The sequence below is a fragment of the Bradyrhizobium sp. SZCCHNS1022 genome, from assembly GCF_032484835.1.
In the GTDB taxonomy this organism is placed as follows: domain Bacteria; phylum Pseudomonadota; class Alphaproteobacteria; order Rhizobiales; family Xanthobacteraceae; genus Bradyrhizobium.
On the sequence record NZ_JAUETT010000007.1, the window covers coordinates 1 to 57,671 of the forward strand.

Here is a 57,671-nt window from a genome sequence, read left to right on the forward strand (position 1 = left end):
ATCCCCTGTTCGAATCACGGCGGATTCCAACACTCAAGCATAAACTTAACGCCTATGCGGCCTTCCCTGCGCCCTCTCGATTTTCGAAGGGGCATGTCACTTCGCAAGACCCGGGCGCGATCCGCCGCGGGAACGCGGCGTCATATCTTTGCCGCAGCGCACAACATCATGGCGCGATGCGCGTGTTGACTCCCGGCAAAATCGTTATAAAACATAACTATTCTGAATAGGACACAATAGAGCCGATGGGAAACGCCGACACCGCATCAGCGCAGGACTCCGCGCTGCTCCAGATCGAACAGCGGGGCGCCGTCCTCACCGTCGGCCTCAACCGGCCGTCCAAGCGCAACGCGCTCAACGACGCCATCATCCAGGACATCGGCGACTGCTTTGCCGGCCTGCCGGATGATGTCAGAGCCGTCGTCATCCATGGCATCGGCGACAACTTCTCCTCCGGCCTCGATCTCTCCGAGCTGCGCGAGCGCGACGCCACCGAAGGCCTCGTGCATTCGCAGACCTGGCACCGCGTCTTCGACCGCATCCAGTATTGCCGCGTGCCGGTCATCGCGGCGCTGAAGGGCGCTGTCATCGGCGGCGGCCTCGAGCTCGCCTGTGCCGCGCATATCCGCGTCGCGGAGCCGTCGGCCTATTTCGCGCTGCCGGAAGGCCAGCGCGGCATCTTCGTCGGCGGCGGCGGCTCGGTGCGATTGCCGCGGCTGATCGGGGTCGCGCGCATGATGGACATGATGCTGACCGGCCGGGTCTATTCCGCGACCGAAGGCTCGGCCTATGGTTTCGCGCAATATCTGGTCGACGCCGGCACCGGCCTTGCCAAGGCGATGGAGCTCGCCGAGAAGATCGCGAGCAACGCGCCGCTGACCAATTTCGCCGTGCTGCAGGCCTTGCCCCTGATCGCGGAAACAAATCCGCAGACCGGCCTGTTGATGGAGTCGCTGATGGCCACCGTCGCGCAAAGCGACAAGGAGGCCAAGCGCCGCATCCGCGCCTTTCTCGATCACAAGACCGCAAAGGTGAAACCGACGTGACATGAACGCGCCAATCATAACAAGCACACAGGGAGGAATGAACGAGACGCCGGCGCATAAGCCGGATGCCCATCCCTTGCGCGCGATCTCGTTCAACGACCCCGCGGTGAATATCGAGCGCCGCGCCGACGGCACCCTCTATCTCCGGCCCAAGCGGGCGCTTGCGGACTATCCGCGGCGCATCACCGATCGGCTGCATCATTTCGCCGAGACCGCGCCGGACCGCGTGTTCATGGCCGAGCGTGTTGGGCCTACGGGCTGGCGCGAGCTGACCTACGCCACGCTGCTGACCGCGAGCCGGCACATTGCCTCGGCACTGCTGGCACGCGGTCTGTCGCCGGATCGTCCCGTCATGATCCTGTCCGGCAACTCGATCGACCATGTGCTGGTCGCGTTCGGGGCGCTTTATGCCGGCGTTCCATTCTGCCCGGTGTCGCCGGCCTATTCACTGGTATCGCGTGACTACGGCAAGCTTGCCTACCTGATGAAGCTGCTGACGCCCGGTCTCGTCTTCGCCGATGACGCCGGCAAATTCGCCGATGCGCTCATCGCCAACGTGCCTGACGGCACCGAGATCGCGGCCTCGTTCGGCGCGGTCCCGGGCCGCGCGGTGACGATGCTGGCGGATCTGATCGCGACGCCGCTTCATTCGGGGCTCGCTGCCGCCCACGACAGCATCGGCCCGGACACGATCGCAAAATTCCTGCTGACCTCCGGCTCGACCGGCAATCCCAAGGCGGTCATCAATACGCAGCGGATGATCTGCGCCAACCAGGTGATGATCCGCGAGACCCTGGCGTTCCTGAAGGACGAGCCACCGGTCATCGTCGACTGGCTGCCCTGGAATCACACCTTCGGTGGCAATCACAATATCGGGCTGACGCTGTACAACGGGGGCTCGATGTATCTCGACCAGGGCAAGCCCGTGCCTGGAGGCATCGAGGAGACGGTGCGGAATCTGCGCGAGATCTCCCCGACGGTCTATTTCAACGTCCCCAAGGGCTATGAGTCGCTGCTGCCCTATCTGCGCGACGACGCAGCTTTGCGGAAGAAATTCTTCGGCCGCTTGCACGCGATGTTCTTCTCGGGTGCGGCGATGGCGCCGCATGTCTGGAACGAGCTCGACGAACTCTCGGTCGCCGAGACCGGCACGCGGGTGCCGATGCTGACCGGCCTCGGCTCGACCGAGACCGCGCCGTTCTTCATGTCGGTCAATCCGCGCACCAGCCGCTCCGGCCATGTCGGCCTGCCGGTGTCGGGCAACGAGGCCAAGCTCGTGCCCAACAACGGCAAGCTCGAGGTGCGCGCCAAGGGGCCGAATGTGACGCCGGGTTACTGGCGCCAGCCGGACGTCTCAGCGGCAGCCTTCGACGAGGAAGGCTTCTACAAGATGGGCGATGCGCTCAAGCCCGCCAACCCGGAAGATCTCGACGCCGGCTTCGATTTCGACGGCCGCATCGCCGAAGATTTCAAGCTCGCCAGCGGCACCTGGGTCTCGGTCGGTCCGCTGCGCGCCCGCTTCATCGCGGCCTGTGCGCCGCTGGCGCGCGACGTCATCATCGCCGGCATCAACCGCGATGAGATCGCAGCCATCGTCGTGCTCGATCTCGACGGCTGCCGGCTGATCAACGCGACCTTGCCGCTCGACGATCTCGCCGCAACGGCCGCCGATCCGCTGATCCGCGCGGCGTTCCGCGAGCGCTTCACGAAATTCCTGGCGACGGCGACCGGCTCGTCCAACCGGATCACCCGCGCGGTGCTGCTTGGAACGCCGCTCCTGATCGACAAGGGCGAAGTCACCGACAAGGGCTCGATCAACCAGCGCGCCGTGCTGGAGAATCGGAAAGAGCTGATCGAGCATATCTACGCGGCCACGCCGTCCGACGACATCATCGTCGCCGGCTGAGCAGCGCATCAAAGGGAGACCAATCATGTTGTTGAAGGATCAGGCTGCGATCGTCACGGGGGGCGCCTCCGGACTTGGCGCTGCGACCGCCCGCAAGCTTGCCGCACAGGGCGCCAAGGTCGCCGTGTTCGACCTCAACGCCAAGCTGGCCGAAGAGGTCGCCGCGGAAATCAAGGGCACGGCCGTCGTTTGCGACGTCTCCGATGCCGCAGCGGCGGAAGCCGGCATCGCGCAGGCGGCCAAGGCGCACGGCCCGGCGCGGGTGCTGGTGAACTGCGCCGGTATCGGCGTTGCCAAGCGTGTGATCGGCCGCGACGGCCCGATGCCGCTTTCCGATTTCGACAAGGTGATCAAGGTCAATTTGATCGGCTCGTTCAACATGCTGCGGCTTGCAACCGCTGAGATGTCGAAGCTCGAGCCGCAGGCCACCGGCGAACGCGGCGTCGTCGTCAATACGGCCTCGGTTGCGGCCTATGACGGCCAGATCGGCCAAGCGGCGTATTCGGCGTCGAAGGGCGGCATCGTCGCGATGACCCTGCCGATCGCACGCGAGCTCGCGCAGTTCGGCATCCGCGTGATGACCATCGCGCCCGGCCTGTTCCTCACGCCGCTGCTCGCCAACCTGCCGCAGGAGGCACAGGACTCGCTCGCCGCCGCGATCCCGTTCCCGCGCCGGCTCGGCAACGCCGACGAGTTTGCCGCCCTCGCGCTGCACATGGTCGAGAACCCCTATCTCAACGGCGAGGTGGTGCGGCTCGATGCCGCGCTGCGCATGGCCCCGCGGTGAAGTCGCGGCACCAACTGACAATGGACCGTCATTCCGGGACGACGCGCAGCGTCGGGCCCGGAATCCATTTGGCGTCGGCGCCGGTGGTGAAATGGATTCCGGGCTCGGCTCTTCGAGCCGCCCCGGAATGACAGCGGAAAGAGATCGGCAGCTGAAATGTTCATCCACCGCCGCGACGTGCAGATCCAGTGGGGTGATTGCGACCCTGCCAACATCGTCTACTACCCGCGCTATTTTGCGATGTTCGACGATTCCACCTCGGTCATGTTCGAGGCGGCCGGCTTCTCCAAGCAGGACATCGTCCGCCGCTACGGCCTGGTCGGCATTCCCATGGTCGACACCCGCGCGAAGTTCTACATCCCCTCAACCTATGGCGACTGGATCACGATCGAGAGCCGGATCGAGAGTTTCAAGCGGTCGTCATTCGAGGTCATTCACAAGGTCTACAAGGGCGAGGCTTTGGCGATCGAAGGCTTCGAGACCCGCGTCCTGGTCGGGCGCGATCCCGACAACCCCGACAAGCTGAAATCGGCGCCGATCCCTGAGGAAATAAAGGTTAAATTCATGCAGGGCTGACTCCTGCGGCATTGTCGCCTAAAGAGGGGCTCGACTTCAGCTGAATATTGCGCTCTGAACAGCAAAACGCTCTGAACAGCGAAACAATGAAGGGAGGACAATCGATGAAGAAGGCCTATTGGGCGGCGGCTGCAGTCGCGACCGTGCTCGGTATCGCGTCAGCGTCGGCCGAGACGAACGAGATCGTGATCGGCATCACCACCACGACCACCGGCCCTGGAGCGGCGCTCGGCATCCCCGAGCGTAACGCGCTGGAATTCGTGCCGAAAGAGATCGGCGGCGTGCCGCTGAAGGTGATCGTGCTCGACGACGGCGGCGATCCGACCACCGCGACCACCAACGCGCGGCGCTTTGTCACGGAGTCCAAAGCCGACATCATCATGGGGTCGGCGGTGACGCCGCCCACCATCGCGGTATCGAATGTCGCCAATGAGGCTGGCGTTCCGCATTTCGCGCTGGCGCCGTTTCCGGTGACGCCTGAGCGCGCCAAATGGTCGGTGGTGATGCCGCAGCCGGTGCCGATCATGGGCAAGGTGCTGTACGAGCACATGAAGGCGCACAACATCAAGACCGTCGGCTATATCGGCTACTCCGATTCCTACGGCGATCTTTGGTTCAACGACCTGAAGAACCAGGCCGTGCCGATGGGCATCACCATCGCCGATGAGGAGCGTTTCGCGCGTCCCGACACGTCGGTCACCGGCCAGGTGCTCAAGCTGGTCGCCGCCAATCCGGATGCGATCCTGGTCGGCGCCTCCGGCACCGCCGCGGCGCTGCCGCAGACCGAGCTGCGCGAGCGCGGCTATACGGGTCTCATCTATCAGACCCACGGCGCTGCCAGCATGGACTTCATCCGCATCGCGGGCAAGGCAGCCGAGGGCGTGATCATGGCCTCCGGCCCGGTGATGTCGCCGGAAACCCAAGCCGATAGCGCGCTGACCAAGAAGCCCGGTCTGGAGCTCAACAAGGACTATGAGGCCAAGTATGGCCCGAACAGCCGCAGCCAGTTCGCCGGCCATTCCTATGACGCCTTCGAGATCCTGAAGCGCGTCATTCCGGTGGCACTGAAGACTGCCAAGCCCGGCACGCCGGAGTTCCGCGAGGCGATCCGTCAGGCGCTGTTGACCGAGAAGGACCTGGCCGCCAGCCAGGGTGTCTACAACTTCACCGAAACGGATCGCTCCGGCCTCGACGACCGCGCCCGCATCATCCTGACCGTGAAGGACGGGAAGTACGTCCCGGCGGAATAGGCGAAGATCGCTTCATTCGATCCACGCAAACGAAAGGCCGGCTCGTCGAGCCGGCCTTCAGCGTCTCGGTCTGCTCTCTGTCGTCTAGCCCGCTGCCGTCTCGGCAAAGCCGAGATAGCTGGCGGCCACGCGCTGGTCGGTCGCGATCTCGTCCGCCTTGCCGTTCAGCACGAACTCGCCGAGCTCCATCACATAGGCGCGGTCCGCTACCTGCAACGCGGCCTTGGCGTTCTGCTCGACCAGCAGCACCGAGACGCCATCCTGCCGCAGCTTGGCGATGATCTCGAAGATGCCGGCGACGATGATCGGGGCAAGGCCGAGGCTCGGCTCGTCCAGCATCAGCAGCTTGGGTGCGCCCATCAGTGCGCGGCCCATCGCCAGCATCTGCTGCTCGCCGCCGGACAGGGTGCCGGCAAGCTGCTTGCGCCGCTCCTTCAGCCGCGGAAACAGCGTGTAGACGTGCTCGAACCCGGCAGCGGTGCGCGCCTTGTTCATGCGGAACGCGCCGAGCTGCAGATTGTCCTCGACGTTCATGCTGGCGAACAGCTCGCGATGTTCGGGCACGAGACAAAGACCCAGCGCAACGCGGTCCTCGATCTCGAGCCGGGCCAGGTTCTCGCCGGCAAACGTGACGCGTCCCTTCAGCGGCAGCACGCCCATGATGGCGCTGAGCAGGGTGGTCTTGCCGGCCCCGTTGGCGCCGATGATGGTGACGATCTCGTTGTCGCCGACCTCGAGCGAGACCGAGCGTACCGCTTCGACCTTGCCATAGGACACATGAGCGTCCGTAACCGACAGCAGCACGCTCATGCGGTGGCTCCGAGATAGGCCTTGATCACCTCTGGATTGGTCTTGATCGCGGCTGGCGTTCCTTCCGCGATCTTGGTGCCGAAATCGAGCACCACGATGCGATCGGCGAGGTCCATCACAAATCCCATGTCGTGCTCGACCAGGAGCACCGACATGCCGCCGGCGCGCAGTTCACGTAATAGCGCGGCGAGCCGCTGCTTCTCCATGTGGCGCAGGCCCGCGGCAGGCTCGTCGAGCAGGAGCAGCATCGGATCGACACAGAGGGCTCGCGCGATCTCGACGATGCGCTGTTGCCCGAGCGACAGCGAGCCCGCGAGCTGATCCATCTGGTCGGCGAGACCGACGCGTGCGATCTGCCGCGCGGCTTCCGCGAGCAGCTTCGCCTCGTCCCCGCGGTCGAGCCGCAGCATGCTGGACAGTGGCCCGGCGTGCCCGCGCAGATGCGCGCCGATCGCGACATTCTCCAGCACGGTCATGTCGGGCACCAGCTTGACGTGCTGGAAGGTTCTGGCGATGCCGAGCTTGACCACCTCCTGCGGTGGCGCCTTGCCGATCGGTTTGCCCAGCATCGAGACATTCCCGGAGGTCGCCGGCAGCACGCCGGTGATCAGGTTGAAGGTGGTGCTCTTGCCGGCGCCGTTCGGGCCGATCAGCGCCACGATCTCGCGCGCCTGCACCTCGAAGGAGACGTTGTTGACTGCGACCACGCCGCCGAACTGCTTCCTGGCGTTGTCGACCTGGAGCAGCACCTCGTGCGGGGCGGCTTGGCGCTCGCGCGCGGGCAGCGTGAGCGAGGTCGCGGGCTTTTTCCCGAGCGGTTTGAGCGGCAGCCATGCCGTCAGCCACGGCCACAGGCCGGTCGGTGCCAGCTGCAACAGCCCCACCAGCAGAATGCCGAACACGATCGTCTCGAGCTGGCCTTCGCCATGCAGCAGCAGCGGCAGATAGCTCTGCAGCACTTCCTTCAGGATCACGACGATCGCGGCGCCCAGCACGCCGCCCCACACATAGCCGGCGCCGCCGACCACCGCGACGAACAGATATTCGATGCCGGCCTGGGCGCCGAAAGGAGTCGGGTTCACCGCGCGGGTGAAGTGGGCATAGAGCCAGCCGGAGAGGCCGGCCAGCACGGCGGCGTAGATGAAGACCAGGAGCTTGGCGCTGGGCGCATAGACGCCGAAGGCCTCGGCCGCGATGTGGCCCCTCCGCAGTGCGCGGATCGCGCGGCCGGTGCGAGAATCCAACAGGTTCATCGTCAGCAGCGCCGCGAGCAGCACCCCGATCCAGATGGCGTAATAGATCGTGCCGGCATCGAGCATCTTCAGCGAGCCGATCGCAAGCGGCGGAATGCCGGAAACGCCGTCATTACGGCCGAGAAATGCGAGCTTGCTGAAGAGGTAGAACAGCCCAAGCCCCCAGGCGAGGGTGCCGAGCGGCAGATAGTGGCCTGACAGGCGCACGGTGACGAGTCCGAGCAGCACCGCCGCTGCGCCGGAGACCAGGAGCGACAATGGCAGGGTCAGCCAGGGCGATACGCCATAATTCGCGGACAGCACGGCCGTGGTGTAGGCGCCGAAGCCGACAAAGGCGGCTTGGCCGAACGAAGTGAGCCCACCGACGCCGGTGAGCAGCACCAGCCCCATCGCGACCAGCGCGGACAGGCCGATATTGTCGAGCAGCACGATCCAGAACGGCGGTACGCCCGGGATGAACGGGATCGCCGCCATGATGGCGGTAAAGATGAGGAGGGGCCAACGCTCGCGCATCGCGCTAGTCCTTTTCTTCTTCCACGGCAGGCGCGGCCAGCGACCGCAGCACCAGCACGGGGATCAACAGCGTGAAGACGATCACTTCCTTGAAGTTCGAGGCATAGAAGGAGGAGAATGCCTCCACGATGCCGACGACAATCGCCGCGACTGCAGTGAGCGGATAGCTGACGAGCCCGCCGATGATCGCCGCGATGAAGCCTTTCAGGCCGATCAGAAATCCGGTGTCGTAATAGAGCGTCGTGATCGGCACGATCAGGATGCCGGAGAGTGCACCGATCGTGGACGCCAGCAGGAATGCGATCTGGCCCGACAGCGTGGTGCGGATGCCGACCAGCCGCGCGCCCAGCCGATTCACGGCGGTTGCGCGCAGCGCCTTGCCGTAAAGCGTCAGCCCGAAGAACAGCCAGAGCGCGACAATGAAGGAGACGGTAAGGCCGTACACCGCCATGCCTTGGCCGGTGAAGCGCAAGGGACCCAGCACGGCTGAGGCGGTGAGCAGGGCAGGGCCGCGCTGGCCCTCGGCGCCGAAGAACAGCAGTCCGAGGCCCTGCAGCGCCAGATGGCAGCCGACCGAGGCGATCAGGAGCACCAGCACCGACGTGTGCGCCAAAGGCTGGAACACGATGCGATAGAGCGAGACCCCGATCGCCGCTACGATCAACAGCGAGAGGACGAGGTTGATGCCGACAGGCGGCCGTTGGCCGGCGGCCCAGATCGTCGCGGCCAGCACCAGGCCTGGGAAGACGACGTTGACGGCGAAAGCGCGCGCAATGCGCGGCAAATGCAGCGATTTGCGCGCTGCGTAAAGATCGAAGGCGAAGGCGACGACGCCCATGGCCAGCGCCAGCTTGGCGGTACCAGGCATCTGGCCGGCTGCCAGCGAGGCGTAGGTCAGCGCGCCATAGGTGACGAATTCGCCCTGGGGGATCAGGATCACGCGCGTCACCGCGAACACCAGCACGAGCGCCAGCCCGAGCAGCGCATAGATCGCGCCGTTGGTAATGCCGTCCTGCAGCAGGAACAGCATGATCGTTGTGTTCAAGGCTGGACGCTCCCCCTTTGATGACCGATCGCGGCCGGCATTCGTCGCCGTTGTGTCGCAGCAGTTGAAATCGGCTGCCGGTGTTTGGTATGAGGGATAACAATTATCAAGTATAATCTCAAGGCCGCTGTTTCGCTGCGGTCTTTTGGGAGGGGGAAGCCGACGCCATGACTTTCATGGACTGCAATGGCAGATAGCGTCAAAAATCAAGCCGTAAGCAGCCAAGCCAAGAGCAGCCAAGTCAAGACTGGCCAAGTCAAGACCAGCCAGGGCTCGAAGGAGCCTGCCGGACCGGCTGACGAGACGCAAGCTGTGCGGCTTGGCGAGCTGTCCGACCTGCTCGGCTACGTGCTCAAACGCGCCCAGCTCAAGGTGTTCGAGGACTTTCTGCATTGCGTCGCGCCGCTGCAGCTGACCCCGGCGCAGTTCTCGGTGCTGCTGTTGCTTGACAATAATCCCGGTCGCAACCAGACCGAGATCGCCAACACCCTCGGCATCCTCCGTCCGAACTTCGTGTCGCTGCTCGACAGCCTGGAAAGTCGCGGCTTCTGCACCCGGGTCCGCTCGCCCCATGACCGCCGCTCGCACATCCTGGTGCTCACCGAGAAGGGGCGCGGCGTGCTGGCGCGGGCGAAAAAGCTGGTCGTCTCCAAACACGAGGCAAGGCTGAACGAGCTGCTGGGCCCGGACGGGCGCGACACGCTGCTCGCAATGCTGACCAAGATCGCGCGGGAGTTTTGACGCCGAGCCGTCCTCCCCGAGCCGTCCTTCCGGGCGCAGGTCCTATAACCACAGCGACGTGGAGAGAGTGACGCCTCAATCCACCAAGATCACCCTGACGTCGTTCACGTTGGTCAGCGTCGGCCCGGTCAGCAGCAGATCGCCGGTCGCAGCAAAGAACGCGGTCGCGTCATTGTTGGCGAGATAGGCCTTCGGATCGAGGGCCCTTTCGCGCATCGCCGCGAAGGTCGTGCCGTCGACGATCGCCCCGGCAGGATCGGAGGCGCTGCCGGCGCCGCCATCGGCGCCGTCGGTGTCGCCAGCGAGCGCGGCGATGTCCGGCGTGTCCTTGAGCAGGTCGGCGAGCGCCAACGCGTATTCCTGGTTCGGGCCGCCGCGGCCATTCCCGGTGACGGTGACGGTGAGCTCGCCGCCGGAGAGGATCGCGACGCGCCGTCCATGCGCGCGGGCATCAAGCGCCAGCCTCACATGCTCGGCAGCGACCTCGCGCGCCTCGCCTTCGAGATCGGCGCCGAGATCGATCACCTCGTAACCGGCCTCTCTGGTCTTCACGATCGCCGCGTCCAGCGAGGCCCGCGGGCGCGCGATCAGTTCGAATCTGGCACGTGCAAACGCGGGATCGTCCGGCTTGCAGCTTTCGTTGTCGGGGTTCTCGAGCGCGCGCGCAATCGCCGGCTCGATCGCGAGCTTGTACTTCGCGATGATCGCACATGCGTCAGCAAGCGTCGTGGGATCGGGGACCGTCGGCCCCGATGCGATCGCGGACGGATCGTCATGCGGTACGTCCGAGATCGCAAGCGTTACGATCGCGGCCTTCTGCCCGGCGCGCGCCAGCCGGCCGCCCTTGATCCGCGACAGATGTTTGCGCACCGTGTTGATCTCGCCGATCGGCGCGCCGGAGCGCAGCAGCGCTCGCGTCAGTTGCTGTTTCTGCGCGAACGTCACTCCGTCCGCGGGCGCAATCCAGTTCGCCGAGCCGCCGCCGGAGAGCAGCACCAGCATGAGGTCGTCGGCGCCGGCCGTTGCCGCCAGTTGCAGGGTCTCATCCGCCGCTTTCAGTCCGGCTTCGTCGGGCATCGGATGGCCGGCTTCGATCACCTTGATCCGCCGCGTCGGCACGCCGTGGCCGTGGCGGGTGGTGGCGATGCCGGTCAGCCGTGCGGGATCGAGCGCGAGCACATCGAGATAGTGCCGCTCCGCGGCCGCAGCCATCGCCGCGGCCCCCTTGCCGGCGGCGAGGCAGATGATGCGGCCCTTCGGCACCGCCGGCAGGTGGGAGGCAAGCACGATATCCGGATGTGCCGCGGCGACTGCGGCGTCGAAGATCGTGCGGAGCAGTGGACGGCGACTGCTCACGCGACGCCGTCCTTGGTGGGAAGAGCGATTATTTGCCCAGCTCTCCGCTCATGACCTCGCCGAACAGCTGCCAGCGTTCGCCCTTGAACTGCATCAGCTGCAACTGCTCGATCGGCTGAAAGTCGTCGGCCGCTGTGGTCACGGTGACGCCGGGCAGCAGGCCGCCTTGCGGAAATTGCTTCAAGCTTGCCGCCTGCTTCATCACATTGGCGCGGGTCAGATCGTCGCCGCATCGTTTCAGCACCTCGACCATGGTGGTCGCGATGTTGTAGCCGGTCAGCGCCGACGAATCTATGGGATTGGTCTCCGGCAGGTATTTGGCGAGCAGTTCCTTGAAGGCGCCCAGGCCGGGATCGTTGGCCCATTGCGGATCTGAGGCGTCCTTGGCATAGGCTGCCGAGATCACCCCTTGCGAGTTCTCGACGCCGGCAGGGCGCATCACCGCCGCCGTCGAGGCGCTCACATTGGCGATGATGGTCAACGGCTTCCAATTCATTTCGCCGAGCTTCTTGATCGCCTGGGCGCCCGATTTCGGCGTCGTGAACAGCACGATCACGTCGGGATTGGCGGCCTTGATCTTGACGATGTGGGACTCGACGGTCGGTTCGGAGACTTCATAGCTCTCCTCCAGCACGAGCCGGCTGGGATCGCCAAGGCCATCCTTCAAACCCTTCAGGTAATCCTTGCCCATGTCATCGTTCTGGTAGAGCACGGCGATCTTGGCACCGGGCTTCTCCTTCAGAAGATATTTCGCGTAGATCCGGGCCTCCGACTGGTAGCTTGGCAGCCAGCCCATGGTCCACGGAAAGGTTTTCGGCTCGTTCCACTTGGTGGCGCCGGTGGCCACGAACAGCTGCGGGATCTTCTTGGAGTTGAGATATTTCTGGATCGCGGTGTTGGGCGCGGTGCCGAGCACGCCGCCCAGGAACAGCACCTCGTCGCTCTCGACCAGCTTGCGCGCCTGTTCAACCGTCTTCGGCGGCGAATAAGCGTCGTCATAGGAGATGAAGGTGATCTTGCGGCCGTTGATGCCGCCGTCGTCGTTGACCTTCTTGAACACCGCGGCCATCGCCTTCCCGACGGAGCCGTAGGCCGAGGCCGGGCCGCTATACGGGACGATGTTGCCGATCTTGATCTCGGTGTCGCTGGCGCCGTTGTCGTATTTCGACTCGGCGAATGCGGGGCCGCCGGCGGCGCCGACCAGGGCCAAGCCGAGCAGCGCCGATACGGCGCGACGGGTCGCGGGGATAAACATCTCCAACTCCTTTTTAGATTTGTTCTTGGAGCTGCCTTCTCGGAAGGTCCGGCAGCTCGTTTGCGTTCCTCAACAGAGTTCTACCTAGCTCATGAACGTGACTGGCGTAAATGCGAAAGCGGTGGACGCACCGATTGGCTGATGAGTGGTTTAACGAAATCCTTGCAAAGAAAAGCCTCCCGCGACGTGACGTCGCAGGAGGCTGAGGCCTGGATCGGATGTGTTGCGTCTAGCCGCCGACGTCAGCTGAGATGACGTCGCCGAACAGCTGCCATCGTTCGCCGGTGAAACGCATGAGCTGCAGCTGGCTGATCGGAGCAAAGTCGGTTGCTGAGGTATTGATCGTAATGCCAGGCAGCAGCACCTCGGTTCGGAAGTCGCGCAAGCTGGCGGCCTGCTTCATCACATTCTCTCGGGTCAGATTGTCGCCGCACTGTTTCAGGACCTGCACCAAGGTCTGCGCCACGCCGTAACCGACCACTGTGCCATTGTCCAATTTGTCGCCCTCCGGAAAATCCTTGGTCATGAACTCCAGATAGGCCTTCATGCCGGGATCATTGACCCATTGCGAATCGGTCGTGTCTTTCACGTACTGCGCCGAGACGATGCCTTGGGCATTGGCAAAGCCGGCGGGCTTGATCACGCTGCCGACCGAGGCCGAGACATTGTTGAGGATGTGCAGCACCTTCCACTCGACTTCACCGACCTTCTTGATCGCTTGCGCGGCGAACTTCGGCGTCGCGATGTCAACGAAGACATCGGCGCCCGATGATTTGAGCTTGACGATGTGACTGTCGATGGTCGGCTCGGTGGTCTCGTAGCTCTCTTCGACGATGATCATGGTCGCGGCCTTGGCGCCGAGTCCGTCCTTCAAGCCCTTCAGATAGTCCTTGCCGTAATCGTCGTTCTGATAGAGCACGGCGATCTTGGCGTCGGGCTTTTCCTTGAGGAGATATTTGGCATAGATCCGCGACTCGGCCTGGTAGCTCGGTTGCCAGCCCATGGTCCAAGGGAAGTCTTTCGGGTCGTTCCACTTGGTGGCGCCGGTCGCGACGAACAACTGCGGGACTTTCTTCGCGTTCATGTATTTCTGGATCGCCGAGTTCGACGGCGTTCCGAGCGAGTTGAAGATCAGCAGGACCTCGTCGCTCTCGACCAGCTTGCGCGCCTGCTCGACCGCTTTTGGGGGCGAATAGGCGTCGTCATAGGAGACGAAGTTGATCTTACGGCCGTTGATGCCGCCTTCGTCGTTGATCTTCTTGAAATAGGCGGCTTCGGTCTTGCCGATGATGCCGTAGGCGGAGGCCGGGCCGCTATAGGGCATGATGTTGCCGATCTTGATCTCGGTATCGCTGGCGCCGGGATCGTATTTCTTTTCGGCGGCCGATGCGCCGCTCGCGGCAACGACGAGAAAGGCCGCCGTCACAGCGGCTGCCCTGCAGATGATGGTCATGTGTTTCTCCCTCTGATTTTTCTTACGCACGATTTTAGATGACGTGTCGTCGGCCCTTTTTTGAAGGCTCTTCTTGAATGCGGGATCATAGCAGAGATCGATGGCGAATGCCCACGCCGACACGCTGCACGCGTCACGGTGCAGTGCGGCAGACGTCGTGCGCGGCGCGCGCCGTCTTCAAGGGGAAGAGACGAATCCGGGCCAGTGGCGCGATTGCAAAGAAAAGCCCCGCATCGCCGGGGCTCGTTGGAGATGGTATTCGTTGCGGGATCGGCTTGCCGCGGCGCGGCTTACTTCTCCAATTCACCGCTCATGATATCACCGAACAATTCCCATTGCTGGCCCTTGAAGCGCATCATCTTGAGCTGTTTGATCGGGGCAAAATCGTCGGGCGCGGTGTTGATCTTGATTCCCGGCAGCAGCGTGTCCGGCTGAAAGTCTTTCAGGCTCGCTGCCTGCTCCATGACGTTGGCGCGGGTGAGATCGTCGCCGCACATCTGCAGTACCTTTACCAGCGTCTGCGCCGCGCCATAACCATAGACGGTCGCGCTGTCGAGCTTGTTGCCCTCCGGATAGTACCGTTGGAGAAATTCGGCAAACTTCTTCATTCCGGGATCATTGTCCCACTGCGGATCGGCGGCATCCTTCGCATAGGCAGCCGACAGGATGTCTTGCGCGTTCTCATAGCCCGCCGGCTGGATGACGCTGCCCACCGAGGCCGAGATGCTAACCAGGAGGTGCGTCGGATGCCAGTCGATCTCGGCGAGTTTCTTGATCGCTTGGGCGGCGAATTTCGGCGTGGCCACGCTGAAGAAGACGTTGGCGCCGGAGGCCTTCAGCTTGACGATGTGGCCGTCGATCGAGGGTTCTGAGGTCTCGTAGCTCTCCTCCGCGACGATCATCGAGCCGGCCTTCTCGCCGAGCCCGTCTCGCAGGCCTTTCAAGTAGTCCTTGCCGAAATCGTCGTTCTGAAACAGAACGCCGATCTTGGCGCCGGGCTTTTCCTTCAACAGGTACTTGGCATAGATGTGCGCCTCGTTCTGATAGCTCGGCTGCCAGCCCATGGTCCACGGAAAGTTCTTTGGATCGTTCCATTTTGTGGCGCCGCTCGCGACGAAGAGCTGCGGCACTTTTTTTGAGTTGAGATATGTCTGAATTGCCGAGTTCGACGGCGTGCCCAGCGGATTGAAAACCGCGAGCACTTCGTCGCTCTCCACCAGCTTGCGGATCTGTTCGATTGCTTTCGGTGGCGAATAGGCGTCGTCATAGCTGACGAACGTGATCTTGCGGCCATTGATGCCGCCTTCTGCATTGATCTGGTTGAAGTAGGCCTGTTCGGTCTTGCCGATCACCCCGTAGGCGGAGGCCGGACCGCTATAGGGCATGATGTTGCCGATCTTGATCTCGTTGTCGGACGCGCCGGGGTCATATTTCTTCCGGGCAAGTGCTGCGCCCGAGGTGAGCGCGACCACTGCCGTCGCGAGCGCCGCGATCCGGATCGTTCGGCTGACGTGCAAATTTATCTTCCTGGTCGGCATCGCACTGCTTTGAAGACGGTCTCAGCGGTTGCGCGCTTTCTCGATGAGCTGCTGGGCGACCATGGCGACCTGCCTAGCGCCGTGTGGCACCAGGAAGATGACCAGGAACAAGAGCACGCCGAAGACCGCTCCGGAGAGGCCCTTGGAGATTCCCTCGGCCATGTTCGGCACGAAGATGATGAAGGCAGCGCCGACGAACGAGCCCGGCAGCCAGCCGACGCCGCCGACCACCATGCCGAGGAACAGCGAGATCGCCAGCGTGATCGTGTAGCTGTCAGGTGCCACGAATTGCACGGCGATGGCGCCGAGACCGCCGGCCACGCCGGTAATGCCGGCGCTGACGCCGAAAGCCAGCGTCTTGTAGGTGGCGACGTCGATCCCCATCGCGGAGGCTGCGATCTCGTTGTCGCGGATCGCCATGAAGGCGCGGCCGGAACGAGAGCGTAACAGGTTCACCGAGAAGATATAGATCGCGATCGTGACCGCGAGCGTGAAGTAGTACAGCCACATGTCCTGCGACATCGGCAGGCCGAACGGCGCGTCCGGCTTGGTCACCACCAGCCCCTGCACGCCGCCGGTCCATGGCTCGAAGAATCCGAGCTTCAGCAGCTGCGGCATCGCGGTCGCCAGCGCGAAGGTCGCGAGCGCCAGGTAGACGCCGGACAGCCGTAGCGCCGGCTGGCCGAACAAGAATCCCGCGCCGAAGCAGACCACGCCTGCCACGGGCAAGGTCAGCGCGTAATTGACGCCATACTGCTCCATCAGGATCGCCGAGGTGTAGGCGCCGATGGCGTAGAACGCGCTCTGGCCGAGCGAGAACTGGCCGCTGCCGCCGGTCAGGATATTGAGCGCCAGCACGGCCAGTCCGTAGATCAGGAGCATGGTCATCTGGAAGATGACGAAGTTCTTGGTGAACAGCGGGACAATCAGGAGCAGCAGCACCACCACGAAGGCGGTACCGGAGCTCAAGGTCATGGCCCGCTTCGGCACGGCCTCGACTGCGGGTGCGTGGCTTGCGAGTTCCTCGACTGCGCTCATGGATCAGACTCGCTTGACGATATGCCGGCCGAACAGGCCTGCGGGTTTGATGACCAGGACGGTGATGATCAGCGCCAGTGCGATCGGCAGCTTCAATTCGTTGCCGACGCCCGGGATATAGGTGCCTGCCAGGTTCTCGAAGATGCCGACCAGGAAGCCGCCGACGACGGCGCCGAACGGGCTCGTGAGGCCTCCGAGCACCGCGGCAGCGAAGCCATAAATCAGGACGCCGCCCATCATGTTGGGCTCCAGGAACACGACCGGGGCAATCAGCATGCCGGCGATCGAGCCGATCGCCGCGGCCATGCCCCAGCCGAGCGCGATCATCCAGGAGGTGTTGATGCCGACCAGCCGCGCCGATTCGGGCACCGAAGCGGCCGCCCGCATCGCAAGGCCGACGCGCGTATATTGGAAGAAGACATAGAGCCCGATCAGGAGCAGCACGGTGATGCCGATCATGCCGGCCTGGTGGGTCGAGATCAGCTGGCTGCCGAGGAAGGGCGAGGAGCCGAACGGCGTCGGATACTGCTTGATGGTGAAGTCCCAGATCAGGCCTGCGCTGGAGTTGATGATCGAGAACAGCGCGATGAAGCCGGCGACCTGGGTCAGGATCGGCGCCTTGGCCAGCGGCTTGAACAGAATGCGCTCGATCGCAATGCCTCCGATGAAGGAGAAGATCAGCGTGAGCAGGAAGGCTGCCCAATAAGGCAGGCCCCATTGCATCAGCTGCCAGGACACGAAGGTCGAGAACATCGCCATCTCGCCCTGCGCGAAGTTGAGATGGTCGATCGCCTGGTAGATCATCACGACGGCGAGCGCCATGCAGGCGTAGATCGCCCCGGTCGCGATGCCGGCCAGCACCTGGTTGGTGAAAAGCTCCATGGCCGCTCCCTTCAATAACCGAGATAGGATTTACGGACGTTCTCGTCGTTCGAGATATCCTTGGCCGCCCCCGCCATTACGATGCGGCCGGTCTCGATCACATAGGCCTGATCGGCGAGCTCGAGCGCGAGCTGCGCATTCTGCTCGACCACGAGGAGCGAGACCTTCTCTTCGCGATTGATCTGGCCGAGGATCCTGAACAGGTCGCGCACGATCAATGGCGCGAGCCCGAACGAGGGCTCGTCCAGCAGCATCAGTCTGGGCCGCAGCATCAGCGCGCGGGCGACCGCCAGCATCTGCTGCTCGCCGCCGGACAGCGTGCCGGCCTGCTGCGTATGCCGCTCCTTCAACTTCGGGAAATAGGCATACATGCGCTCGATATCGGAGACGATGTTGGCCTTGTCGCCGCGCGTGATCGCGCCGAGCTGCAGGTTCTCCTCCACCGTCATGTTGGTGAAAGTGCCGCGGCCCTGCGGCACGTGGGCGATGCCGAGGCGGACGATGTTCTCGGTCGAGCGGCTGGCGAGTGGCCGGCCGTCGAATTCGATCGCGCCGGTCGTCCGCACCATGTTGCAGATCGCCCGCAAGGTGGTGGTCTTGCCGGCGCCATTGGCGCCGAGCAGCGTCGTGAGCGAACCCTCGTTGAGCGAGAAAGAGAGGCCGTGCAGCGCCTGAACCTGGCCGTAATAGGCGCGAAGATCCTTCACATTCAGGAGCACGGTCATTGGTCCTTGCTCCCGAGATAGGCCTTGATGACGTCGGGATTGGCCTGCACCTGGGCCGGGGTGCCCTCCGCGAGCTTCTTGCCGAAATTCAGCGCGACGACGTGGTCGGCGATCGACATCACGAGGCCCATGTGATGCTCGACGAGGAGCACGGTGACCTTGCGCTCGTCGCGGATGCGGCGGATCAGGTCGCCGAGCACATGGACTTCTTCATGGTTGAGGCCGCCGGCCGGCTCGTCTAGCAGCAGGATCTTGGGATCGGCGGCGAGTGCGCGCGCCAGTTCGACCCGCTTCTGGGTGCCGAACGGCAGGCCCGACACCGTCTTGTGCGCGACGCTTTCGAGGTCGAGATAGGACAGAATCTCATGGACCTTGGTGTTGACCGAGGCCTCGCTGCGGCGGACCCAGACGAGCTTGAGCGAATCCGAGATGATGTCGCTCGATGTGCGGGCGTGGGTGCCGACGCGCACATTGTCGAGCACGGACAGATTGGGGAACAGTGCGACATTCTGGAAGGTGCGGCCGATGCCGATCTCGGCGATCCGATGCGGCGGCCGCTTCAGGATGCTGCGACCCTCCATCAGGATGTCGCCGGCGCTCGGCTGATATAGCCGGGAGAGACAGTTGAACAGCGTGGTCTTGCCGGCGCCGTTCGGTCCGATCAGGCCGAGGATCTGGCCGTAATGCATGTCGAAGGACACGCCGTTGAGCGCAACGATGCCGCCGAACACGACGCTGACATCGCGCACGGCAAGCAGCGGATCCGCAGCTTGCGCGAACTGAGGCTGCGTCATGTCGCCTCGCCCCTGCCATGCAGCGGGGCGGATCGATGCGGCGCCTGATCACACTGATAAAGACTATCTGATCCCCTCGGCAACACGGGCAACTTTCCCTCCTGGCTTCGGCTTCTTGTTGTTATCTTTGTTGGATTGATTTGTTGGCAGCGCCATTCCTCCGAGCGCCGCTTCGATATTTCTTACCATCGCCACCAGGCGAGGTCCAATGTCGTTGCGCAAGCGCTCTTCGGTGAAGCGAAAGGCCGGCGCGCCGCAGTTGAATGCGTACGGTCCCGTACCGTCGTTGAGTTTCAATGCGACGCCGACCGCATGCACATCGTCCTGCCACTCTCCCGCGGAGATCGCAAAGCCGTACTTGGCGACGGTCTCCGCGGAACGCTCGATTCCGTCGCGCATCTTCGGCCAGCGGCTGCCGTAATGTTCGCGCAGTTCGCGCAAGAGAGCAACGCGTTCGTCGTCCGGAAGCGCCCAGATGAAGGCACGGCCCATCGCTGTAGTTGCGATCGGGATGCGTGAGCCTACGTCAAGTTGAACATTGACGACACCATTCCGGCTCTGCCCGAAATAGATCATGCTGAGCCGGTCGCGCGCCCCGATCGCCACCGCGCCGCCGGTCTCCCGCATCAATTGTTCGCGAAACGGCTCGGAGAGCTGCCGCACGCCGAGATTGGCAAGCGCGGCATAGCCGAGCGCCATCGCGGCGGGCGCCAACTGATATTTCTCGAAGCGCGGCACCGGCGTCAGATAGCCGAGCTTGGTCAACGTATAGGTCAGACGCGAGACGGTCGGTTTGGGCAGGTTGGTGCGCGCGGCGATCTCCTGATTGCCGAGCAGTCCGTCATTCGGACGGAATGCACGCAGCACCTCGAGCCCGCGGGACAGCGCGACGACGAAGCTGCGATCGGTCGCGGCTTTCTTCCCTGGACGTTTCATCTCACCGGCGGTCGATTGCTTCGTTGACAACGGTCGTGCTTCAAAATAACCGTGCGTGTCAAGATGCGGAATACAATTTCGCAGTGCGGAATTAAGTGTCTGCAGCGGGTAAACGCAAACAATGCAGCTACTCGACGCAAACTAAGAGCCACGAATTAACCGGCTAACAAGAAAACGATATTCCAAGGAGCGCAGCGTGAGCGAAGTGGTCAAGCTCGAGTCCCATGACATCGTCGGTATCGTCACCGTCGACAGTCCGCCCGTCAATGCGCTGAGTGCCGCGGTCCGCGGCGGCATTCTGGAATGCGTCAAGGCCGCCGTTGCCGATCCCAAGATCAAGGCCATCGTGCTGACCTGTGCTGGTCGCACCTTCATCGCCGGCGCCGACATCACCGAGTTCGGCAAGCCGCCGAAGCCGCCGGCGCTGAACGATGTCTTGAGCACAATCGAGAACAGCCCGAAGCCGGTGATTGCCGCGATCCACGGCACCGCGCTCGGCGGCGGGCTCGAAGTGGCGCTTGCTTGTCATTATCGGGTGGCGACCAAGGAGGCCAAGCTCGGCCTGCCCGAAGTGAAGCTTGGCCTGTTGCCGGGCGCGGGCGGAACCCAGCGGCTGCCGCGCGCCGTGGGTCCCGAGCTTGCGGTCAAGATGATCGTCGGCGGCGATCCGATCGGTGCGGCAGAAGCGCACAAGGCCGGCCTGATCGAGGAGATCGTCGAGGGCCCGGCCGCCGGCGGCGAGGCCTTCGCGCGCAAGCTGGTGGCGGAGGGGCGGCCGTTGCGCAAGCTGCGCGACGATGACTCCAAGCTCGCGGCTGCCAAGGCCGATCGTTCGATCTTCACCAACGCGGTGGCAGCGCTCACCAAGAAGGCGCGCGGGCTGGAGGCGCCGTTCGCCGCCGCGGACGCGGTCGGCTATGCGATCGATCTGCCGTTCGACGAAGGTTTGCGCAAGGAGCGCCAGGATTTCCTCCGCCTGCTCACCAGCGATCAGTCCAAGGCGCAGCGTCATGCCTTCTTCGCCGAGCGCGAGGCGGCGAAGATCGCCGGCGTGCCCGAGGGGACGAAGTCGCGCCCGGTGGCGCAGGTCGCGATCATCGGCGCCGGCACCATGGGCGGCGGCATTGCGATGTCTTTTGCCAATGCCGGAGTTCCCGTCACCCTGGTCGAGACCGGCGAGGAGCAGCTCAAGCGTGGCCTCGGCATCATGCAGAAGAACTGGGAGGCGACGGCCGCGCGCGGCGGCATCCCGGCGGATGCGCCCGCCAAGCGCATGGCGCTGATCACTGGCGTGGTCGGCCTCGAGAACGTGAAGGACGCCGACCTCGTCATCGAGGCGGTGTTCGAGACCATGGCGGTCAAGAAGGAGGTGTTCGGCAAGCTCGATCAGTTTGCCAAGCCGGGCGCCGTGCTCGCCACCAACACCTCTTATCTCAACATCGATGAGATCGCCAAGCAGACCAGCCGGCCGCAGGACGTGCTCGGCATGCACTTCTTCTCGCCTGCCAACGTGATGAAGCTGTGCGAGATCGTGCGCGCCGAGAAGACCGCGTCGGACGCGCTGGTCACGGCGGTGTCGATTGCGCGCAAGATCGCCAAGGTGCCGGTCGTGGTCGGCGTCTGCGACGGCTTCGTCGGCAACCGCATGCTGGCGCAGCGCGGCAAGCAGGCCGAGAAGCTGCTGTTCGAGGGCGCATTGCCGCAGCAGGTCGACGCCGTCGTCACAAAATTCGGCATGCCGATGGGTCCGTTCGCGATGGGCGATCTCGCCGGCCTCGATATCGGTTGGCGCTCGCGCAAGGACCGCGGCATCAAGAGCGAGATCGCGGATGCGCTGTGCGAAGCCGGGCGCTTCGGCCAGAAGACCGGCAAGGGCTACTACAAATATGAAGCGGGCTCGCGTGCGCCACTGCCCGACCCCGAGGTCGAGAAGCTGATCGACGAGACGCTGGCGCGGCTCGGCCGCAAGAAGCGCGCCGTCAGTGACGAGGAGATCCTCGAGCGCATGATGTATCCGATGATCAATGAGGGAGCGAAGATCCTCGCCGAAGGCATCGCGGCGCGCCCCTCGGACATCGACGTGGTCTGGCTCTATGGCTATGGCTGGCCGATCTACCGCGGCGGCCCGATGTACTGGGCCGACACGGTGGGCTTGAAGCATATCGCTGATCGCCTCGCCGTCTACGCCAAGGAGACGAATGATCCCTCGCTCGAGCCGGCGCCGCTTCTGAAGAAGCTGGCCGACGAAGGCCGAAGCTTCGCCTCGCTCGCGGCCGAGTCGAAGGCGGCTTGATGCAAGGAAGCTCTATCCGCTTGCCGCGCTCCGCTCCCCTCGCCCTCGCCGCAATCGCGCAGCGATTGTCGGCAGCGGGGAGGGGGCGGGGGTGGGGATATCGCGGGCTCCGTGCCTGTGGCTCACCCCCCACCCTGACCCTCCCCCGCAAGGGGGGAGGGAACGGAGAGTGCGTGCTCACCTTACAAGAAGAAGCATCAGAGCACCGATGACCCACCCAGGTGAACAATTCTATCCCGCAGGCGTCCGTTGGGACGAGCCGATCGCGCGGGGTACCCTGCCTGATCTGCTCGCGCAGGCCGTGCGCGATTATGATGATCAGGTTGCGATCGAATTCCGCGACCGCCCGATCAGTTTCCGGCAGCTCCAGGCGCTGGTCGAGCAGGCGGCTTCCGCTTTCCTGCGTGCCGGTTACGGCAAGGGCAGCTCCGTCGCGCTGTTCCTCGGCAATACGCCGGATCATCCGATCAACTTCTTCGGCGCGCTCAAGGCCGGCGCGCGCGTCGTGCATCTGTCTCCGCTCGACGGCGAGATCGCGCTGTCGCACAAGCTGAAGGATTCCGGCGCGCGGGTGCTGATCACCTCGAATCTCGCCGCGCTGCTGCCGACCGCATTGAAGTTTCTCGAGAAGGGCCTGCTCGACCGGCTGATCGTCTGCGAGGACGATCATTGGGGCAAGGTCGGGACGCCGCAAGCGCCGCTACCCGGCCATGCGGCCGTGATCACGCATCGGGCGTTCGTCGCTGACGCGAGCCCGCCGGCGCAATGGCCCGCTGTCGCGCCGGACGATATCGCGCTTCTGCAATATACCGGCGGCACCACCGGCCTGCCGAAAGGCGCAATGTTGACCCACGGCAATCTCACGGCCGCGGTGTCGATCTACGAGGTCTGGGGCCAGCCGGCGCGCGCCGAGCGCAATGCGCGCGAACGCGTCATCTGCGTGCTGCCGCTGTTTCATATCTACGCGCTGACCGTGGTGCTGCTGTCGTCGCTGCGCCTCGGCAATCTGATCTCGCTGCATCAGCGGTTCGACGTCGAGGCCGTGATGCGCGACATCGAGGTCAAGCGCGCGACCTATTTTCCCGGCGTGCCGACGATGTGGATCGCGATCGCGAACCTGCCCGATCTCGACAAGCGCGACCTGTCGTCGCTTACGTCGGCAGGCTCCGGCGGCGCGCCGCTGCCGGTCGAGGTCGCCCGCATCTTCGAGCGCAAGGTCGGCATGAAGTTGCGGAGCGGCTGGGGCATGACCGAGACCTGCTCGCCGGGCACCGGTCATCCCAAGGACGGGCCGGACAAGCCCGGCTCGATCGGGCTGATGCTGCCGGGGATCGAGATGGACGTGGTGTCGCTCGACGATCCCACCAGGGTGCTCGGTGTCGGCGAGGTCGGGGAAATCCGGATCAAGGGACCGAACGTCACCAAGGGTTACTGGAACAGGTCGCAGGAGACGGCGGAAGCCTTCGTCGGGGATCGCTTCCTGACCGGCGACATCGGCTATATCGACGCCGACGGCTATTTCTTCCTGGTCGACCGCAAGAAGGACATGATCATCTCCGGCGGCTTCAACGTCTATCCGCAGATGATCGAGCAGGCGATCTACACCCATCCGGCGGTGCAGGAGGTGATCGTGATCGGCATTCCCGATGCCTATCGTGGCGAGGCCGCCAAGGCCTTCATCAAGCTGCGCGACGGGGCCGAGCCGTTCTCGATCGATGATCTCCGCAGCTTCCTGACCGGCAAGCTCGGCAAGCACGAGCTGCCGGCGGCGGTTGCGTTCGTCGACGAACTGCCGCGGACGCCGGTCGGCAAGCTGTCGCGCCACGAACTGCGTCAGCAGCAACCTTCAACCATCCAAACCCAACAACATCAGCAACAACAATAGGAGAGGTCGTCCATGACCGATGCCGTCATCGTTTCCACCGCCCGCACCCCGATCGGCAAGGCCTATCGCGGCGCGCTCAATGCCACCGGGGGCGCTACGCTGCTCGGCCATGCCATCGGCGAAGCCGTCAAGCGGGCCAAGATCGATCCGGCCGAGGTCGAGGACGTCGTGATGGGCGCCGCCCTGCAGCAGGGCTCCACCGGCGGCAACATCGCGCGCAAGGCGCTGCTCCGCGCCGGCCTGCCGGTCTCGGTCGGCGGCACCACGATCGATCGGCAATGCGCCTCCGGCCTGCAGGCGATCGCGCTCGCGGCGCGCTCGGTGATCTTCGACGGTGTCGAGATCGCGGTCGGTGGTGGCGGCGAGTCGATCTCGCTGGTGCAGAACGACAAGATGAACGCCTTCCAGGCCACCGATCCCGCGCTGCTCGAGATCAAGGGCGATGTCTACATGCCGATGATCGACACCGCGGAGATCGTCGCCAAGCGCTACGGCATTTCGCGCGAGCGGCAGGATGAATATGCCCTGGAAAGCCAGCGTCGCACCGCCGCCGCGCAGCAGGGCGGCAAGTTCAGCGACGAAGTGGCGCCGATCACGACCAAGATGGCGGTGACTGACAAAGCGACCGGCAACGTCTCCTTCAAGGACGTCACGTTGTCGCAGGATGAAGGTCCGCGCCCCGAAACCACAGCCGAAGGCCTCGCCGGCCTGAAGGCCGTGCGCGGCGACGGCTTCAGCGTCACCGCCGGCAATGCCAGCCAGCTCTCCGACGGTGCATCGGCCTGCGTCATCATGAGCGATGCGGAAGCGGCCAAGCGTGGCCTGCAGCCGCTCGGCATTTTCCGCGGCTTCGTCGCGCATGGCTGCGAGCCCGACGAGATGGGCATCGGGCCGGTGTTCGCGGTGCCGCGGCTTCTGAAGCGCCATGGCCTCACCGTCGACGACATCGGTCTCTGGGAATTGAACGAGGCTTTCGCGGTGCAGGTGATCTATTGCCGCGACAGGCTCGGCATCGATCCCGAGAAGATCAACGTCAATGGCGGCGCCATCGCGGTCGGCCATCCTTATGGAATGTCGGGCGCGCGGCTCACGGGCCATGCGCTGATCGAAGGCCGCCGCCGCAAGGCAAAGTATGCGGTCGTCACCATGTGTGTCGGCGGCGGCATGGGCGCGGCCGGCCTGTTCGAGGTGCTGCAGTAAAGAACAGCTGTCGTCCCGGGCGAGCCCCGGCAGCGCGAAGCGCTGTCCGGAGCGCAGTCCCGGGACCCATACGCCGCAGCGGTGCTCGAGGCAGTTCTGGCTGACGCCTTTGGTCGCGACTGAGGCCGGTGGTTATGGGGTCCCCGCTTTCGCGGGGACGACAGAAGAGCAAGACGAGCTAGATGGATACTTAGGGAGGATCCAATGGATCTCGCATTCACGAAGGAAGAGCAGGCGTTCCGCGAGGAAGTCCGGCAGTTCTTCAAGGACAACGTGCCACCGGAGACCCGGCGCAAGATGATCGAGGGCCGCCATCTGTCGAAGGACGAGATGGTGACCTGGTGGCGCATCCTCAACAAGAAGGGCTGGGGCGTCTCGCACTGGCCGGAGGAATATGGCGGCACCGGCTGGACCTCGGTGCAGCACTACATCTTCAACGAGGAGCTGCAGGCCTATCCGGCGCCGCAGCCACTCGCCTTCGGCGTGTCGATGGTCGGTCCTGTCATCTACACCTTCGGCAACGAGGAGCAGAAGAAGAAGTATCTGCCGCGCATCGCCAATGTCGATGACTGGTGGTGCCAGGGCTTCTCCGAGCCGGGCTCGGGATCCGACCTCGCTTCGCTCAAGACCAAGGCCGAGCGCAAAGGCGACAAGTGGATCATCAACGGCCAGAAGACCTGGACCACTCTCGCGCAATATGCCGACATGATCTTCTGTCTCTGCCGCACCGATCCGAGCGCGAAGAAGCAGATGGGCATCTCCTTCATCGTGTTCAGCATGAAGTCGAAGGGCGTCACCGTCCGTCCGATCCAGACCATCGATGGCGGCCATGAGGTCAACGAGGTGTTCTTCGACGACGTCGAGGTGCCATACGAGAACCTGATCGGCGAGGAGAACAAGGGCTGGGACTACGCCAAGTTCCTGCTCGGCAATGAGCGCACCGGGATCGCCCGCGTCGGCCTTTCCAAGGAGCGCATTCGCCGCATCAAGGAACTCGCCGCCAAGGTCGAGGCCGGCGGCCGGCCGATCCTCGAAGATCCCGCCTTCCGGGAGAAGCTCACCGCCTGCGAGATCGAGCTGAAGGCGCTTGAACTCACTCAGCTCCGCGTCGTGGCCGATGAAGGCAAGCACGGCAAGGGCAAGCCGAACCCGGCCTCCTCGGTGCTGAAGATCAAGGGTTCGGAGATCCAGCAGACCACCACCGAGCTTCTGATGGAAGTGATCGGCCCGTTCGCGGCGCCTTACGACGTCCATGGCGACGAGGATTCCAACGAGACCATGGATTGGACCGCGCAGATCGCGCCGAGCTACTTCAACAACCGCAAGGTTTCGATCTATGGCGGCTCGAACGAGATCCAACGCAACATCATCTCGAAGGCGGTGCTGGGGCTGTGATGCTCTCCTGTCATTCCGGGGCGCCGCGTGAGCGGCGAGCCCGGAATCCATAACCACCATCGTGAGTATGGATTCCGGGCCCGCGCCTTGCGGCGCGTCCCGGAATGACGCCGACGATGAATTCCGGGTACAAGGATACACAACATGGATTTTGATCTGTCCGAGGAGCAGCGGCTCCTGAAAGAAAGCATCGACGGCCTGCTGGCGGATGCCTACGAATTCGACAAGCGCAAGACCTACATGAAGGAGAAAGGCGGCTGGAGCCGGGCGATCTGGTCCAAGCTCGCCGAGCAGGGGTTGCTCGGCCTGCCGTTCTCTGAAAACGACGGCGGCTTCGGGGCCGGCGGCGTCGAGACCATGATCGTGATGGAGGCGATGGGCCGCTCGCTCGTGCTCGAGCCTTATCTTGCCACGGTTGTCATCGCCGGCGGCTTCCTCCGTCATGGCGGTTCGGCCGCGCAGAAGGAAGCGCATCTGCCGGGGATCATCGACGGCAGCAAGACCTTTGCCTTCGCGCAGCTCGAGAAGCAGTCGCGCTATGATCTGTTCGATGTGACGACGTCGGCCAAGAGGAAGGGCGACGGCTGGATCATCGACGGCGAAAAATTCGTCGTGCTCAACGGCGAGAATGCGGACACCTTGGTCGTCACCGCGCGCACGGCAGGCGCGCAGCGCGACAAGAGCGGCGTCGGCGTCTTCATCGTGCCGGCCGATGCGAAGGGCGTTACCAGGAAGGGTTATCCGACCCAGGATGGCCTGCATGCCGCCGACATCACTTTCACCGGCGTCGAGGTCGGCGCAGACGCAGCGATCGGCGACCCCGAGAACGCGCTGCCGCTGATCGAGCGCGTCGCGGATGAGGCGCGCGTTGCGCTCTGCGCGGAGGCGGTCGGCTTGATGGATGAATCGCTCAAGACCACGGTCGAGTACATCAAGACCCGCAAGCAGTTCGGCGTCGCCATCGGCTCGTTCCAGGCGTTGCAACACCGTGCCGCCGACATGTTCGTTGCGCTGGAGCAGGCGCGGTCGATGTCGATGTTCGCGACCATGGCAAGCGATTTCGAGGACGCCAAGGAGCGCGCAACCGCGATCGCGGCGGCAAAGGTGCAGGTCGGCAAATCGGCCAAGTTCGTCGGCCAGCAGTCGATCCAGCTCCATGGCGGCATCGGCATGACGATGGAGGCCAAGATCGGCCATTACTTCAAGCGGCTGTCGATGATCGAGACCACCTTGGGTGATACCGACTATCACCAGCGGCGCGTGGCTGAAGCGGGCGGGCTGATCTAGGCCGGAGCGTTATTGCGAGGAGCGAAGCGACGAAGCAATCCAGAGCCTTGACGTCGGCTCTGGATTGCGTCGCTTCGCTCGCAATGACGAAGGAGAGAGCACTGTCATGAAGAACATCCCCTTCGATCTCACAGGACAGGTCGCCGTCATCACCGGCTCGAGCCGCGGCATCGGCCGTGCCTCTGCCGAATTGCTGGCGCAACTCGGCGCAAAAGTCGTGATCTCCAGCCGCAAGGCGGATGCCTGTGAAGAGGTCGCGGCCGGCATTCGCTCGCGCGGCGGCGATGCCCATGTCATCGCCTGCAACATCGCGCGCCGGCCCGAGGTCGATGCGCTGATCGACGGCGCGGTCAAGCATTACGGCCAGGTCGACATCCTCGTCTGCAACGCGGCGGTGAATCCCTATTATGGCCCGCTGCTCGACATCAGCGACGAGGCCTTCGACAAGATCATGGCCTCGAACGTCAAGAGCAATCTGTGGCTCTGCGCCAAGGCGATCCCGCCGATGGCCGCGCGGGCTAAGGGCTCGGTCATCATCGTGTCCTCGATCGGTGGCTTGCGCGGTTCGACCGTGATCGGCGCCTACGGCATCTCGAAAGCCGCGGATTTCGCGCTCTGCCGCAGCCTTGCCGGCGAATGGGGACCGCAGGGCGTGCGGATCAATTGCGTCGCGCCCGGCCTGATCAAGACCGACTTTGCCCGCGCGCTGTGGGAGGACGAAGAGCGGCTCAAGCAGCGCTGCGCCACCACGCCGCTGCGCCGCATCGGCGAGCCGCATGAGATCGCTGGCGCGGTCGCCTATCTCGCCTCGGATGCCTCGACCTTCATGACCGGCCAGACCATCGTGGTCGACGGCGGCGTGACCACGGCTGCGGTCTAGGCACTCTCGTCGCCGAGCGGCAGCGCGGCGCACGGTCTTTACCCTCCGCCTCTCGGCAAGACGATCGCATATGGCGCAAACTGGACCGGGGCCTCATGGTTCTCCCGGCGATGCGTAGCATCGTCCGGAGACGCGCCGCATGCGGCGCTCCTCACCATGAGGGTCTGCCATTTTGCTCAAAAACAAGCGCTCGTCCTGAGGAGCTCGCCGGAGGCGAGCGTCTCGAAGGACGGCCGCGGGAGAGATCGTCGGCCGAGTTTTTCCCCATATGCGATCGCCCTGCCCCTCTTGGGGAGGGGGCGTCGCACATGCGGGCTCCACCTTGACCTCGCGCTCCTGATCCGCTTGCTTGTCGGCCCAACGTCGTCAACCATTCTGTCGGGAAGAAACCCCCATGTCTTTCGTGCTGGCCATCGATCAGGGCACCACGTCCTCGCGCGCGATGGTGTTCCGCTCCGACATCTCGATTGCCGCTGTCGCGCAGCAGGAATTCCCGCAGCATTTTCCGGCCTCCGGCTGGGTCGAGCACGAGCCGGAGGACATCTGGACCTCGACCGTCATGACCTGTCGCGACGCGCTGGAGCGCGCCGGTCTTGCGGCGAAGGACATCGCCGCGATCGGCATCACCAACCAGCGCGAGACCACCGTGGTTTGGGATCGCGCCACGGGGCAGGCGGTGCATCGGGCCATCGTCTGGCAGGATCGCCGTACCGCCGACATCTGCGCGAGGCTGAAGGCCGAAGGCCTCGAGCCGATCATCTCGCAGAAAACGGGCCTGATCATCGATCCCTATTTCTCGGGCACCAAGGTGGCCTGGATTCTCGACCACGTGCCCGGTGCGCGCGAGCGCGCCGAACGCGGTGAGCTCATGTTCGGCACGGTTGACTGCTATTTGTTGTGGCGGCTCACCGGCGGCAAGGTCCACGCGACCGACGCCACCAATGCCTCACGCACGCTGCTGTTCAATATCCACAGCGGCGAATGGGACGATGAGCTGCTCTCCATCCTGCGCGTGCCGCGCTCGATGCTCCCGGAGGTGAAGGATTCGTCGGCGCATTTCGGCGAGACGGTGCCGGAACTGTTCGGCGGATCGATCGCGATTTCCGGCATCGCCGGCGATCAGCAGGCTGCCACGATCGGCCAGGCCTGCTTCACGCCGGGTATGATGAAATCGACCTACGGCACCGGCTGCTTCGCGCTGCTCAACACCGGCAGCACGCCGGTCGTCTCCAAGAACAAGCTGCTCACCACCATCGCCTATCAGCTCAATGGTGAACGCACTTACGCGCTGGAAGGCTCGATCTTTGTGGCGGGCTCGGCCGTGCAATGGCTGCGCGATGGCCTCGGGATCATCAAGCACGCCGCCGAGACCGGCCCGCTCGCCGACCAGTCGGATTCGCTGCAGAGCGTCTATCTCGTGCCCGCCTTCGTCGGCATGGGCGCGCCGTACTGGAATCCGCGCGTGCGTGGTGCGCTGTTCGGGCTGACCCGCAACACCGGTCCGGCGGAGCTGGCGCATGCCGTGCTCGAGAGCGTCTGCTACCAGACCTACGATCTGTGGGCGGCGATGCGCGCCGACTGGCCGGATGCTGACGCCGCGACCATCGTGCTGCGCGTCGACGGCGGCATGACGGCCTCGGACTGGACCATGCAGCGCCTGGCCGATCTGCTCGATGCGCCCGTCGATCGTCCGATGATCCAGGAGACCACAGCGCTTGGCGCCGCCTATCTCGCCGGCCTCAAGGCAGGCGTCTATCCGGAGCCGGAGAAGTTCGCCGACAATTGGCGGCTCGAACATCGCTTCAGGCCGGTGATGAGCGCCGCCACCCGCGCGCGCAAGCTCGCCGGCTGGGCGCGTGCGGTGAAGGGCGTGCTGGCGAGCGACGAGGGGGAATAAAGCCTGAGGCGAGAGGCTCGCCTCAGGCTGCGTGCTGAAACCTCACTGCGACGCAGTCTCCTTCTGGAAATACACGTCGACCTTCATGCCTGTCACCAGCGGGCCAGGCTCGTTCAGGTCGATCAGCACTTCCACCACGTCCACGTCGGTCAGGTTGCGCTGGCTGAGCGTGGCGTTGCGTCCCTGCTCGACCAAGGGCGCGACCGAGGCGACCTTGCCGGCCATGTCGCGGCCGCGGAAGGCGGCGGAGCGCACCACCACGGTTTGCCCGGCCTTGATCTTGTCGATGTCGCGCTCGTCCGCCTCGGCGCGTACCCGCAAGGCGGAGACATCGCCCAGCAGCGCCAGCGGCGGCGTGGCCGATGGCGACGCCAATTCTCCGCGCCGGGCATTGACCTGCAGGACGGTGCCGGCGGTCGGCGCGCGGATGGTCAGCTTTTGCAATCCGGCCCGGGCCGCCTGCAGATTGGCGAGCGACACGCTGTATTCGCCTTCCGACACCGTCGGTAACGGCGCCTCGTCGGTGGCGCGGCGCAGCTCGTCATTTTGCTGCGAAAGCCTCGCCTCGGCGCGGGTCAGTCCCGTACGGGCGGCGTCGACATCCGCGTTGGTCTGGCCGGCGCGCTTGTCGGCACTCGTCTTGTCGAACAGGGCTCTCGCCTCGTAGACCGCGGTCTCGGCGTCGGCGACAGCATCTTCGGCGCGGCGCCGCGTGGCGGATGATGACGGCGCCTCCTTGTTGCGCACGCGCTTGCGCATGTCGACCTGGGCTTCGGCGGAGGCCAGTTGCGCCCGCGCCTCGCTGTCGTTCAATCGGATCAGCGGCTCGTCTGCTGCGACCGTGTCGCCCGCCTTGACCAGCACCTTGTCGATCACGCCGATCACGGGGGCGGCGAGCTTGACGGTGCCCGACACCGGCTCGACCCGTCCTGGGGCCACCGCCAGCCAATTCTTGTCGGCCGGTTCGTTGCCCGCGGCTTGCGCCGGCGCGCCCGGGCCGATGCAGGCCAGCGGCACCGTCACGATAACCGCATAGAGCACGGCAAGAAGAGCAGCCTTGCTTGTGGTGTTGGTCTTGCTGCCGTTGGACGCGATCATGAGTTCGATACTCTCTTGGCTGGGCTTGTGGGCTCGCCTTCGATGATCCGGCCGTCTTCGATATGAATGATGCGGTTGGCGAACGGCAGGATGCGTGGATCGTGGGTGACGACGAGCACCGCGCGCGAGCGGTCCTTGGCGATGTCGGCGAGCAAGGTCATGATGGCCTGGCCGTTCTCGGCATCGAGCGCGCCGGTCGGCTCGTCCGCCAGGATCGCCCGTGTGTTTCCGACGATCGCCCGCGCGATCGCGACGCGTTGCTGCTCGCCGCCGCTGAGTTGAAGTGGGAAGGATTTCCGCTTGTGGGCAAGGCCGACCATGGCCAGCGCGTCCCGTGCCGCCTTCACCGCGGTTCGCGAGGATTGCCCGCGGACATCGAGGGCGAGGCGGATGTTCTCCTCGGCGGTCAGCGTCGGAAACAGATGGTAGGATTGGAAGACGAAGCCGATGTGATCGCGCCGCAGCTTGGCCAGCGCCTCCGCATCGGCGCCGCTGATCGATTGGCCGCCGATCCGGACGCTCCCGCTCGCCGGCGTCATCAGGCACCCGAGGATCGAGAGCAGCGTCGTCTTGCCGCTGCCCGAAGGGCCCATCAGCAGCACCAGCTCGCCGCCGTCTAACGACAGGCTCACACCCTTCAGCGCCTGCACGCGACCGGCTCCCTGTCCGAGGAACTGCACGATGTTATCAGCCTCGAGGAGCGGCTCGGTCATCGCGTGAACACCAGGGTGGGGTCGATGCGCATGACCTGGACGATCGCGGCCACGCCGGATCCGACGCACATGACGACGGTCAGGAGCAGAAGACCCAGCGTCAATGTCGGCGTCATGACGATGGGCAGCGCCGATTCGGCGGTCATCCTGACCACGACCGCACTGACGCCCGCTGCGCCGCAAAATCCGATGATGGCGCTGAGCAGCGCCTGCCAGATGATCACCGTGTAGATGTAGCTGCTGGACGATCCGATGGCGCGCAAGGTTGCGAACTCGTTCAGGTGATCCTTGGTGCTTGAATACAGCGTCTGGGCAACGATCACGGTGCCGACGATGAAGCCCAGCAGGGCGCCTGCGAACAGCGCGGCGCCGGCGCCGGTTCCGAATAGCCAGAACGACCTGCTGCGGTTGCGAAATTCGCCCGCGGTCAGGACCTCCACGTCGGAAAGGCTTGCGCGCAAATCCTGTCTGACCCGGTTGATGTCGGCCTCGGGAGACAGCCGCACCAGGAGATAAGACGCCTTTTGCTGCGATGTTCCAGTGTAGGCGCGTGCGCGATTGACATCGGTGAAGACATAGGGCGTCGTCGTGAACGAGCGGATGCCCCTGGTCACCGCCGCCACCTGCACGGCCTGATCGCGAATTTCGGCGTTTTCGCCCGGTCCCCTGACGCCGAGCCGATCGAAATAGGATTGGTCGATGGCCACGGCGCCGGGAATTGCGAGGTCGTCGGTGCGGCCGGCGACCACGTTCCACGGATGCAATCCCAGCCCTTGCAGTTCGGAACCGACCACGAAGACAGGTGTCGTGGTGCCATTGGGCAGCCGCCACTGGGCGTAACCGATCACAAGGGGAGCGGCTTCGACCACGCCGTCGATCGCCAGCGCTCGAAATCGCTGACGTTCGTCCAGCAGCGACGGATCCTCGAAACATTTGGTGCCGGCCGGCACGATCCAAAGATTGGCTGCCGAATGATCGATCATGGTAGTGACCGTGCGCCGGAAGCCGACATAGAGGCCCATCTGCAGCGTCACGAGCACGATGGAAAAGACGATGCCGACGATCGTCGCCACGAATCTCAGCCGGTCATGAAACAGGTTTCGGGAAGCGAGCCTGAATCTCAGCGACATGGACTGCGAACCATCGATTTTGATCCATTTCATCCGTTTCGGGAAATGAAGTCCACGTCGAAGCGTTGCACTGTGGAAGTCACCGGCACCATCGGGGATGGCGCGGTGGGAGGGCGGCTGGGGCGCAGCCAGAGTCGATCAACGCCATCGATTGGCCGTTTCCATGGCAGGGCAGACCAATTTTGGAACGGCTGCGCTGATAGGCCTCAGCATAATCGCCGGAGCGGGATCGCACCGCTGGGGCGACGGTCTTCCAAACACGGAAGTGAGATGCGATCGCGTTTCCGGCACTCATGAACGGACTGCTTCGCATTCCAGCCAAGCTCCCTGTCATAGTCCATCGCTCCGATAACAGATGATATCGTCGGTGAAACTCGTTTCAATGGCACGAGGAGGTGACATTCATGTTCTTGATCGGCCAATACGACTCGCCCTTCGTCCGCCGCAGCGCGATCGCGCTGAAGCTTTACGGCCTCCCGTTCGAGCATCGGCCGTGGTCCACCTTCGGGGACGCCGACAAGATCGCACAATACAATCCGTTGCTGCGGGTACCGGTGCTGGTACTCGACAGCGGCGAAGCGCTGATCGATTCCGCTGCGATCCTCGACCATCTCGACGAAACCGTCGGGCCGGAGAGGGCGATGCTGGCGAGCCGCGGCGCCGATCGGCGGAGGCAGCTGCGCACGGTCGCGCTGGCGACGGGTCTCGGCGACAAGGCGGTCAGCCTGGTCTATGAGCGCGTGCTGCGCAAGGACCAGCTGAAGCTATGGGTCGAGCGTTGCGAGGCGCAGATCGCAGGTGTGCTCGCGGCGTTGGAGACGGAGCGCGCATCGGTCACGACGCCGTGGTGGTATGGCGAACGCATCGGTCACGCCGATATCGCGGTGGCCTGTGTGCTGCGCTTCACCACTGAGGCGCATCCGCATCTGTTCGATGGCAGCCGCTATCCGGCGCTGGCGGCGCACGCAGCCAGCTGCGAGGCCCTGCCGGCGTTTTGCGAGATCGTGCAGCCGCTCGTGCCGCCGAGCGGGGATTGACGACTCCGGAGGCTGCTGCAAGCTCGATCTGATCCTTCCTTGGCCGGAGGGACACCGCGCCTGCCTTTGCGAGCAGGCAGGCAAGCGGCCTACATCTTCCGCCGCATCGCCTCCGGCGTATCCGGTTGCGCCAGCGGATGTGCAGCCGCGAAGGCCGGCAGCGCCATCGCGGTTTCGAAGATGCGCGTCACGGTCGGATAGGGCGCCATATCGATGCTCTGGTTCATCGCGAAGGTGACGTGGCCGACCAGGCAGATGTCGGCGATCGTCGGCCCCTCGCCATGCGCGTAAGACCCGGTCGCGGGATGATCGGCGAGCTGCGCCTCCAAGGCGCTTAACGTCTCGGCCGCCCAGTGCCGCAGCCATGCCGCCTTCTGCTCGTTGCTGATCTTGAGCGTCTCGGTCAGATAACGCTGGACGCGCGGCACGGTCAGCGGATGGGCATCGCAGGCGACCATCGCAGCAAGCCCGCGCACGCGGGCGCGACCGGCGGCGTCAGCGGGCAGCAGTGCCGGCGCGGGATAGGTCTCTTCGAGATATTCGAGGATCGCGAGCGACTGGAGCAGCACGGTGCCGTCGTCGAGCACCAGCGAAGGCAGCGCCATCTGCGGATTGACACCGGCGTAGTCGTTGCCGCGATGCTCCTGCTTGTCGATGTCGACGAACACGACGTCGTGCGCCACGTTCTTGATATTGAGCGCAATGCGCACCCGAAAACTCGCCAGCGATCGCCAGAAGGAATAGAATTTCATGGATGTGCCTCGTCCGATCGAGCCAGGCAGGAGAGACTATGCGAGTTGTTACGGCTCGCGATAGTAATAAGACTGTCATCGCCCGCGACGGCCGGCGATCCAGTATTCCGAGACGGTGGTGATCGGTCGAGAGGCTGCGCGTGCTGGATGCCTCGCTTGAAGCGGGGCATGACAGCACAGGGCGGAGCTGCGGCCTTGGGGTCTGGCGGATGATGCGAAGAACTAATTACTTCGCGCCGACCGCTTTCTTGCGCCAGGCGAGATGCGCGGCACAGGTGCACCCTTGCGGATGCGAGGCGAGGCCGTTCGCGGCGCTTGCTGCGGCTTCGTCGTTGGCGGCAACGGGCGCGGCGGCTCCGGATGGGGCGGCAGCTGCGGCGGCGCTGTTCGAACCTGCGACCTGCGATGGGATGTAGTTGAGGATCGGCGCCAGCCAGCGCTCGATCTCGGCCACGCTCATGCCCTTGCGCGCGGCGTAATCCTCGACTTGGTCGCGCTCGATCTTGCCGACGCCGAAATAGAAGCTTTCGGGATGCGAAAAATAAAGTCCCGACACCGACGAACCCGGCCACATCGCGAAGCTCTCGGTCAGCTTGACCCCGGCATTCCTCTCCGCGTCCAGCAGCTCGAACAGCGTCGCCTTCTCGGTGTGATCGGGCTGCGCGGGATAGCCCGGCGCGGGGCGGATGCCCTGATACTTCTCCAGGATCAATTCGTCATTCGAGAGAGCTTCGTCCGGCGCATAGGCCCAGAACTCGCGCCTGACGCGCGCGTGCATGCGCTCGGCAAAGGCTTCGGCGAGCCGGTCTGCCAGCGCCTTCACCAGGATCGAGGAGTAGTCGTCATTGGCGTTCTTGAAGCGGTCGGCAACCACGTCCTCGCCGATTCCCGCAGTGACGACGAAGCTGCCGATATAATCAGGCACGCCGGAAGCGGCAGGCGCGATGAAGTCGGACAGCGCAGTGTTGAAGCGTCCTTCGCGCTTCTCGAGCTGCTGGCGCAGCGTGTGCAGCGTCGCGATCGGCTTGGCACGGCTCTCGTCGGCATAAAGCACGATGTCGTCGCCGACGGCGTTCGCCGCCCAGAAGCCGATCGCGGCGCGCGCGGTGAACCACTTCTCCTTGACGATGCGGTCCAGCATTTTTCGCGCATCGTCATAGAGCGCGCCTGCGGCCTCGCCGACCTTGGCGTCATCAAGGATGGCGGGGAAGCGGCCGGCGAGCTCCCAGGTCTGGAAGAACGGCGTCCAGTCGATATAGGGCACGAGCTCGGCGATGTCGTAATCGGCAAAGCTCTTCACGCCCAGGAAGGTCGGCTTCACCGGCCGCGCCTTGACAAAGTCGATCTTCGGCGCGTTGGCGCGGGCATGAGCGAGCGACAGCCGCCTCTTGTCGGCCTGGCCGCGCAGATGCGCGGCCGCGATCTTCTCATACTCGCTGCGGACATCGGCCGCATAGGCGACCTTCCGCTCGGGCGACAAAAGCGAGGAGGCGACGCCGACCGCGCGGCTGGCGTCATTCACATGGACGACCGGACCATTGCGATAATTCGGGTCGATCTTCACAGCCGTGTGCACGCGGCTGGTCGTCGCGCCGCCGATCAGCAGCGGTACGTTCAGGTTCTGCCGCTCCATCTCCGAGGCGAGATAAGCCATCTCGTCCAGCGAGGGCGTGATCAGGCCCGACAGCCCGACGATGTCGGCCTTCTCGGCCTTGGCGGTCTCGATGATTTTCGCCGCCGGCACCATCACGCCGAGATCGATCACCTCGAAATTGTTGCACTGGAGCACGATGCCGACGATGTTCTTGCCGATGTCGTGCACGTCGCCCTTCACGGTCGCGAGCACGATCTTGCCGGCGTTGGAGCGTTCGGCGGCAACGCCCTTGTTGGCAGCCTTCTCGGCCTCCATGAATGGCATCAGATAGGCCACAGCCTGCTTCATGACGCGGGCAGATTTGACGACCTGCGGCAGGAACATCTTGCCGTCGCCGAAGAGGTCGCCGACCACGTTCATGCCGGCCATCAGCGGGCCTTCGATCACGTCGAGCGGACGGGTTGCTGCCGCGCGCGCCTCTTCGGTGTCCTGTTCGATGAACTCGGTGATGCCGTGCACCAGCGCGTGGCTGAGGCGCTTGTCGACCGGCCACTCGCGCCAGGCGAGATCGGCCTCCTTGGTCTGCTTGCCTTGCCCGCGGAATTTCTCGGCCAGCGCCAGCAAGCGCTCGGCGGCGCCGGGGTCGCGGTTGAGCACGACGTCCTCGCAAACCTGGCGCAGCTCGGGATCGATGTCGTCATAGACGATCATCTGCCCGGCATTGACGATGCCCATGTCCATGCCGGCCTTGATGGCATGATACAGGAACACCGAATGCATCGCTTCGCGCACCGGCTCATTGCCGCGGAACGAGAAGGACAGGTTGGAGACGCCGCCCGAGACATGCGCATGCGGCAGGTTCTGCCTGATCCAGCGCGTGGCTTCGATGAAGTCGACACCGTAATTATTGTGCTCCTCGATGCCGGTGGCGATCGCGAAGATGTTGGGATCGAAGATGATATCTTCCGGCGGGAAGCCGATGGTCTCGGTCAGAATCTTGTAAGCTCGGGCGCAGATCTCGGTCTTGCGCTGATAGGTGTCGGCCTGACCTGTCTCGTCGAACGCCATCACGACGACGGCGGCGCCGTGGCGGCGAGCGATCTTGGCCTCATGAATGAACTTCTCCTCGCCCTCTTTCAGCGAGATCGAGTTCACCACCGGCTTGCCTTGGACGCATTTCAGCCCGGCCTCGATCACGTGGAATTTCGAGGAATCGACCATGACGGGCACGCGGGCGATGTCCGGCTCGGCCGCGACGAGATTGAGGAAAGTCCGCATCGCGGCTTCCGAATCCAACAGGCCCTCGTCCATGTTGACGTCGATGACCTGAGCGCCGTTATTGACCTGGTCGCGGGCGACCTGAAGCGCCGCGGTGTAGTCGCCGGCGGTGATCAGCTTGCGGAATTTCGCCGAGCCGGTGACGTTGGTACGCTCGCCGACATTGACGAACGGGATGGCGGGCGTCAGCTCGAACGGCTCGAGGCCGGACAGCCGCAGCCGCGGTGGGATCTCGGGCACCACGCGCGGCTTGTGCGGAGCGACCGCGGCAGCGATGGCTGCAATATGGTCCGGCGTGGTGCCGCAGCAGCCGCCAACGATGTTGACGAGGCCGTCGCGGGCGAACTCGCCGATCAGCCGCGCCATGTAGTCCGGCGTCTCGTCGTACTGGCCGAACTCGTTGGGCAGGCCGGCGTTCGGATAGGCGCAGACCAGCGTGCCGGCGACGCGGCCGATATCGGCGATATGGGCGCGCAGATCCTCGGCGCCGAGCGCGCAGTTGAAGCCGATCGTGACCGGCTTGGCATGCCGCACCGAATTCCAGAACGCCTCCGGCAACTGGCCCGACAGCAGGCGGCCGGACTTGTCGGTGATGGTGCCGGAGATCATAACCGGCACATCGATGCCGCGTTCATCGCAGAGCTCGGCGATGGCATAGAGCGCGGCCTTGGCATTGAGCGTGTCGAAGATGGTCTCGACCAGCAGGAGGTCGGCGCCGCCGTCCAGCAGCCCGCGTGCCTGTTCGCCATAGGCCAGCCGCAAATCGTCGAAGGTCACGGCGCGGTAGCCGGGATTGGCGACATCGGGCGAGATCGAGGCGGTACGGTTGGTCGGGCCCATGGCGCCGGCGACGAAACGCGGCTTGCCGTCCTCGGCCGATACGCGTTGCGCGGCGTTGCGCGCCAGACGCGCGCCCTCGCGGTTCAGCTCATAGATGATGTCGCTGAGGTCGTAATCGGCTTGCGCGATCGACGTGGCAGAGAAGGTGTTGGTGGCGACGATGTCGGCGCCGGCACGCAAGTAGGCGGCGTGGATGTCCTCGATCGCGTCAGGCTGCGTCAGGATCAACAGGTCGTTGTTGCCACGGAGGTCGCGATGGAAGTCCTTGAAGCGTTCGCCGCGGAAGGCGGCCTCGTCGAACTGCAGCGCCTGGATCATCGTGCCCATGGCGCCGTCGAGGATCAGAATGCGCTCGCGGGCGGCGGCAAGAAAGGCGGTGCGCTTTGCGGATTCCTTGGGAGAGGTCGGAACGGACATCAGGCGGCGACTTTCTTGGCGAGCTTCGGGCGGATGCCGAGCAGATGGCTGATCGCGAACACGAGGTCGGCGCGGTTCATGGTGTAGAAATGGAAGGTGTCGACGCCCTGCTTGGCGAGCTTTTGCACCTGGCCGGCCGCGACGGTCGCCGCGACCAGCTTGCGCGTTTCAGGATCGTCATCGAGGCCGTCGAACTTTTCCGCAAGCCAGTCCGGCACAGTGGTGCCGGCCCGGGTGACGAAGCCGCGCGCCTGCTTGAAATTGTGCATCGGCATGATGCCCGGCACGATCGGGATATCGATGCCGCGGGCGCGGACGCGGTCGAGGTAGCGGAGATAGAGGTCGTTGTCGAAGAACACCTGGGTGATCGCGCGCGTCGCGCCGGCATCGACCTTTGCTTTCAGCATGTCGATATCGGCATCGAAGGTCGGGCTCTCCGGGTGCTTCTCTGGATAGGCCGAGACCGAGATCTCGATGTCGGGATGGCGCCGCTTGATGCCGGCGATCAGTTCCGGCGAGGTCTGATAGCCGTCGGCATGGGTGTAATAGGGCGTACCGATGCCGCCGGGTGGATCGCCGCGCAACGCCACGATGTGGCGGACGCCCACTTCGTAATAGCGGTCGACGATTTCATCGATCTCGCCGCGGGATGCGCCGACGCAGGTGAGATGCGCGGCAGGCAGCAGGCTGGTTTCCTTGAGGATGCGGGCGATGGTGGCGTGCGTGCGCTCACGGGTCGAGCCGCCCGCGCCATAGGTCACCGACACGAAGTTCGGCTCGAGCGGCGCCAGCCGCTCGATCGAAGCCCACAGCGTCTTTTCCATCTCCCCGGTCTTCGGCGGGAAGAACTCGAACGAGATCCTTGGCCGTGGCAGCCCGGCATGTCCGTTCGAGATCGGCGTCGAAAGCTCGGTCATGGCAGCGCAGACTCCGGATTCCGCGTAGTAAATGTCAGATCAAGAGCCCCACCGGCTCGCTGGGGAGGTAAGATAAGCGAAATGCATTGCAGCAAATAGCCCACCGGACGTGGGAAATTGCCCACGATATTCTTTTATTTTGGTGTAAATTGAAGATCTATAGCTTAGCTTGTTGGGCAAAAAAATGAGTATTTTTGAGAGAGATTGGCTGAATTTCGCCGAATCTAGCAGATTGCGGCTAACTTTATCGTTGGGCAGAATTACATGGTTTATGTATACAACAAGAAATGTCCCACTATGCGTCCTGCCTATGCGTCCTGCCGAGCTATCCTAGCGCCACAGCCCTGACCCGTGGGACGGCCCTCTTTGTCGGGCGCCCGCTGCCCACTACCTTATCGGCTCACGCGCGCGAGTTTTTGAGCCATGATCCCGCTTTCAGTCCTCGACCTCTCCGTTACCACCACCGCGACCAAGCCGGCCGCGGCGCTCCGCAACAGCATCGATCTGGCGCGGTATGTCGATGAGCTCGGTTACGTCCGCTATTGGCTCGCCGAGCACCACAGCCTGGCGTCGGTCGCGAGCCCGGCGCCGGACGTGATGATCGGGCAGATCGCGGCGGTCACGAAGCGCATCCGGGTGGGCTCCGGCGGGGTGATGCTGCCCAACCACGCGCCGCTGGTCGTGGCCGAGCGCTTCAAGATGCTGGAGGCGCTGTTTCCCGGTCGTATCGATTTGGGCCTCGGCCGCGCGCCCGGCACCGACGGCACGACGGCTTACGCGCTGCGCAGCCGGCTCGACCGCCGCGAGGGCGACGACTTCCTGGAGCGGCTGCACGAATTGACCTTGTGGGAGACGCGCGAATTTCCCGCCGGCCATCCCTATCACAAGGTGATCGCGATGCCGGACGACACCCCGCTGCCGCCGATCTGGCTGCTCGGCTCCAGCGACTATTCGAGCGAGCTCGCCGCACAGGTCGGGATGGGTTTTGCCTTCGCGCATCATTTCGCCAGCCATGACGCGATCACGTCGATGACGAATTATCGCGCCCATTTTCAGCCGTCGCGCTGGCGCAGCGAGCCGCATGCGATCCTGGCCGTGGCCGTCGTGACCGCGGACACCGACGCGGAGGCGGAGCGGCTGGCGTCATCCATGGATCTGAATCGTCTCAGGCGCGACCGCGGCGAATATCTGCCGCTGCCGAGCCCGGAGGAGGCCGCGGCCTATCCGTATACGGAGGCCGAGCGCGCCTCGATCGCGCGTAACCGCTCGCGGCTGTTCGTCGGCTCGCCGGCGACGGTGCGGGCCAAGCTCGATCCGATGATCGCGACGAGCCAGGCGGATGAGCTGATGGTGATCACCGCCGTGTTCGACCACGAGGCGCGCAAGCGCTCCTACCGCCTGCTGGCGGAGGCGTTCGGATTGGAGAAGGCCGCGGCGTGATGGCCGAACTCACAGTCATTCCGGGGCGAGGCCGTAGGCCTCGAACCCGGAATCCCGATCTGTTGCAAAAGAATGCAAGCCAAGCTCGAGATTCCGGGCTCGCGCATCGCATGCGCGCCCCGGAATGACGGGCTGGTGTCTATCAGCGGAGCATCACTCCATCCGCTCGCTGAAGGTCGCCCGGAACGGATGCGCAGGGTAGACGCCGATGATGCGGAATTCGCGCGAGAAGAATTTCAATTCCTCCAGCGCAAAGGCGAGGCCCTTGTCCTCGGGGTGGCCGTCGACGTCGGCGTAGAATTGCGTGGCGAAGAAATTGCCGTCGACCATGTAGCTTTCGAGCTTGGTCATGTTGACGCCGTTGGTGGCGAAGCCGCCGAGCGCCTTGTACAGCGCTGCCGGAAGGTTGCGGACGCGGAAAACAAAAGTGGTGACCAGCGGACCGGAGTTCTGCTCGGCCCATTGCGGCTCGCGCGCCAGCACCACGAAACGGGTGGTGTTGTGGGCCTCGTCCTCGACGTCCTCGGCGAGGATGTCGAGGCCATAGATCTCGGCGGCGAGCCGTGAGGCGATCGCGGCGGCGCTCTTGTCGCCGCGCTGGGCGATGATGCGGGCGCTTCCGGCAGTGTCGCCGGCCACGATCGAACGGATGCCGAGCTGGCGAATGATGCGGCGGCACTGGCCGAGGGCATGGACGTGGCTTTCGACCGTCTTGATGTCGGCGAGCTTGGCGCCCTTGATGCCCATCAGCTGATGGCGGATCGGCAGAAACCATTCGCCGATGATGTAGAGGCCAGAGGCGGGCAGCAAATGATGGATGTCGGCGACCCGGCCCGCGACCGAATTCTCGATCGGGATCATGCCGAGATCGGCCTCGCCGGAGGAGATCGCGGACAGCGCGTCCTCGAAGGTGGCGCAGGGGACCGCTTCGGCGCTCGGATAGGCTTCGGAAATGGCGATGTGGGAATTGGCTCCCGGCTCGCCCTGGAACGCGATTTTCAGGATCTTGCTCATGAGGGCCTTCTAACAGATCAGATCTTGGACAGCAGCCGTCGCGCGGTTTCGAGATCGGCCGGGGTATCGACGCCCCGCGGCACCGAATCGACGAGGGTAATGTCGATCCGCATGCCGGCTTCGAGCGCCCGGAGCTGCTCCAGCTTTTCCTGCAGTTCGAGCGCGGAAGGCGGCAGGCTGACGAAGCGCTCCAGCGCCGCGCGGCGATAGGAGTAGAGGCCGATATGATGGTAGCGGGGTCCCTCGCCATGGGGCGCGGTGGCCCGGGTGAAATAGAGCGCGCGCAGCCGGCGGCCGCCCAGCGGCGAGCCGACCGCTTTCACGACGTTGGGGTTGAGGCTCTCTTCCTCGGTATGGATCTGCGCCGCCAGCGTTGCGATGTCGACGGCAGGGTCGGCCAACGGTGGCAGCACATCGCGGATGTTCTGCGGGTCGATGGTGGGGAAATCGCCTTGCAGGTTCACCACGATCTCGGCCCGGCGCTCGGGGTCGAGCTTGCACAGCGCCTCGTAGACCCGGTCCGAGCCCGAGGGATGATCGGGCCTGGTCATCACCACCTCGCCGCCTTCAGCCGTCACGGCTGCCGCGATCTCAGGCGTGTCGGTCGCCACCGCCACGCGGCCGATGGCAGCCTCTTGGGCACGCCGGAGCACGTGCACGATCATCGGCAGCCCGCCGATATCCATCAGCGGCTTGCCCGGCAGACGGGTCGAGGCCATGCGAGCGGGGATCAGCACCAAGGTGCGGGAATCGGTCATTCTGAAACGGCAGGTCGGAAAGGGTCGCAACATGCGGTCCGGCTTGGTGGAGGGCCGAACGACGGGCCGCTTATACGGGTTGCCAGAGCACGGGCAAACCGATATCTCACTTCTGCCGAAGGGGGCGGCGCGAAGGCTCGATTCCTTGTCGGCGACCATTGGCCGCGACTGCGGCCCAACGATGAAATTTGCCCGCGGAGCCTGACGCCACAATGGACTCCTTCGAACTCAATAAGATTCTCGGGGCCGTGCTGGCCACCTGTCTCGTTCTGCTCGTGACGAGCTTCACCGCCAATGCGCTGTTTGCGCCCAAACTGCCGGAAAAGCCGGGCTTCGAGATTGCCGTCAAGGAGACCGCAGGCGGGGCTAAGGAAGCCGCGGCTCCCGCTGCGGCCGAGCCGATCGAGAAGCTGCTGCAGACCGCTTCGGTCCAGAAGGGTGAAGCGGCGGCCAAGAAGTGCGCGGCCTGTCACACTTTCGAGAAGAACGGCCCCAATCGCGTCGGTCCGAACCTTTACGGTATCGTCGGCGATCACAAGGGTGAAGGCCGCAACGGCTTCAACTTCTCGGCGGCCATGAAGGCCAAGGGCGGCACCTGGACCATCGACGACCTCAACCAGTTCATCGCCAACCCCAAGGGCTTCGTCCCGGGCACCGCGATGGGGTTTGCCGGCGTCCAGAAGGACAGCGAGCGGGCCGACGTGCTCGCCTATCTCAACTCGCTGTCGGACAACCCGGCGCCGCTGCCCACCGCGGCCAAGTAATCCCTCGCGTGGACCTTCCCGCATCCAGTGACGTTGACGGCCAGGCCTTGCCTGGCCGTTTTCGTATCGGAGAGGCTTCGGGGCGGTTTGGGACCTTTCGCCGCAGCGGCCCCGTTCACAACCTGATATCATGAGGAAAAAGCAACGTTATTTGCCGAATCCTTGCCGTATATTGCGCTCTGAATGGAACCCGGACCGGATCATCGGACTGTGTTTTCCGGACTGACGAAGCTCACTACACTGGAGCGCAATGCCGGTTGACCGCGATCCCCTCGCGTGTCGGCCAAGGCTCTCTGCATAAGGCTCTCTGCAAAGGACCCCTCATTTGGCGATTACCCGACGACAGCTTCTCAAGAGCAGCGCCTTGGCCGCGATGACCCCGGCGCTCGGGGCCACCGCGAGCCTTCCGGCCTTCACCACCGCGGCTCAGGCCCAATCGGCCAGCGAGCCTGCCTGGCGCCACGCGCTGTCCCTGTTCGGTGACGTCAAATATCCGCCCGACTTCAAGCGGTTCGACTATGTCAATCCGGACGCGCCGAAAGGCGGCGTGGTGCGGCTGGCGCCGGTCGGAACGTTCGACAATTTCAATCCGGTCATCGCCGGCGTGAAGGGCTCGATCGCTGTCGGCACAGGCTACATCTACGAGAGTTTGACGGCACGATCTCTCGACGAGCCGGCCACCGAGTACGGATTGCTGGCCGAAGCGGCGCAGCATCCCGACGACTTCTCCTGGGTCATCTACCGGCTGCGCGCCGACGCCAAATGGAACGACGGAAAGCCCGTCACGCCGGCCGACGTGATCTTCTCGCTGCAGTCCTTCAAGACCTTCCACCCGCGCTACAGCGCCTACTACAAGCATGTCGTCGGCGCCGAGGCCATCGGCGAGCGCGACGTGAAGTTTACCTTCGATGCTCCGGGCAATCGCGAACTGCCCCAGATCGTCGGTGAGCTGACGGTCCTGCCGAAACATTGGTGGGAAGGCACTGACAGCAACGGTCGGAAGCGCGACATCTCCGCGACTACGCTGGAGCCGCCGCTCGGATCCGGTCCGTATCGCGTCAAGGAATTCGATGCCGGACGTTCCATCGTGCTCCAGCGGGTCGAGAATTATTGGGGACGCGATTTGAACGTCAATGTCGGGCGGTTCAACTTCGAGACCTATCGCTACGACTACGTGCGGGACAGTGGGGTGGCACTGGTGGCATTCAAGGGCGACCAATGCGATTGGCGAACTGAGAGCTCTGCGAAGGATTGGGCGACGGCCTACGACTTCCCGGCAGCCAAGGACAAGCGCGTAGTGCTGGAGGAGTTTCCAAACCGCAGCTCCGGCGTGATGCAGGCATTCGTGCCGAACATCCGTCGCGATCAGTTCAAGGATCCGCGTGTCCGTCGGGCGCTCAATTTCGCGTTCGATTTCGAGGAGATGAACAAGCAGCTCTTCTACGGCGCTTATAAGCGGATATCGAGCTACTTCGACGGGACGGAGCTTGCATCTTCGGGGCTTCCGCAAGGGCGTGAGCTGGAAATTCTGGAAACGCTCCGCGCCGAGGTGCCGGCAGAGGTGTTTACGACCGAATACAGCAATCCCGTGGGCGGTAGCCCCGAGGCTGTCAGGCGCAACCTGCTGGAGGCCCAGCGCCTCTTGAAGGAGGCGGGCTATGAGATACGGGAGCGCAAGCTCATCAGCGCCAAGACCGGTCAGCCCCTGAGTATCGAGCTGCTCACTCTGACCGAAAGTCCGGCCTATGAGCGGGTCGCGCTGTTCTACAAACCCTCGCTCGAGCGGCTCGGCTGTTCGGTTTCTGTCCGCGCCGTCGACGCGATCCAGTACGAAAATCGCCTGCGCAATCGTGATTTCGACGTGCTGGCCATCCACTCCTGGGGCGAGTCGCTGTCGCCCGGCAACGAGCAGCGCGAATATTGGGGGTCGCAGGCGGCCGACTCCAACGGTTCGGAGAATTACATCGGCATCAAGAATCCGGCCGTCGACAAGCTGATCGACCAGGTGATCTACGCCAAGAGCCGCGATGACCTGATCGCATCGACGCGCGCGCTCGATCGCGTGCTGTTGTGGAACCACTACGTGGTCCCGCAATGGAACTACCCGAAGGTGCGGACCGCGCGATGGGATAGGTTCGGCCATCCCGAGAAGCTTCCCAAGTATGGCTTGTCCGGTTTTCCGGATATCTGGTGGTGGGACGCCGACAAGGCCGCGAAGACGGGTGGTCGCTCTTGAGCCGGCTGCTTCATCGGCTCCCATTGTCGCGCCGGCGTGTGCTCGGCGTTGGTCTGGGCGCACTGAGCGCTGGCGTCCTGCGACCCGTCATTGCAAGCGAGGGTGAGACCGAATCCCACGGCATGTCGGCGTTCGGCGACCTGAAATATCCGGCCGACTTTCATCACTTCGACTACGTCAATCCGGATGCGCCGAAAGGCGGCCTGTTCTCGTTCATCCCGACGACCAGGTCCAACAACCAGTCCTATTTCACCTTCAACTCCTTCAACGCCTACATCATGAAGGGCGAAGGCGCGCAGGGCATGAACATGACCTTCGTGTCGCTGATGGCGTCGGCGTCCGACGAGCCGGACGCGATGTATGGTTATGCGGCCAAGTCGGTGGCGATCTCGCCGGACAAGCTGTCCTATCGCTTCACGCTGCGGCCCGAGGCGCGCTTCCACGACGGCTCGAAGATCACGGCGCAGGACGTCGCGTGGTCGCTGACCACGCTCAAGGAAAAAGGCCACGCGCTGATCGTCACGCAGCTGCGCTTCATGGAGAAGGCCGAGGCGCTGGACGCCGCGACCGTGGTCGTGACCTTCGCCAAGGATCGCGCCCGCGACGTGCCGCTCTATGTCGCGAGCCTGCCGATCTTCTCCAAGACCTATTATGCCGCGCATCCGTTCGAGGAATCCACGATCGAGGTGCCGCTCGGCAGCGGGCCGTACAAAGTCGGCAAATACGAGATCAACCGCTTCGTCGAATATGAGCGGGTCAAGGACTGGTGGGCAGCCGATCTGCCGGTCTGCCGCGGCAGCTACAATTTCGACGTGGTCCGCTACGAATTCTATCGCGATCGCGACGTCGCTTATGAAGGCTTTTCCGGCAAGAACTATCTCTATCGCGAGGAGTTCACCGCCCGGATCTGGGCGACGCGCTATGATTTCGCCGCCGTGAAGGACGGCCGCGTCAAGCGCGAGACCTTGCCGGACGAGATGCCGTCCGGAGGGCAGGGCTGGTTCATGAACACCCGCCGCGACAAGTTCAAGGATCCGCGCGTGCGCGAGGCCTTCAATTACGCCTTCGATTTCGAATGGACCAACAAGACCATCATGTACGGCGCCTATACGCGCCTGGTCTCGCCGTTCCAGAATACGGACATGGTCGCCGAGGGCCCGCCCTCGCCGGAAGAGCTGAAGCTGCTGGAGCCGTTCCGCGGCCAGGTGCCGGACGAGGTGTTCGGATCGCCGTTCGTGCCGCCGGTCTCAGACGGCTCGGGCCAGGACCGCACCCTGCTGCGCAAGGCGCAGCAGCTGCTGAATGAAGCCGGGCTGACGGTCAAGGACGGCAAGCGCTACTTGCCCAACGGCGAGCGCTTCAGCGTCGAATTCCTGGTCGATGAGGTGGGGCTCCAGCCGCACCACGGGCCTTTCATCAAGAACCTTCAGCAGCTCGGCATCGATGCCAGTTTGCGCATCGTCGATGCCGTGCAATTTCGTGCCCGCGTCGAGGACTTCGATTTCGACATCGCCATGGAGCGGCTCTCGATGTCGGCGACCCCTGGCGACAGCCTGCGTCCGTATTTCGGCTCGAAGGAGGCTTCGACCAAGGGCTCCTACAACCTTGCGGGCATCGTCAGTCCTGCGATGGACGCGCTGGTCGAGAAGGCGATCGCGGCCGAAAACCGTGCCGAGCTGACGGCGGCCTGCCGCGCGATCGATCGTGTCTTCCGGGCCGGGCGTTATTGGGTCCCGCAATGGTACCGCTCGACCCATCCGATCGCCTATTGGGACGAGTTCGACCATCCGGCCAGGCTGCCGAAATACGCGCAGGCAGCCGGCGTGCCGGACATGTGGTGGTTTGACGCCGCCAAGGCGGCCAAGCTCGAGCAGACGAAATAATCCATGGCCGCTTACATCGCCCGCCGCATTCTCCTGATGATCCCGACCTTGTTCGGGATCCTGTTCGTCTCCTTCGTCGTCGTGCAGTTTGCGCCCGGCGGCCCGGTCGAGCGCGTCATCGCGCAACTCACCGGCGCCGACACCGGCGGCACCTCGCGCATCTCCGGCGGAGGCGGTGATTTCGGCGCCCGTGGCCAAGGCCAGATCGGCGCCGCCGCCGATGCGGTCAATTCCAAATATCGCGGCGCGCAGGGGCTCGATCCCGCCTTCATCAAGAACCTCGAAAAGCAGTTCGGCTTCGACAAGCCGGCGCCGGAACGCTTCGCGCTGATGGTGTGGAATTTCGCGCGCTTCGATTTCGGCAAGAGCTATTTCCGCGACGTCAGCGTGATCCAGCTGATCAAGGAGAAGCTGCCGGTGTCGATGTCGCTCGGCATCTGGATGACGCTGCTGACCTATCTGATTTCGATTCCGCTCGGCATCCGCAAGGCGGTGCAGGACGGCAGTCGCTTCGATACTTGGACCTCGGCCGTCATCATCGTCGGCTTTGCGATTCCCGGCTTTCTGTTCGCGATCCTCCTGATCATCCTGCTTGCCGGCGGATCGTTCCTGAACATCTTCCCGCTGCGCGGGCTCACCTCGGATTACTGGGCGACCTTGCCCTGGTACTGGAAGATCACTGATTATTTCTGGCACCTCACGCTGCCGCTGGTCTCCATGGCGCTCGGCGCCTTCGCCACCATGACCCTGCTGACCAAGAACTCGTTCCTGGACGAGATCCGCAAGCAATATGTGATGACGGCGCGGGCAAAAGGCTGCAGCGAGCGGCAGGTGCTGTATAATCACGTCTTCCGCAACGCCATGCTGATCGTGATCGCGGGCTTTCCGGGGGCGTTCATCAGCGCCTTCTTCTCCGGTTCGCTGCTGATCGAGACCATCTTTTCGCTCGACGGGCTCGGGCTGCTGTCGTTCGAGAGCGTATTGAACCGGGACTATCCGGTCGTGTTCGGCACGCTCTATATCTTCTCACTGGTCGGCCTCGTCGTGAATCTCCTTTCCGATCTCACTTACATGTGGATCGATCCTCGGATCGATTTCGAGGCGCGGGAGGTCTGATGACGCTGGTCGCTCCGCCACCGGTCGAGACCACGACGCGGGAGCCGCTCGGCGAAGCCGTGCCGCCGACGCGGCAGCGCTTCCGTCCCTCACCTTTGAATCAGCGGCGCTGGCAGAACTTCAAGGCGAACAAGCGCGGCTACTGGTCGTTCTGGATCTTCCTGGTTCTGTTTTTCGTCTCCCTGTTCGCCGAATTGATCGCGAATGACCGTCCGTTCCTGATCAAGTTCGACGGTCATCTGTATTGGCCGGCCTTCGTGTCCTATCCGGAGACGGCGTTCGGCGGTGACTTCGAGACCGAGGCCGATTATCGCGATCCTTACCTGCAGAAGCTGATCGCGGCGAAGGGCGGCACCATCCTCTGGCCGCTGATCCGTTACTCCTACGACACCCACAACCTCGATCTGCCGACCCCGGCGCCATCGCCGCCGACCTGGATGCTGACGGAAGCGCAGTGCAAGCCGGTGGTCGAGAAGAAGGGGCTGAAGAGCTGCCGCGATCTCGAATATAACTGGCTCGGCACCGACGACCAGGGCCGCGACGTCGTGGCGCGCCTGATCTATGGTTTCCGGATCTCGGTGCTGTTCGGCCTGACGCTCACGCTGTTTTCCTCGATCATCGGGGTCGCCGCCGGCGGCGTGCAGGGCTATTTCGGCGGCTGGGTCGATCTGTTGTTCCAGCGCTTCATCGAGATCTGGAACGCGATTCCCTACCTCTATCTGCTGCTGATCCTGTCCGCGGTGCTGGTGCCCGGCTTCTTCACCTTGCTCGGCATCATGCTGTTGTTTTCCTGGGTGTCGCTGGTGGGATTGGTGCGCGCGGAATTTTTGCGCGGCCGCAATTTCGAATACATCCTGGCGGCGCGCGCGCTCGGCGTCTCCAACGCCGTCATCATGGTCCGCCATCTGTTGCCGAACGCGATGGTCGCGACCATGACGTTCCTGCCCTTCATCGTCTCGAGCTCGGTGATGACGCTGACCGCGCTCGATTTCCTCGGCTTTGGTCTGCCGCCCGGTTCTCCCTCGCTGGGCGAATTGCTGTCCCAGGCCAAGGCCAACGTGCAGGCGCCGTGGCTCGGGCTCACCGGCTTCTTCTCGGTGGCGGTCATGCTGTCGCTGCTGATCTTCATCGGTGAAGCCGTGCGCGACGCCTTCGATCCGCGCAAGACCTTCAGGTAAACGCATGGACGCGATCAACCCGTTGCTCTTATCGGTCGAGGACCTCTCGGTGACGTTCCACCAGCAGGGTCGGACGTCACTCGCCGTCGATCACGTCTCGTTCGATATCAAGCGCGGGGAATGCGTGGCGCTGGTCGGCGAATCCGGCTCCGGCAAATCGGTCAGCGCGCTGTCGATCCTGAGGCTGCTGCCCTATCCGGTGGCGTCGCATCCGTCAGGCACCATCCGCTTCAACGGGCGCGACCTGCTCACGCTGTCCGACCGGGAGATCCGGGAGATCCGCGGCAGTGATATTTCCATCATCTTCCAGGAGCCCATGACCTCGCTCAATCCGCTGCATACGATCGAGCGGCAGATTACCGAGATCATTCACCTCCACCGGCCGATGTCGAACAGCGCTGCACGGGCGCGGACGCTGGAACTGTTGACACAGGTCGGCATCCCTGAGCCGGAGACGCGGCTCGGTTCCTATCCGCACCAGCTCTCCGGCGGCCAGCGCCAGCGCGTGATGATCGCGATGGCGCTCGCCAATGAGCCGGATCTCTTGATCGCCGACGAGCCGACCACCGCGCTCGACGTCACCGTGCAGGCGCAGATCCTGACGCTGCTCGCGGACATCCGCGCCCGGCTCGGCATGAGCCTGCTGTTCATCACCCATGATCTCGGCATCGTCCGCCGCATCGCCGATCGCGTCTGCGTCATGAATGGCGGCAAGATCGTCGAGCAGGGCCCGGTCGAGCAGGTCTTTTCGACGCCGAAACATCCTTACACCAAGGCGCTGCTCGCGGCCGAGCCCAAGCCGGATCCGGCGCCGCCGCGACCCAATGCGCCGGAAGTGATGTCGGCCAAGGATCTCAAGGTCTGGTTTCCGATCAAGCGTGGCCTGTTCCGCTCGACCGTGGGGCATATCAAGGCGGTCGATGGCGTCAGCATCGCGGTGCGCAAGGGCGAGACGCTCGGCGTCGTCGGCGAATCCGGTTCCGGCAAGACCACGCTGGGGCTGGCGCTGTTGCGGCTGATCTCGTCGGATGGACCGATCGTGTTTCTCGGCCGAAACATTCAGGGCCTCAAGTTCAAGGACGTCCGTCCGTTCCGCCGCGACATGCAGGTTGTGTTCCAGGATCCCTTCGGTTCACTCAGCCCGCGCATGTCGGTCGGCGACATCATCGCCGAGGGCTTGAGCGTCCACCAGCCGAACCTGTCGGACGAGGAGCGTGAGGCGCGCGTGATCAAGGCGCTCAAGGACGTCGGGCTCGATCCTGAGACACGCTTCCGCTATCCGCATGAATTCTCCGGCGGCCAGCGCCAGCGCATCTCGATTGCGCGCGCCGTGGTGCTGGAGCCGAGCTTCGTGGTGCTGGACGAGCCGACCTCTGCGCTCGACATGCTGTTCCAGTCGCAGATGGTCGATCTGTTGCGCGAGCTGCAGCGCAAGCACGACCTGACCTATATGTTCATCTCGCACGATCTGCGCGTGGTCGCAGCGCTGGCCAGCCATCTCATCGTGATGCGTGACGGCAAGGTGGTCGAGGAGGGGGCGGCTGTCGAACTGTTCAAGAATCCGAAGTCGGACTACACGCGCGCGCTGTTCGCGGCCGCCTTCCGCAACGAGGCCGCCAGCGGCGGCGCGGTCGCGACTTAGGAACTTGGGCCCTGTAACGATCGTCGGGTCCTTGCTCAGGTCCGCCCGATCTCCGTTCGCGAAATAGCGAACGGACAGCTGGAGCTTTACCTCAGCTATACCTCATCCTAAGGTAGCGTCAGGTCGGCGCTCTGCGGCGCGCGCGGTGGTGTGGGGGATGCCATGTTTACCCGAGTCGCGACGATGATCGCTCTAACGCTTTTCGCCGTTGGCCTGAGCGCATGTGGTTGGGTCACACCGGCGTTCGATCCGCTGGCGCGGTCGCCTTACGACACGGGAATCTTTGTCAATCGCATCGCAAACCAGGTGAAATGCGAGCTCGGCAAAGCCGTCTACGACGTCATCATGGAGTATCAGGAGAAAGACGCCAATCCCGTCGGATGGCTTGCAACATGGGGCGCGAAGGCGACCCTCAAGATCATCGTTGAAGAGCAAAGCAATCTCAGTCCCAGCGTGCTCGTAACGCCTCCAGGAACCTTCTCGCTGAACGCAAACGGCTCTTTATCCGCCGATGCCACCCGTACGGAGACGGTCAATTTCTACTTTGTCTTTGCGGACTTGCTCGATCCGAAAACTCATAGGTTGCCCGCTCGAGAGCCGAAACTATGCGAGCATTACAGCGATATCCTGATCGAAAGCGACCTGAAGCTCAAGGAGTGGGTCGAAACCGTGGGGCTGCTCGCGTCAACGCCGAAGACGGTATCCGATCCGTTCAAATCAGGTGGGCCTCTCGACACCACCTCGCACGAGGTCCAGTTCGTCGTGACTTTGACAGGCGGTATCACGCCGATTTGGAAGCTCGTATCCGTAACCGTCAACCCGTCCGGCACATTCTTAGGCGCCACCCGGGCAAGAACGGACGATCTCCTCATTACAATGGGGCCCATGACGTCAATCGCTCCAGGCGGAAGGCCGCTTGTTTCGACGCAAGCGATCGATGCGGCCCATCTCGGTGCTCAAATTCAGGGTATCACCACCGCAATCCAGAGCCTGCCTCGATAATCTGTCCCACCTCGTAGACGAGAGGAGTGCGCACCATGGCTGATAACAATGATATTGCCCAAACCGAAGTCGAAGCCGTTCGTCGAGGATACCAGCGAATAGATCTCTCGACTGAAGAAAAGGCTTTGCCGCATTTTGCGCATCGGAGGCCGTGCGGCGGCGCGGTGCAGAAGGGCGATTGGTGTCTGATGACCAATTGTCGTCCGGATAACACGCTGACCGTTTGTTATTGCGACGGTAACGGCAACTGCGCAAATTGCTATGTTGCGCCCTGTGGGAACTAATGACGCTCGTTTCCTGAGTCTCGCGCTCGCTGAGTCCGAAGGCGCGCAAACGACCGCTCTGGAGCGACGCCAGGGTCGTTTTGACGTGGGGACTTGCTAATACCTGCGACTTGCAGGAAGTTGAGAATTGAGCGGCACTCGCTCGCGAATTTTGGAATCCAGGCTCAAACACCAGCTTCCCATTTTGCGCCGCACCAGCAGTATTGGTGGCTGGTTACCCAGTGCCTTTGCCACCGCAAGCGACGCTCGGTTTCTCTTGTGCCGATCGCGCACGGACGGCTAAACTTGGGCAAAACCAGGAGAGCTTGATGAGACCCTTTCGGGCGTTGCTGTTGCTTGCCTGTAGCGCGCTGCTGATCGCGGCTGCACCCTCGGCTTGGGCCGAGGGAACTTTTGAAATCCCCGCAGGGGCCCATTTCAACAAGGACAAGCTGGCGAGGCTCAGCGAGTTCTTCCGGAACGAAGTGGCGACCGGCAAAATTCCCGGAGCGATCCTGCTGATCCAGCAGCACGGCAAGCCGGTGTATCACGAAGCCTTTGGCGTGCAGGACGTGGTCTCGAAGGCGCCGATCACCGACCACACCATCTTCCGCCTGTTCTCGATGACCAAGGCTATCACCAGCGTGGTCGCGGTGAAGATGCTGGACGAGGGCAAGTTCTCGCTCGACGATCCGGTCGCCAAATACATTCCGTCCTTTGCAAATGTGAAGGTCGGCGTCGAGAAGGAAGCCAGCGACGGGACCAAGACGCTCGAACTGGTGCCGCCGGACCGGCCGCCGACCGTGCTGGACTTGATGCGCCAGACTTCCGGCATCACCTACGGCTTTTATGGTGATAGCCTGGTTCGCAAGGCCTACAGGGGCGCCAATATCTATGCCGGTGATTTCGATCTTGCCGAGTTCGCCGAACGGATCGCCAAACTGCCGCTGCACAATCAACCCGGCGCGCTTTGGCAGTATGGTCATTCCACCGACATCCTGGCGCGGATCATGGAGATCGTGTCCGGGAAGTCCCTGATCGATGTCGAGCGGGAAGAGCTGCTCGATCCGCTCGGCATGAAGGACACCGGGTTCTTCGTCACCGATCCGGAAAAGCAAAAGCTGCTCGCCCAGCCGATGCCCAATGACAGCGATTTCCGGGTAGGTCGTGAAAACAACCCGACCGTCCCAAAGAAGATCATGTATGCCAGCGGCGGCATGGTCTCGACCATGGCGGACTACGCGCGCTTCGCGCAGATGCTGCTGGACGGCGGCAAATTCGAGGGCAAGACCATTCTTAGCCCGCGAGCGTTCAAGCTGCTGACGACTGATCAGGTCGGACCGGATTCGGGCGTCGATCGCGATTTCTTCTACTTCCCCGGCGACGGCTTCGGCTTTGGGCTCGGCCTCGCCGTGCGCACCGATGCGGGCAACGCCACGCCGCCGGCACCAGGCGATCTTGGCGAATTGAAATGGGACGGCGCCAGCGGCTGCTATTTCGTGATCGATCGCAAGCAGGACATGTTCTTCGTTTTGCTCGAGCAGACTCCCTCGGAGCGCCAGCGGATCCAGAAGACGGTGAAGCAGCTGATCTATGAGGCGATGGAGAATTGACGGCACCACACGGCAAGGCCGTCTTGATGTGCGTCAATCTCTCGGTGACCAGAGCTTCTAGTAGTAAGGCGTCCCAACCCGCGTCGGAGGTGACATGATAAAAGCTGTTGCAGAATGGTTGATCGTTGCCGGTCTTGCCACTGGCTTCGCCGCTGCAGCTCAGGCCGAAGACGTCGACATCGGCAAGTCGGAATTTCAGTCTTCGTGTGCGAGTTGTCATGGTGCGGATGGGAAGGGCGGAGGGCCGGTCAGCGCCCAGCTCAAGGTCGCGCCCCCCGATCTGACGCTACTGGCCAAGAAGAACAACGGGGTGTTTCCCACCAACGCGGTTTATGAAACGATCTACGGATCGAAAGCGATCGCCGCTCATGGCTCGCGTGAAATGCCGATCTGGGGACAACGGTTCAACCCCATCGTCAATTTGCCTCACGATGTCGATCCGTATTATTGGAAGCTGGCGGGGCCGCAGCAAAGCCCGGAAGTCGTCGTGCGAACGCGCATTCTCGCCGTCATCGATTATCTCAACCGCATTCAGCAAAAGTAATCGCCAGCCAGCCCGAGAGCTGCAGGTGGTTTGCCCGACGGGCATGCCTTGCCGAAACCTGTCCATCCCTTCGGGAAAAAAGAATCAGCTTGCCTCGTCGGGCAAATCACCGGCATTAATCGTCGCTGTCCCGCCTCCTTCAGGAGGGGCGTTTCGCGACCGTCACGGACGTGGGAAGCGGGATGCGATGGGCGTGTCGGGTTGCAGCGCGGTTCATTCGCGCCGACGAACAATCCCGACGCGCACGACGAAGTCGCGTGGTCCTGGCGCCCCGGTGCTGGCGCTAAGTTGGCGACGATGCTTGCGCATCGCACTGACGACAGGGGCAAGAAAGCCGGTCCCTGGGGAGATCGCGTATAAGCCGTAAAGCCATCGCGCAGGGAAGGCCGGTTGTTCGGCCCGTACCTGTGGTTCTGCCGCGTGCTTTCTCTGCACGCGAGCCATGGGTGCGGTCAGCACCCGGCCTTCCCCATAGGCGTTAAGGTAGCGCGAGCATCGATTGATACTTGCGTTTTCGAGGAGGCTCGCGAAGGTGGCGCCCCAACGCGCGTTTTCTGCGGCGCAAGCAACGGATGGTTGGTTGTGGAATGATTGCTTGCAGCAAGGATGCAACGAGCTGCTGCAGGACCCGCCAAGCGCCAGGCGTCGTTAAGCGGCCTGCGTCCAGTGGGGAGAGTCCTCGAAGTCGCTGGCAAGCGGCTCGAGCAACAGGATGATCAGGAGGTGGGCCAGCAGGTAGGGCTTGGCAGAGCGCGGATCGGTTCCTGGCGGCGTCTTGAGGCCAATCAGACTCTTCAGTCGCTTGAACCCAAGCTCGATCCGCCATCGCAATCGATAGAGCGCAAGCACATCTTTGGTGGAGAACTCGTCCCGCGCGAGCGACGTGATCAGAATGACCCAATCCGCAGCCTCCAAAGTTTCTTTGGAGATGATGCGGTTTTCATCTTTTGCGTCTTGCCGGGCTTTACGCCGAGAAGCAGCAGCCGCACCGGTGGGCTTCTTGATTGCGACCAGACGCATAGCCAGAGGCGCGCCGCCCTTGCGCTTGATCCAAATCTCCCGATCGACCAGTCCGCGCGCCTTCGCGGCACGCAATTGGGCCATCAGATCGAACGGAAGGCCTTTGGCGTCAAGCCAACGTGCGTTCTTCCAGCCCGCTCGGATCAAAACGTCGGCCCCGGCTTCGCGGACGGCCGCAATGCGGTCAGGTTGCAGATAAGCGCGGTCAGCAATGCGGATCTCGTTCTTGACCACTGGTATCCGGTCAAACGTTTCGCCCTCTTGCTGATCTGTCAGCTCGAAGTGACCAAAGCGCTCATAGGGCAGATCAAATGCGCTATGAACGCGCCAAAGCTCACTGTTCTTGCGCGCAGCCGGTCCCGCCTGAGGCACTGTCGTCGCATCGATGATGCGGATCAGGCGGCCTTGGCTCGCCTTCGGAGCTGCCGCAGCGAGCAAGCCCTCCACCAGCACCGCAAACCAATCACCACATTGACGCAGCCGATAGAACAACGCCACGCTGGTGAGGTCGGCAAGGCCAACAGAAGCCGCCCATGCGGCTGTCGATCTCAGCCCTCTTTCACCCAAACAATAGGCCAGCATCAGCCGAAGTAACGTCACCGCATCTGGAATCTGCCGCCGACGCGCGAAGGCCTTCGTCTGGCGCGCAGTTTTCTCGAGCTGCGCAGCCCCGCCCAGCTG

Annotated in this window: 47 protein-coding genes (1 of these 47 running past the window's edge); 26 read left to right on the forward strand and 21 right to left on the reverse strand. The window is 63.7% G+C overall.

What is annotated here, in order from left to right; translation table 11 throughout:
* From QX071_RS30320 to QX071_RS30345, 6 genes are all read left to right on the forward strand, one after another.
* A partial coding sequence (locus tag QX071_RS30320; protein ID WP_316172173.1) for a hypothetical protein occupies positions 1-230 on the forward strand: 230 nt, incomplete at its 5' end.
* A gap of 15 nt (positions 231-245) precedes the next feature.
* Positions 246-1,046, forward strand: coding sequence for a crotonase/enoyl-CoA hydratase family protein (locus QX071_RS30325; RefSeq protein WP_315702884.1), 801 nt, complete (start codon positions 246-248; stop codon positions 1,044-1,046).
* A 37-nt stretch (positions 1,047-1,083) separates the two neighbouring features.
* The gene (locus QX071_RS30330; RefSeq protein WP_315702885.1) at positions 1,084-2,952 is read left to right on the forward strand and encodes a feruloyl-CoA synthase; all 1,869 of its coding nucleotides are present in this window, start codon (positions 1,084-1,086) and stop codon (positions 2,950-2,952) included.
* Between the two features lie 25 nt (positions 2,953-2,977).
* Positions 2,978-3,739 carry an SDR family NAD(P)-dependent oxidoreductase gene (locus tag QX071_RS30335; RefSeq protein WP_315702886.1) on the forward strand — a complete coding sequence of 254 codons (762 nt, stop codon included), beginning with the start codon at positions 2,978-2,980 and terminating at the stop codon, positions 3,737-3,739.
* Positions 3,740-3,895: 156 nt separating this feature from the next.
* Entirely contained in the window at positions 3,896-4,315 is a 420-nt protein-coding gene (locus tag QX071_RS30340) for a thioesterase family protein (protein ID WP_315702887.1), read from the forward strand.
* Between the two features lie 104 nt (positions 4,316-4,419).
* Positions 4,420-5,565, forward strand: a complete 1,146-nt coding sequence (locus QX071_RS30345; protein WP_315702888.1) for an ABC transporter substrate-binding protein — start codon at positions 4,420-4,422, stop codon at positions 5,563-5,565.
* An 84-nt stretch (positions 5,566-5,649) separates the two neighbouring features.
* On the opposite strand, the gene QX071_RS30350 is transcribed toward QX071_RS30345, so the two are convergent.
* The 3 genes from QX071_RS30350 to QX071_RS30360 are packed head-to-tail and all read right to left on the reverse strand — an operon-like array spanning position 5,650 to position 9,186.
* A complete protein-coding gene (locus QX071_RS30350; protein WP_315702889.1) occupies positions 5,650-6,375 on the reverse strand; it encodes an ABC transporter ATP-binding protein in 726 nt (241 codons plus the stop codon).
* Positions 6,372-8,141, reverse strand: a complete 1,770-nt coding sequence (locus tag QX071_RS30355) for a branched-chain amino acid ABC transporter ATP-binding protein/permease (protein ID WP_315702890.1) — start codon at positions 8,139-8,141, stop codon at positions 6,372-6,374. Before QX071_RS30355 ends, QX071_RS30350 begins: the two co-directional genes overlap by 4 nt.
* 4 nt (positions 8,142-8,145) lie before the next feature.
* Positions 8,146-9,186 (reverse strand): branched-chain amino acid ABC transporter permease, encoded by a 1,041-nt coding sequence (locus tag QX071_RS30360; RefSeq protein WP_315702891.1) that lies wholly within the window; start codon positions 9,184-9,186, stop codon positions 8,146-8,148.
* A 186-nt stretch (positions 9,187-9,372) separates the two neighbouring features.
* Between QX071_RS30360 and QX071_RS30365 the strand changes: the two genes are divergently transcribed.
* The gene (locus QX071_RS30365) at positions 9,373-9,927 is read left to right on the forward strand and encodes a MarR family winged helix-turn-helix transcriptional regulator (protein WP_315702892.1); all 555 of its coding nucleotides are present in this window, start codon (positions 9,373-9,375) and stop codon (positions 9,925-9,927) included.
* Between the two features lie 75 nt (positions 9,928-10,002).
* On the opposite strand, the gene QX071_RS30370 is transcribed toward QX071_RS30365, so the two are convergent.
* The 9 genes from QX071_RS30370 to QX071_RS30410 form a co-directional block, all read right to left on the reverse strand.
* Positions 10,003-11,283 carry a glycerate kinase gene (locus QX071_RS30370; RefSeq protein WP_315702893.1) on the reverse strand — a complete coding sequence of 427 codons (1,281 nt, stop codon included), beginning with the start codon at positions 11,281-11,283 and terminating at the stop codon, positions 10,003-10,005.
* A gap of 28 nt (positions 11,284-11,311) precedes the next feature.
* Positions 11,312-12,538: an ABC transporter substrate-binding protein gene (locus QX071_RS30375; protein WP_315702894.1), complete on the reverse strand. Its 1,227-nt coding sequence runs from the start codon at positions 12,536-12,538 to the stop codon at positions 11,312-11,314.
* 229 nt (positions 12,539-12,767) lie between these two features.
* Complete coding sequence (locus tag QX071_RS30380; RefSeq protein ID WP_315702895.1) at positions 12,768-13,991, reverse strand: ABC transporter substrate-binding protein; 1,224 nt, start codon at positions 13,989-13,991, stop codon at positions 12,768-12,770.
* Positions 13,992-14,281: 290 nt separating this feature from the next.
* Entirely contained in the window at positions 14,282-15,508 is a 1,227-nt protein-coding gene (locus tag QX071_RS30385) for an ABC transporter substrate-binding protein (RefSeq protein ID WP_315702896.1), read from the reverse strand.
* Between the two features lie 42 nt (positions 15,509-15,550).
* A complete protein-coding gene (locus QX071_RS30390) occupies positions 15,551-16,567 on the reverse strand; it encodes a branched-chain amino acid ABC transporter permease (RefSeq protein ID WP_315702897.1) in 1,017 nt (338 codons plus the stop codon).
* A gap of 3 nt (positions 16,568-16,570) precedes the next feature.
* Positions 16,571-17,449: a branched-chain amino acid ABC transporter permease gene (locus QX071_RS30395; protein WP_315702898.1), complete on the reverse strand. Its 879-nt coding sequence runs from the start codon at positions 17,447-17,449 to the stop codon at positions 16,571-16,573.
* An 11-nt stretch (positions 17,450-17,460) separates the two neighbouring features.
* Positions 17,461-18,174, reverse strand: coding sequence for an ABC transporter ATP-binding protein (locus tag QX071_RS30400; protein ID WP_315702899.1), 714 nt, complete (start codon positions 18,172-18,174; stop codon positions 17,461-17,463).
* Positions 18,171-18,968: an ABC transporter ATP-binding protein gene (locus QX071_RS30405; RefSeq protein ID WP_315702900.1), complete on the reverse strand. Its 798-nt coding sequence runs from the start codon at positions 18,966-18,968 to the stop codon at positions 18,171-18,173. Before QX071_RS30405 ends, QX071_RS30400 begins: the two co-directional genes overlap by 4 nt.
* A 63-nt stretch (positions 18,969-19,031) precedes the next feature.
* Positions 19,032-19,904: an IclR family transcriptional regulator gene (locus QX071_RS30410; RefSeq protein WP_315702901.1), complete on the reverse strand. Its 873-nt coding sequence runs from the start codon at positions 19,902-19,904 to the stop codon at positions 19,032-19,034.
* Between the two features lie 196 nt (positions 19,905-20,100).
* Between QX071_RS30410 and QX071_RS30415 the strand changes: the two genes are divergently transcribed.
* From QX071_RS30415 to glpK, 7 genes are all read left to right on the forward strand, one after another.
* Positions 20,101-22,197, forward strand: a complete 2,097-nt coding sequence (locus tag QX071_RS30415; protein ID WP_315702902.1) for a 3-hydroxyacyl-CoA dehydrogenase NAD-binding domain-containing protein — start codon at positions 20,101-20,103, stop codon at positions 22,195-22,197.
* Positions 22,198-22,405: 208 nt separating this feature from the next.
* Positions 22,406-24,082, forward strand: a complete 1,677-nt coding sequence (pimA, locus tag QX071_RS30420) for a dicarboxylate--CoA ligase PimA (RefSeq protein WP_315702903.1) — start codon at positions 22,406-22,408, stop codon at positions 24,080-24,082.
* Between the two features lie 12 nt (positions 24,083-24,094).
* Entirely contained in the window at positions 24,095-25,282 is a 1,188-nt protein-coding gene (locus tag QX071_RS30425) for an acetyl-CoA C-acyltransferase (RefSeq protein WP_315702904.1), read from the forward strand.
* 204 nt (positions 25,283-25,486) lie between these two features.
* The gene (gene pimC / locus QX071_RS30430) at positions 25,487-26,677 is read left to right on the forward strand and encodes a pimeloyl-CoA dehydrogenase large subunit (protein WP_315702905.1); all 1,191 of its coding nucleotides are present in this window, start codon (positions 25,487-25,489) and stop codon (positions 26,675-26,677) included.
* 144 nt (positions 26,678-26,821) lie between these two features.
* A complete protein-coding gene (gene pimD, locus QX071_RS30435; RefSeq protein ID WP_315702906.1) occupies positions 26,822-27,964 on the forward strand; it encodes a pimeloyl-CoA dehydrogenase small subunit in 1,143 nt (380 codons plus the stop codon).
* A 106-nt stretch (positions 27,965-28,070) separates the two neighbouring features.
* Entirely contained in the window at positions 28,071-28,844 is a 774-nt protein-coding gene (locus tag QX071_RS30440) for an SDR family oxidoreductase (protein ID WP_315702907.1), read from the forward strand.
* A 394-nt stretch (positions 28,845-29,238) separates the two neighbouring features.
* Positions 29,239-30,741 carry a glycerol kinase GlpK gene (gene glpK, locus QX071_RS30445; protein WP_315702908.1) on the forward strand — a complete coding sequence of 501 codons (1,503 nt, stop codon included), beginning with the start codon at positions 29,239-29,241 and terminating at the stop codon, positions 30,739-30,741.
* Positions 30,742-30,783: 42 nt separating this feature from the next.
* On the opposite strand, the gene QX071_RS30450 is transcribed toward glpK, so the two are convergent.
* The 3 genes from QX071_RS30450 to QX071_RS30460 are packed head-to-tail and all read right to left on the reverse strand — an operon-like array spanning position 30,784 to position 33,682.
* Positions 30,784-31,839, reverse strand: a complete 1,056-nt coding sequence (locus tag QX071_RS30450) for an HlyD family secretion protein (RefSeq protein ID WP_315702909.1) — start codon at positions 31,837-31,839, stop codon at positions 30,784-30,786.
* The gene (locus QX071_RS30455; protein ID WP_315702910.1) at positions 31,836-32,552 is read right to left on the reverse strand and encodes an ABC transporter ATP-binding protein; all 717 of its coding nucleotides are present in this window, start codon (positions 32,550-32,552) and stop codon (positions 31,836-31,838) included. Before QX071_RS30455 ends, QX071_RS30450 begins: the two co-directional genes overlap by 4 nt.
* Positions 32,549-33,682 (reverse strand): ABC transporter permease, encoded by a 1,134-nt coding sequence (locus tag QX071_RS30460; RefSeq protein ID WP_315702911.1) that lies wholly within the window; start codon positions 33,680-33,682, stop codon positions 32,549-32,551. The genes QX071_RS30455 and QX071_RS30460 overlap by 4 nt, the downstream gene beginning before the upstream one ends.
* 404 nt (positions 33,683-34,086) lie before the next feature.
* Here QX071_RS30460 and QX071_RS30465 point away from each other — a divergent pair, with 404 nt between their 5' ends.
* Complete coding sequence (locus QX071_RS30465) at positions 34,087-34,719, forward strand: glutathione S-transferase family protein (RefSeq protein WP_315702912.1); 633 nt, start codon at positions 34,087-34,089, stop codon at positions 34,717-34,719.
* Positions 34,720-34,808: 89 nt separating this feature from the next.
* Here QX071_RS30465 and maiA read toward each other — a convergent pair whose 3' ends face one another.
* The 3 genes from maiA to metF all read right to left on the reverse strand — a co-directional run bounded on the left by maiA (position 34,809) and on the right by metF (position 40,517).
* Positions 34,809-35,471: a maleylacetoacetate isomerase gene (gene maiA, locus QX071_RS30470; protein ID WP_315702913.1), complete on the reverse strand. Its 663-nt coding sequence runs from the start codon at positions 35,469-35,471 to the stop codon at positions 34,809-34,811.
* Between the two features lie 226 nt (positions 35,472-35,697).
* The gene (gene metH / locus QX071_RS30475; RefSeq protein ID WP_315702914.1) at positions 35,698-39,600 is read right to left on the reverse strand and encodes a methionine synthase; all 3,903 of its coding nucleotides are present in this window, start codon (positions 39,598-39,600) and stop codon (positions 35,698-35,700) included.
* Positions 39,600-40,517, reverse strand: a complete 918-nt coding sequence (gene metF, locus QX071_RS30480; RefSeq protein ID WP_315702915.1) for a methylenetetrahydrofolate reductase [NAD(P)H] — start codon at positions 40,515-40,517, stop codon at positions 39,600-39,602. Before metF ends, metH begins: the two co-directional genes overlap by 1 nt.
* 423 nt (positions 40,518-40,940) lie before the next feature.
* Between metF and QX071_RS30485 the strand changes: the two genes are divergently transcribed.
* Positions 40,941-41,957, forward strand: coding sequence for an LLM class flavin-dependent oxidoreductase (locus QX071_RS30485; protein ID WP_315702916.1), 1,017 nt, complete (start codon positions 40,941-40,943; stop codon positions 41,955-41,957).
* A gap of 153 nt (positions 41,958-42,110) precedes the next feature.
* Here the strand turns inward: QX071_RS30485 and QX071_RS30490 are convergent, their stop codons facing one another.
* Together QX071_RS30490 and QX071_RS30495 are read right to left on the reverse strand one after the other, a co-directional pair.
* The gene (locus tag QX071_RS30490) at positions 42,111-42,971 is read right to left on the reverse strand and encodes a prephenate dehydratase (protein WP_315702917.1); all 861 of its coding nucleotides are present in this window, start codon (positions 42,969-42,971) and stop codon (positions 42,111-42,113) included.
* A gap of 17 nt (positions 42,972-42,988) precedes the next feature.
* The gene (locus QX071_RS30495) at positions 42,989-43,729 is read right to left on the reverse strand and encodes a 3-deoxy-manno-octulosonate cytidylyltransferase (RefSeq protein ID WP_315703190.1); all 741 of its coding nucleotides are present in this window, start codon (positions 43,727-43,729) and stop codon (positions 42,989-42,991) included.
* Positions 43,730-43,941: 212 nt separating this feature from the next.
* Between QX071_RS30495 and QX071_RS30500 the strand changes: the two genes are divergently transcribed.
* The 10 genes from QX071_RS30500 to QX071_RS30545 all read left to right on the forward strand — a co-directional run bounded on the left by QX071_RS30500 (position 43,942) and on the right by QX071_RS30545 (position 55,970).
* Positions 43,942-44,493: a c-type cytochrome gene (locus QX071_RS30500; protein WP_315702918.1), complete on the forward strand. Its 552-nt coding sequence runs from the start codon at positions 43,942-43,944 to the stop codon at positions 44,491-44,493.
* Between the two features lie 325 nt (positions 44,494-44,818).
* Complete coding sequence (locus QX071_RS30505) at positions 44,819-46,729, forward strand: extracellular solute-binding protein (RefSeq protein ID WP_315728227.1); 1,911 nt, start codon at positions 44,819-44,821, stop codon at positions 46,727-46,729.
* A 5-nt stretch (positions 46,730-46,734) separates the two neighbouring features.
* Positions 46,735-48,612 (forward strand): extracellular solute-binding protein, encoded by a 1,878-nt coding sequence (locus QX071_RS30510; RefSeq protein ID WP_315728340.1) that lies wholly within the window; start codon positions 46,735-46,737, stop codon positions 48,610-48,612.
* A 3-nt stretch (positions 48,613-48,615) separates the two neighbouring features.
* Positions 48,616-49,728, forward strand: coding sequence for a microcin C ABC transporter permease YejB (locus QX071_RS30515; RefSeq protein ID WP_315702921.1), 1,113 nt, complete (start codon positions 48,616-48,618; stop codon positions 49,726-49,728).
* Positions 49,728-50,906, forward strand: coding sequence for an ABC transporter permease (locus tag QX071_RS30520; protein ID WP_315763633.1), 1,179 nt, complete (start codon positions 49,728-49,730; stop codon positions 50,904-50,906). Before QX071_RS30515 ends, QX071_RS30520 begins: the two co-directional genes overlap by 1 nt.
* 4 nt (positions 50,907-50,910) lie before the next feature.
* Positions 50,911-52,548 (forward strand): ABC transporter ATP-binding protein, encoded by a 1,638-nt coding sequence (locus QX071_RS30525; protein WP_315728231.1) that lies wholly within the window; start codon positions 50,911-50,913, stop codon positions 52,546-52,548.
* A 162-nt stretch (positions 52,549-52,710) separates the two neighbouring features.
* Entirely contained in the window at positions 52,711-53,550 is an 840-nt protein-coding gene (locus QX071_RS30530) for a hypothetical protein (protein WP_315702924.1), read from the forward strand.
* Positions 53,551-53,585: 35 nt separating this feature from the next.
* A complete protein-coding gene (locus QX071_RS30535) occupies positions 53,586-53,834 on the forward strand; it encodes a hypothetical protein (RefSeq protein WP_315702925.1) in 249 nt (82 codons plus the stop codon).
* Positions 53,835-54,142: 308 nt separating this feature from the next.
* A complete protein-coding gene (locus tag QX071_RS30540) occupies positions 54,143-55,426 on the forward strand; it encodes a serine hydrolase domain-containing protein (protein ID WP_315728233.1) in 1,284 nt (427 codons plus the stop codon).
* 94 nt (positions 55,427-55,520) lie between these two features.
* Positions 55,521-55,970, forward strand: a complete 450-nt coding sequence (locus tag QX071_RS30545) for a cytochrome c (protein WP_315702927.1) — start codon at positions 55,521-55,523, stop codon at positions 55,968-55,970.
* A gap of 648 nt (positions 55,971-56,618) precedes the next feature.
* On the opposite strand, the gene QX071_RS30550 is transcribed toward QX071_RS30545, so the two are convergent.
* Positions 56,619-57,671, reverse strand: the 3' portion of a protein-coding gene (locus QX071_RS30550; protein WP_315701243.1) for an IS4 family transposase. The gene runs 48 nt beyond the window's last position; 1,053 of the gene's 1,101 nt are visible here — the last part of the coding sequence; its start codon lies off the right edge, out of view; the stop codon is at positions 56,619-56,621.

Bases quoted from the DNA above. Each gene is read 5' to 3' on its own strand.
- metH (WP_315702914.1), bottom strand. From the start codon at position 39,600: ATGTCCGTTCCGACCTCTCCCAAGGAATCCGCAAAGCGCACCGCCTTT.
- QX071_RS30495 (WP_315703190.1), bottom strand. From the start codon at position 43,729: ATGACCGATTCCCGCACCTTGGTGCTGATCCCCGCTCGCATGGCCTCG.
- pimD (WP_315702906.1), top strand. From the start codon at position 26,822: ATGGATTTTGATCTGTCCGAGGAGCAGCGGCTCCTGAAAGAAAGCATC.
- pimC (WP_315702905.1), top strand. From the start codon at position 25,487: ATGGATCTCGCATTCACGAAGGAAGAGCAGGCGTTCCGCGAGGAAGTC.
- QX071_RS30455 (WP_315702910.1), bottom strand. From the start codon at position 32,552: ATGACCGAGCCGCTCCTCGAGGCTGATAACATCGTGCAGTTCCTCGGA.
- QX071_RS30485 (WP_315702916.1), top strand. From the start codon at position 40,941: ATGATCCCGCTTTCAGTCCTCGACCTCTCCGTTACCACCACCGCGACC.
- QX071_RS30345 (WP_315702888.1), top strand. From the start codon at position 4,420: ATGAAGAAGGCCTATTGGGCGGCGGCTGCAGTCGCGACCGTGCTCGGT.
- QX071_RS30335 (WP_315702886.1), top strand. From the start codon at position 2,978: ATGTTGTTGAAGGATCAGGCTGCGATCGTCACGGGGGGCGCCTCCGGA.
- QX071_RS30540 (WP_315728233.1), top strand. From the start codon at position 54,143: ATGAGACCCTTTCGGGCGTTGCTGTTGCTTGCCTGTAGCGCGCTGCTG.
- QX071_RS30390 (WP_315702897.1), bottom strand. From the start codon at position 16,567: ATGAGCGCAGTCGAGGAACTCGCAAGCCACGCACCCGCAGTCGAGGCC.
- QX071_RS30405 (WP_315702900.1), bottom strand. From the start codon at position 18,968: ATGACGCAGCCTCAGTTCGCGCAAGCTGCGGATCCGCTGCTTGCCGTG.
- QX071_RS30515 (WP_315702921.1), top strand. From the start codon at position 48,616: ATGGCCGCTTACATCGCCCGCCGCATTCTCCTGATGATCCCGACCTTG.
- QX071_RS30375 (WP_315702894.1), bottom strand. From the start codon at position 12,538: ATGTTTATCCCCGCGACCCGTCGCGCCGTATCGGCGCTGCTCGGCTTG.
- QX071_RS30525 (WP_315728231.1), top strand. From the start codon at position 50,911: ATGGACGCGATCAACCCGTTGCTCTTATCGGTCGAGGACCTCTCGGTG.
- QX071_RS30500 (WP_315702918.1), top strand. From the start codon at position 43,942: ATGGACTCCTTCGAACTCAATAAGATTCTCGGGGCCGTGCTGGCCACC.
- pimA (WP_315702903.1), top strand. From the start codon at position 22,406: ATGACCCACCCAGGTGAACAATTCTATCCCGCAGGCGTCCGTTGGGAC.
- QX071_RS30460 (WP_315702911.1), bottom strand. From the start codon at position 33,682: ATGTCGCTGAGATTCAGGCTCGCTTCCCGAAACCTGTTTCATGACCGG.
- QX071_RS30350 (WP_315702889.1), bottom strand. From the start codon at position 6,375: ATGAGCGTGCTGCTGTCGGTTACGGACGCTCATGTGTCCTATGGCAAG.
- metF (WP_315702915.1), bottom strand. From the start codon at position 40,517: ATGACCGAGCTTTCGACGCCGATCTCGAACGGACATGCCGGGCTGCCA.
- QX071_RS30330 (WP_315702885.1), top strand. From the start codon at position 1,084: ATGAACGAGACGCCGGCGCATAAGCCGGATGCCCATCCCTTGCGCGCG.
- QX071_RS30520 (WP_315763633.1), top strand. From the start codon at position 49,728: ATGACGCTGGTCGCTCCGCCACCGGTCGAGACCACGACGCGGGAGCCG.
- QX071_RS30530 (WP_315702924.1), top strand. From the start codon at position 52,711: ATGTTTACCCGAGTCGCGACGATGATCGCTCTAACGCTTTTCGCCGTT.
- QX071_RS30325 (WP_315702884.1), top strand. From the start codon at position 246: ATGGGAAACGCCGACACCGCATCAGCGCAGGACTCCGCGCTGCTCCAG.
- QX071_RS30380 (WP_315702895.1), bottom strand. From the start codon at position 13,991: ATGACCATCATCTGCAGGGCAGCCGCTGTGACGGCGGCCTTTCTCGTC.
- QX071_RS30365 (WP_315702892.1), top strand. From the start codon at position 9,373: ATGGCAGATAGCGTCAAAAATCAAGCCGTAAGCAGCCAAGCCAAGAGC.
- QX071_RS30340 (WP_315702887.1), top strand. From the start codon at position 3,896: ATGTTCATCCACCGCCGCGACGTGCAGATCCAGTGGGGTGATTGCGAC.
- QX071_RS30355 (WP_315702890.1), bottom strand. From the start codon at position 8,141: ATGCGCGAGCGTTGGCCCCTCCTCATCTTTACCGCCATCATGGCGGCG.
- QX071_RS30440 (WP_315702907.1), top strand. From the start codon at position 28,071: ATGAAGAACATCCCCTTCGATCTCACAGGACAGGTCGCCGTCATCACC.
- QX071_RS30535 (WP_315702925.1), top strand. From the start codon at position 53,586: ATGGCTGATAACAATGATATTGCCCAAACCGAAGTCGAAGCCGTTCGT.
- QX071_RS30490 (WP_315702917.1), bottom strand. From the start codon at position 42,971: ATGAGCAAGATCCTGAAAATCGCGTTCCAGGGCGAGCCGGGAGCCAAT.
- QX071_RS30395 (WP_315702898.1), bottom strand. From the start codon at position 17,449: ATGGAGCTTTTCACCAACCAGGTGCTGGCCGGCATCGCGACCGGGGCG.
- QX071_RS30450 (WP_315702909.1), bottom strand. From the start codon at position 31,839: ATGATCGCGTCCAACGGCAGCAAGACCAACACCACAAGCAAGGCTGCT.
- QX071_RS30410 (WP_315702901.1), bottom strand. From the start codon at position 19,904: ATGAAACGTCCAGGGAAGAAAGCCGCGACCGATCGCAGCTTCGTCGTC.
- glpK (WP_315702908.1), top strand. From the start codon at position 29,239: ATGTCTTTCGTGCTGGCCATCGATCAGGGCACCACGTCCTCGCGCGCG.
- QX071_RS30400 (WP_315702899.1), bottom strand. From the start codon at position 18,174: ATGACCGTGCTCCTGAATGTGAAGGATCTTCGCGCCTATTACGGCCAG.
- maiA (WP_315702913.1), bottom strand. From the start codon at position 35,471: ATGAAATTCTATTCCTTCTGGCGATCGCTGGCGAGTTTTCGGGTGCGC.
- QX071_RS30465 (WP_315702912.1), top strand. From the start codon at position 34,087: ATGTTCTTGATCGGCCAATACGACTCGCCCTTCGTCCGCCGCAGCGCG.
- QX071_RS30425 (WP_315702904.1), top strand. From the start codon at position 24,095: ATGACCGATGCCGTCATCGTTTCCACCGCCCGCACCCCGATCGGCAAG.
- QX071_RS30545 (WP_315702927.1), top strand. From the start codon at position 55,521: ATGATAAAAGCTGTTGCAGAATGGTTGATCGTTGCCGGTCTTGCCACT.